Annotated in this window: 50 protein-coding genes (2 of these 50 cut by a window edge); 26 read left to right on the top strand and 24 right to left on the bottom strand. The window is 72.3% G+C overall.

Annotated features, from left to right (window positions below):
- From MKL01_RS15040 to MKL01_RS15020, 5 genes are all read left to right on the top strand, one after another.
- Positions 1-31 carry the 3' end of a TadE/TadG family type IV pilus assembly protein gene (locus MKL01_RS15040; RefSeq protein WP_243906013.1) on the top strand. 1,403 nt of this gene lie to the left of the window's left edge, so the window shows 31 of its 1,434 coding nt (coding positions 1,404-1,434); its start codon lies beyond the left edge, outside the window; its stop codon occupies positions 29-31.
- Positions 32-181: 150 nt separating this feature from the next.
- Entirely contained in the window at positions 182-703 is a 522-nt protein-coding gene (locus MKL01_RS15035) for a DedA family protein (protein WP_243906012.1), read from the top strand.
- 70 nt (positions 704-773) lie between these two features.
- Positions 774-1,550, top strand: a complete 777-nt coding sequence (locus MKL01_RS15030) for a cobalamin-binding protein (protein WP_243906029.1) — start codon at positions 774-776, stop codon at positions 1,548-1,550.
- Between the two features lie 91 nt (positions 1,551-1,641).
- Positions 1,642-2,154: an MmcB family DNA repair protein gene (locus tag MKL01_RS15025; RefSeq protein WP_243906011.1), complete on the top strand. Its 513-nt coding sequence runs from the start codon at positions 1,642-1,644 to the stop codon at positions 2,152-2,154.
- 253 nt (positions 2,155-2,407) lie between these two features.
- Positions 2,408-4,012, top strand: a complete 1,605-nt coding sequence (locus tag MKL01_RS15020; RefSeq protein ID WP_243906010.1) for a Na+/H+ antiporter — start codon at positions 2,408-2,410, stop codon at positions 4,010-4,012.
- Positions 4,013-4,027: 15 nt separating this feature from the next.
- On the opposite strand, the gene MKL01_RS15015 is transcribed toward MKL01_RS15020, so the two are convergent.
- Positions 4,028-4,306 (bottom strand): hypothetical protein, encoded by a 279-nt coding sequence (locus tag MKL01_RS15015; RefSeq protein WP_243906009.1) that lies wholly within the window; start codon positions 4,304-4,306, stop codon positions 4,028-4,030.
- 150 nt (positions 4,307-4,456) lie between these two features.
- Positions 4,457-4,915 (bottom strand): GNAT family N-acetyltransferase, encoded by a 459-nt coding sequence (locus MKL01_RS15010; RefSeq protein WP_243906008.1) that lies wholly within the window; start codon positions 4,913-4,915, stop codon positions 4,457-4,459.
- A 179-nt stretch (positions 4,916-5,094) separates the two neighbouring features.
- Here MKL01_RS15010 and MKL01_RS15005 point away from each other — a divergent pair, with 179 nt between their 5' ends.
- Positions 5,095-6,003 carry a glycine--tRNA ligase subunit alpha gene (locus tag MKL01_RS15005; RefSeq protein WP_243906007.1) on the top strand — a complete coding sequence of 303 codons (909 nt, stop codon included), beginning with the start codon at positions 5,095-5,097 and terminating at the stop codon, positions 6,001-6,003.
- A 9-nt stretch (positions 6,004-6,012) separates the two neighbouring features.
- Here MKL01_RS15005 and MKL01_RS15000 read toward each other — a convergent pair whose 3' ends face one another.
- Entirely contained in the window at positions 6,013-6,240 is a 228-nt protein-coding gene (locus MKL01_RS15000) for a DUF6883 domain-containing protein (RefSeq protein WP_409566259.1), read from the bottom strand.
- Between the two features lie 118 nt (positions 6,241-6,358).
- Positions 6,359-6,598 carry a DUF4926 domain-containing protein gene (locus MKL01_RS14995; protein WP_243906005.1) on the bottom strand — a complete coding sequence of 80 codons (240 nt, stop codon included), beginning with the start codon at positions 6,596-6,598 and terminating at the stop codon, positions 6,359-6,361.
- Positions 6,599-6,737: 139 nt separating this feature from the next.
- Here MKL01_RS14995 and MKL01_RS14990 point away from each other — a divergent pair, with 139 nt between their 5' ends.
- The gene (locus tag MKL01_RS14990) at positions 6,738-7,181 is read left to right on the top strand and encodes a YbjP/YqhG family protein (protein ID WP_243906004.1); all 444 of its coding nucleotides are present in this window, start codon (positions 6,738-6,740) and stop codon (positions 7,179-7,181) included.
- A gap of 64 nt (positions 7,182-7,245) precedes the next feature.
- Positions 7,246-9,420, top strand: a complete 2,175-nt coding sequence (glyS, locus tag MKL01_RS14985) for a glycine--tRNA ligase subunit beta (protein ID WP_243906003.1) — start codon at positions 7,246-7,248, stop codon at positions 9,418-9,420.
- Positions 9,421-9,592: 172 nt separating this feature from the next.
- Here glyS and MKL01_RS14980 read toward each other — a convergent pair whose 3' ends face one another.
- Positions 9,593-10,270, bottom strand: coding sequence for an aldolase (locus MKL01_RS14980; protein ID WP_243906002.1), 678 nt, complete (start codon positions 10,268-10,270; stop codon positions 9,593-9,595).
- Positions 10,267-11,274 (bottom strand): LacI family DNA-binding transcriptional regulator, encoded by a 1,008-nt coding sequence (locus MKL01_RS14975; protein WP_243906001.1) that lies wholly within the window; start codon positions 11,272-11,274, stop codon positions 10,267-10,269. The genes MKL01_RS14980 and MKL01_RS14975 overlap by 4 nt, the downstream gene beginning before the upstream one ends.
- A gap of 359 nt (positions 11,275-11,633) precedes the next feature.
- On the opposite strand from MKL01_RS14975, the gene MKL01_RS14970 reads away from it, so the two are divergent.
- The 5 genes from MKL01_RS14970 to denD all read left to right on the top strand — a co-directional run bounded on the left by MKL01_RS14970 (position 11,634) and on the right by denD (position 17,257).
- The gene (locus MKL01_RS14970) at positions 11,634-12,956 is read left to right on the top strand and encodes an MFS transporter (protein ID WP_243906000.1); all 1,323 of its coding nucleotides are present in this window, start codon (positions 11,634-11,636) and stop codon (positions 12,954-12,956) included.
- Between the two features lie 126 nt (positions 12,957-13,082).
- Positions 13,083-13,991, top strand: a complete 909-nt coding sequence (gene ltnD, locus MKL01_RS14965; RefSeq protein WP_243905999.1) for an L-threonate dehydrogenase — start codon at positions 13,083-13,085, stop codon at positions 13,989-13,991.
- A gap of 204 nt (positions 13,992-14,195) precedes the next feature.
- A complete protein-coding gene (gene otnI, locus MKL01_RS14960; RefSeq protein ID WP_243905998.1) occupies positions 14,196-14,978 on the top strand; it encodes a 2-oxo-tetronate isomerase in 783 nt (260 codons plus the stop codon).
- Complete coding sequence (gene otnK, locus MKL01_RS14955; protein ID WP_243905997.1) at positions 14,975-16,249, top strand: 3-oxo-tetronate kinase; 1,275 nt, start codon at positions 14,975-14,977, stop codon at positions 16,247-16,249. The genes otnI and otnK overlap by 4 nt, the downstream gene beginning before the upstream one ends.
- Positions 16,250-16,279: 30 nt before the next feature.
- Positions 16,280-17,257 carry a D-erythronate dehydrogenase gene (denD, locus tag MKL01_RS14950; protein WP_243905996.1) on the top strand — a complete coding sequence of 326 codons (978 nt, stop codon included), beginning with the start codon at positions 16,280-16,282 and terminating at the stop codon, positions 17,255-17,257.
- Between the two features lie 3 nt (positions 17,258-17,260).
- Here the strand turns inward: denD and MKL01_RS14945 are convergent, their stop codons facing one another.
- Complete coding sequence (locus tag MKL01_RS14945) at positions 17,261-17,662, bottom strand: type II toxin-antitoxin system VapC family toxin (protein WP_243905995.1); 402 nt, start codon at positions 17,660-17,662, stop codon at positions 17,261-17,263.
- On the bottom strand, positions 17,662-17,901 hold the full coding sequence (locus tag MKL01_RS14940; protein ID WP_243905994.1) for a type II toxin-antitoxin system VapB family antitoxin: 240 nt from the start codon (positions 17,899-17,901) through the stop codon (positions 17,662-17,664). The genes MKL01_RS14945 and MKL01_RS14940 overlap by 1 nt, the downstream gene beginning before the upstream one ends.
- 86 nt (positions 17,902-17,987) lie before the next feature.
- Here MKL01_RS14940 and recQ point away from each other — a divergent pair, with 86 nt between their 5' ends.
- The 6 genes from recQ (at position 17,988) to grxD (ending at position 24,798) form a co-directional block, all read left to right on the top strand.
- On the top strand, positions 17,988-19,829 hold the full coding sequence (gene recQ / locus MKL01_RS14935; protein ID WP_243905993.1) for a DNA helicase RecQ: 1,842 nt from the start codon (positions 17,988-17,990) through the stop codon (positions 19,827-19,829).
- A 108-nt stretch (positions 19,830-19,937) separates the two neighbouring features.
- Entirely contained in the window at positions 19,938-21,185 is a 1,248-nt protein-coding gene (locus MKL01_RS14930; RefSeq protein WP_279604631.1) for a hydrolase, read from the top strand.
- A gap of 226 nt (positions 21,186-21,411) precedes the next feature.
- The gene (gene purL / locus MKL01_RS14925) at positions 21,412-23,637 is read left to right on the top strand and encodes a phosphoribosylformylglycinamidine synthase subunit PurL (RefSeq protein WP_243905992.1); all 2,226 of its coding nucleotides are present in this window, start codon (positions 21,412-21,414) and stop codon (positions 23,635-23,637) included.
- A 29-nt stretch (positions 23,638-23,666) separates the two neighbouring features.
- A complete protein-coding gene (locus tag MKL01_RS14920; RefSeq protein ID WP_007568343.1) occupies positions 23,667-23,903 on the top strand; it encodes a BolA family protein in 237 nt (78 codons plus the stop codon).
- Positions 23,904-23,926: 23 nt separating this feature from the next.
- Positions 23,927-24,433 carry a DUF29 domain-containing protein gene (locus tag MKL01_RS14915; RefSeq protein WP_243905991.1) on the top strand — a complete coding sequence of 169 codons (507 nt, stop codon included), beginning with the start codon at positions 23,927-23,929 and terminating at the stop codon, positions 24,431-24,433.
- Positions 24,434-24,459: 26 nt separating this feature from the next.
- Positions 24,460-24,798 (top strand): Grx4 family monothiol glutaredoxin, encoded by a 339-nt coding sequence (gene grxD, locus MKL01_RS14910; RefSeq protein WP_243905990.1) that lies wholly within the window; start codon positions 24,460-24,462, stop codon positions 24,796-24,798.
- Between the two features lie 74 nt (positions 24,799-24,872).
- On the opposite strand, the gene MKL01_RS14905 is transcribed toward grxD, so the two are convergent.
- The gene (locus MKL01_RS14905) at positions 24,873-25,529 is read right to left on the bottom strand and encodes a class I SAM-dependent methyltransferase (protein WP_243905989.1); all 657 of its coding nucleotides are present in this window, start codon (positions 25,527-25,529) and stop codon (positions 24,873-24,875) included.
- A 99-nt stretch (positions 25,530-25,628) separates the two neighbouring features.
- On the opposite strand from MKL01_RS14905, the gene rlmN reads away from it, so the two are divergent.
- Positions 25,629-26,903 (top strand): 23S rRNA (adenine(2503)-C(2))-methyltransferase RlmN, encoded by a 1,275-nt coding sequence (rlmN, locus tag MKL01_RS14900; RefSeq protein WP_243905988.1) that lies wholly within the window; start codon positions 25,629-25,631, stop codon positions 26,901-26,903.
- 190 nt (positions 26,904-27,093) lie between these two features.
- Here rlmN and MKL01_RS14895 read toward each other — a convergent pair whose 3' ends face one another.
- From MKL01_RS14895 to MKL01_RS14885, 3 genes are all read right to left on the bottom strand, one after another.
- A complete protein-coding gene (locus tag MKL01_RS14895) occupies positions 27,094-32,379 on the bottom strand; it encodes an alpha-2-macroglobulin family protein (RefSeq protein ID WP_243905987.1) in 5,286 nt (1,761 codons plus the stop codon).
- A 144-nt stretch (positions 32,380-32,523) separates the two neighbouring features.
- The gene (locus MKL01_RS14890; protein WP_243905986.1) at positions 32,524-32,823 is read right to left on the bottom strand and encodes an antibiotic biosynthesis monooxygenase family protein; all 300 of its coding nucleotides are present in this window, start codon (positions 32,821-32,823) and stop codon (positions 32,524-32,526) included.
- Between the two features lie 16 nt (positions 32,824-32,839).
- Positions 32,840-33,700, bottom strand: coding sequence for a Kdo hydroxylase family protein (locus MKL01_RS14885; protein WP_243905985.1), 861 nt, complete (start codon positions 33,698-33,700; stop codon positions 32,840-32,842).
- 206 nt (positions 33,701-33,906) lie between these two features.
- On the opposite strand from MKL01_RS14885, the gene MKL01_RS14880 reads away from it, so the two are divergent.
- Positions 33,907-34,341, top strand: coding sequence for an RNA polymerase subunit sigma-70 (locus MKL01_RS14880; protein ID WP_243905984.1), 435 nt, complete (start codon positions 33,907-33,909; stop codon positions 34,339-34,341).
- A gap of 120 nt (positions 34,342-34,461) precedes the next feature.
- Here MKL01_RS14880 and MKL01_RS14875 read toward each other — a convergent pair whose 3' ends face one another.
- Entirely contained in the window at positions 34,462-35,463 is a 1,002-nt protein-coding gene (locus MKL01_RS14875; protein ID WP_243905983.1) for a GNAT family N-acetyltransferase, read from the bottom strand.
- A 150-nt stretch (positions 35,464-35,613) separates the two neighbouring features.
- A complete protein-coding gene (locus MKL01_RS14870) occupies positions 35,614-36,096 on the bottom strand; it encodes an Hsp20 family protein (protein WP_243905982.1) in 483 nt (160 codons plus the stop codon).
- A 233-nt stretch (positions 36,097-36,329) separates the two neighbouring features.
- On the opposite strand from MKL01_RS14870, the gene MKL01_RS14865 reads away from it, so the two are divergent.
- A complete protein-coding gene (locus tag MKL01_RS14865; protein ID WP_243906027.1) occupies positions 36,330-37,325 on the top strand; it encodes an alpha/beta fold hydrolase in 996 nt (331 codons plus the stop codon).
- 4 nt (positions 37,326-37,329) lie between these two features.
- Here the strand turns inward: MKL01_RS14865 and MKL01_RS14860 are convergent, their stop codons facing one another.
- The 4 genes from MKL01_RS14860 to MKL01_RS14845 all read right to left on the bottom strand — a co-directional run bounded on the left by MKL01_RS14860 (position 37,330) and on the right by MKL01_RS14845 (position 40,954).
- The gene (locus MKL01_RS14860) at positions 37,330-37,854 is read right to left on the bottom strand and encodes a SixA phosphatase family protein (RefSeq protein ID WP_243905981.1); all 525 of its coding nucleotides are present in this window, start codon (positions 37,852-37,854) and stop codon (positions 37,330-37,332) included.
- 95 nt (positions 37,855-37,949) lie between these two features.
- Positions 37,950-38,801, bottom strand: coding sequence for an AAA family ATPase (locus MKL01_RS14855; protein WP_243905980.1), 852 nt, complete (start codon positions 38,799-38,801; stop codon positions 37,950-37,952).
- A 255-nt stretch (positions 38,802-39,056) separates the two neighbouring features.
- Complete coding sequence (locus tag MKL01_RS14850; protein WP_243905979.1) at positions 39,057-39,698, bottom strand: hypothetical protein; 642 nt, start codon at positions 39,696-39,698, stop codon at positions 39,057-39,059.
- Positions 39,695-40,954, bottom strand: a complete 1,260-nt coding sequence (locus MKL01_RS14845; RefSeq protein WP_243905978.1) for an ATPase — start codon at positions 40,952-40,954, stop codon at positions 39,695-39,697. The genes MKL01_RS14850 and MKL01_RS14845 overlap by 4 nt, the downstream gene beginning before the upstream one ends.
- Before the next feature lie 299 nt (positions 40,955-41,253).
- On the opposite strand from MKL01_RS14845, the gene MKL01_RS14840 reads away from it, so the two are divergent.
- Positions 41,254-43,098, top strand: a complete 1,845-nt coding sequence (locus MKL01_RS14840; RefSeq protein ID WP_243905977.1) for a cation:proton antiporter — start codon at positions 41,254-41,256, stop codon at positions 43,096-43,098.
- Between the two features lie 59 nt (positions 43,099-43,157).
- Here MKL01_RS14840 and MKL01_RS14835 read toward each other — a convergent pair whose 3' ends face one another.
- Entirely contained in the window at positions 43,158-43,565 is a 408-nt protein-coding gene (locus MKL01_RS14835) for a hypothetical protein (RefSeq protein ID WP_243905976.1), read from the bottom strand.
- A 335-nt stretch (positions 43,566-43,900) separates the two neighbouring features.
- Here MKL01_RS14835 and MKL01_RS14830 point away from each other — a divergent pair, with 335 nt between their 5' ends.
- On the top strand, positions 43,901-45,076 hold the full coding sequence (locus MKL01_RS14830) for a vWA domain-containing protein (RefSeq protein WP_243905975.1): 1,176 nt from the start codon (positions 43,901-43,903) through the stop codon (positions 45,074-45,076).
- 358 nt (positions 45,077-45,434) lie between these two features.
- Here the strand turns inward: MKL01_RS14830 and MKL01_RS14820 are convergent, their stop codons facing one another.
- The 3 genes from MKL01_RS14820 to MKL01_RS14810 all read right to left on the bottom strand — a co-directional run bounded on the left by MKL01_RS14820 (position 45,435) and on the right by MKL01_RS14810 (position 46,754).
- A complete protein-coding gene (locus tag MKL01_RS14820; RefSeq protein ID WP_243905974.1) occupies positions 45,435-45,665 on the bottom strand; it encodes a hypothetical protein in 231 nt (76 codons plus the stop codon).
- Positions 45,666-45,965: 300 nt separating this feature from the next.
- Positions 45,966-46,286: a 2Fe-2S iron-sulfur cluster-binding protein gene (locus tag MKL01_RS14815; RefSeq protein WP_043347410.1), complete on the bottom strand. Its 321-nt coding sequence runs from the start codon at positions 46,284-46,286 to the stop codon at positions 45,966-45,968.
- A 147-nt stretch (positions 46,287-46,433) separates the two neighbouring features.
- Complete coding sequence (locus MKL01_RS14810; protein ID WP_243905973.1) at positions 46,434-46,754, bottom strand: Hpt domain-containing protein; 321 nt, start codon at positions 46,752-46,754, stop codon at positions 46,434-46,436.
- A gap of 288 nt (positions 46,755-47,042) precedes the next feature.
- Here MKL01_RS14810 and MKL01_RS14805 point away from each other — a divergent pair, with 288 nt between their 5' ends.
- Together MKL01_RS14805 and MKL01_RS14800 are read left to right on the top strand one after the other, a co-directional pair.
- Positions 47,043-54,251: a hypothetical protein gene (locus tag MKL01_RS14805; protein WP_243905972.1), complete on the top strand. Its 7,209-nt coding sequence runs from the start codon at positions 47,043-47,045 to the stop codon at positions 54,249-54,251.
- Positions 54,252-54,671: 420 nt separating this feature from the next.
- Entirely contained in the window at positions 54,672-54,980 is a 309-nt protein-coding gene (locus MKL01_RS14800; RefSeq protein ID WP_243905971.1) for a cupin domain-containing protein, read from the top strand.
- A gap of 12 nt (positions 54,981-54,992) precedes the next feature.
- Here the strand turns inward: MKL01_RS14800 and MKL01_RS14795 are convergent, their stop codons facing one another.
- Both MKL01_RS14795 and bluB read right to left on the bottom strand, forming a co-directional pair.
- Positions 54,993-55,502, bottom strand: a complete 510-nt coding sequence (locus MKL01_RS14795) for a L,D-transpeptidase (protein ID WP_243905970.1) — start codon at positions 55,500-55,502, stop codon at positions 54,993-54,995.
- A gap of 183 nt (positions 55,503-55,685) precedes the next feature.
- Positions 55,686-55,789, bottom strand: partial view of a 5,6-dimethylbenzimidazole synthase gene (gene bluB / locus MKL01_RS14790; protein WP_243905969.1) — the 3' end only. The gene runs 535 nt beyond the window's last position; 104 of the gene's 639 nt are visible here — the last part of the coding sequence; its start codon lies beyond the right edge, outside the window — the gene reads right to left on this strand; its stop codon occupies positions 55,686-55,688.

Below are 55,789 nucleotides of genomic sequence, written 5' to 3'. Positions count from 1 at the left end.
GATCAGCGGCAAGCTGCTGATCACGCAGTAGCGACCGGCCCGGACCGACGGGCTCCCAGCGACCCGGCACCGGGGCGCGGATCCCGGCACTGGGGCGCGGGTTACGCCTCGCACCGCCATCCCTTGCGGTCCGCCCTCCCCTGCCTCAGATGGGGCCGGTCTCCCCCCGCCTCCGAGTTCCATGGACATCGAAGCCCTGCGCACCGCGACCCTCGCCTTCGTCGAGGCGCACAAGGCCTGGACGCCGCTGATCGCGGGCGGCCTCGCCTTCTGCGAATCGATCGCGGTCCTGTCGCTGTTCGTGCCGGCCACCGTGATCCTGCTCGGCGTCGGCGCCCTGGTGGGCGGGGCCGACATCCCGTTCTGGCCGGTGGTCCTCGGCGCCGCGCTCGGTGCCGCCCTGGGGGACTGGCTCTCCTACGAGGCCGGGCGCTGGCTCGGGCCCGGGGCCAAGACCCAATGGCCGCTGCGGCGCTATCCCGACCTCACCGCGAAGGCCGAGGCCTTCATCGGGCGCTGGGGCATCGCCGCGGTGGCGCTGGGGCGGTTCTTCGGCCCGGCCCGGGCCCTGGTGCCGCTGCTCGCCGGCATCCTCGGCCTGTCGCGGCTGCCGTTCCAGGCCGCCAACCTCGCCTCCGCGCTGGTCTGGGCCTTCGTGCTCCTCGCCCCCGGTGCCGGCCTGCTCGCGTGGCTCGACCGATGAACCCGGCTCGACCGATGAACTCGGCTCGATCGATGAACTCGGCTCGATCGATGACTTGGCGCGCCCGCTGATGCGCCGGTTCCCGCCCGAGCGGATCGTCTGCCTCACCGAGGAGACCGTCGAGACCCTGTACCTGCTCGGCGCCGAGGACCGGATCGTCGGCGTCTCGGGCTATGCGGTGCGTCCGCCCCGGGTCCGGCGGGAGAAGCCCCGCGTCTCCGCCTTCACCAGCGCCGACATCCCGAAGATCCTGGCCCTGGCGCCGGACCTCGTCCTGGCCTTCTCGGACCTCCAGGCCGACATCGCCGCCGACCTTGCCCGGGCGGGCGTGGCGGTGCACCTGTTCAACCAGCGCGACGTCGCGGGCTGCCTCGCCATGGTGCGGACGCTGGGTGCCCTCGTCGGCCTGCCGGAGCGGGCCGAGACCCTGGCGGCGGGCTTCGAGGCGCGGCTCGCCGCGGCGGCCGAGGCCGTGCGCGACCGCCCGCCCCTGCGGGTCTACTTCGAGGAATGGGATGCGCCGATGATCTCCGGCATCGGCTGGGTCTCGGACCTGATCGCCCTCGCGGGCGGCTGCGACGTGTTTCCGGATTTGAGCCGCCAGCCCGCCGCGAAGGACCGGATCGTGTCGCCCGAGCAGGTGATCGCGGCGGCGCCCCAGGTGATCCTCGCCTCCTGGTGCGGCAAGCGGGTCAACATCGCGCGCATCCGCGACCGGCCCGGCTGGGCGGCGATCCCGGCGGTGCGCGACGGCCGCATCCACGAGATCAAGGCGCCGCTGATCCTGCAGCCCGGCCCGGCCGCCCTCACCGACGGATTCGCGGCGATCCGGGCGTGCCTCGGATGACGGAGCCGGGGTGATCCCGCGCCGCAGGTGACGGGCGGCGCGCGACTTGGCAGGATGTCCCGATTCGGCACAGACGCATGCCCCGAGAGTGATGTCCGCTTCCGTGAGCCTTTCCGATACCGCGCCCCCGGTCGCCGAGGCGCTCCTGCCGCCCGACCGGCGCCAGTCGCCCACGGCCCTGCGGATCCAGCGCGGCGTGCGCCGGCTATTCTCCGAGATGGGCTGCGTCACCCTGCCGGAATTCTCCCTGGTGAACGGCCGCCGGGCCGACGTGATCGCGCTGTGCGGGGCGGGCAAGCTGACCATCGTGGAGATCAAGTCGAGCGTGGCGGACTTCCGTGCCGACCGGAAATGGCCGGACTACCGCGATTTCTGCGACCGCTTCTTCTTCGCGATCCCCGAGGACGTGCCGGACGCGCTGATCCCGGAGGAATGCGGCCTGATCGTCGCCGACGCCTACGGGGCGGGGATCCTGCGGGACCCCCCCGAGCACCCGCTGAGCGGCGCCCGCCGCAAGGCCGTGACATTGCGCTTCGCCCACAGCGCGGCGCGGATCCTCCACGCCCTGGCCGATCCGGGGGCGGTGCGGGAAGGGGCGCTTTGAGACAGGCTGACGGGCCGCTCGCGCCGCGGGCTCCCCGTGGTGGCTGCGTTTGACCGGTTCATGAACCGGCAGGACGGTCTCCCGCCTGTTGCGGAAGATCGGCCGCAGGACCGATCCGTCTTCCAAGACGGCGTATGCCTCAGTTCCACGATCGCCCGTCGCTTTCGGCCGGCCTAGCGAAAGCGTTCGGCGGCCCGGCGAAACCGGCTTAGAAAGGCCGAGCTTACCGAAGCCTCAGCGCCGAAATTGATCGATGACGCCCGTCGCCCTGTTCGAGTTGATCCTCGCGCTCCTCGGGGCGGCTCTGCTGCTGTCCCTGGTGGCCGGGCGGCTCGGATTCCCGCCGGCCGCCGCCCTGGTGCTGGGCGGCATGGTGCTGGCTGTGGCGCCGGGCCTGCCGGCCTTCGATCTCGATCCGGACCTGATCATGGTCCTGTTCCTGCCGCCGCTCCTGCTCGAATCGGCCTACTTCACCGTCTGGCGCGACTTCCGGGCAAGCCTCGGCCCGATCCTGTCCCTGTCGCTGGGCGCGGTCCTGTTCACCACCCTGGCGGTCGGGCTCATCGCCCACGCGGCGGCGCCGGTCCTGCCCTGGGCGGCCTGCTTCGCGCTGGGCGCCATCGTGTCGCCCCCCGACGCGGTCGCCGCCAAGGCGGTGCTGGCCCGGGTCGCCCTGCCCCGCCGGATGGTCACGGTCCTGGAGGGCGAGAGCCTCGTCAACGACGCCTCGGGCCTCGTGCTCTACCGCTTCGCCGTGGCGGCGGCGCTGACCGGCAGCTTCAGCGCCTGGGCGGCGGCGGGCAGCTTCGCCTGGCTGGCGGCGGCGGGGGTCGCGGTCGGGCTGGTCTCCGGCCTGGCGGTGAACGCGCTGGTCCGGCGCCTGCACGACGCCAACGCCGTCACGGTGCTGAGTTTCCTGGCCGCTTACGCCGCCTATCTCGCCGCCGAGGAGGTCCACGCCTCCGGGGTGCTCGCCGTCGTGGCCTGCGGGCTGATGCTGGGCGGGCGGGAGCACGAGACCTTCGATGCCCATGTCCGGCGCCACGCCGTGGCGGTGTGGGAATTCGTGGTGTTCGTGCTGGAGGCCCTGGTCTTCGTGCTGATCGGGCTGGCGCTGCGCGGCGTGCTGGCGCGGACCGGGGGCGAGTTCGGGACGCTCGCTGCGGAGCTGCCCCTGGCGCTCGCCGTCACGGCGGCCTGCGTGGTCGCCCGCCTGATCTGGGTGTTCCCCGCCGTGTATCTCCGGCCGATCCTGTCGGCGCGGGGGCGGTCGCAGGAGCCGCCCCCCACCCCCGCGGTGCCGCTGATCGTCGGCTGGGCCGGCATGCGCGGGGTCGTGACCCTGGCGGCCGCCCTGGCGCTGCCGGTGGAATTCCCCGGCCGCGACGCGATCCTGGTCGCGGCCTTCGCGGTGATCCTGTTCACCGTGCTGGTGCAGGGCACCACGCTGGGGCCGCTGATCCGCCGGCTCCGCCTCGACCCCGGGGCGCGCCTGCCGGACGGCCATCTCGACGCGCCGATGGCCCGCGTGGTCGTCAACGAGGCGGGGCTCGCCAGCCTGGAAGGGTTGGTGTCTCCCGAGACCGGGGCCCTGCAGCATCCCCGACTCGTGGAGGAATACCGCCGCCGGGTCCGGGCTACGTCCCGGGACCGCGACGAGCGCGCGGCGCTCGAAGCCGAGAAGACCGAGCACTTCGCCGCGGCGCTGCTCGCCGTGCGGTCCGGCCGGTCGGCGCTGATCGCCCTGCACCGGGAGAACCGGATCCACAGCTCGGTGCTGCGCCAGCTGGAGACGGAGATCGACCTGGAGGAACTCCACCTCAAGCGGCTGGCCGGCACGGCGCCGGCCCAGGGCTGAGCCGGATCGCCGGCCTCAGTGCGCCGCGCAGCCGTCCGCCGGCTGGCCGTATCCGCTGTAGACCACCCGGACCTTGCGCAGGCAGGTGGCCTCGGCCTTCGGTGCCGCCGCCACCGGGGCGACGTCCACCGGCTCGACCCGCAGGGTCGCGGCCACGGGTTGATCCTCCGAGGTGGCCAGGGCGCGGCTCGCGCTCATCACCAGCGGCGTGGCGGCCAGCGACGAGACCGCGATGGCGACGAGGACGGCGATGTTCTTGCGGCCGAAGGTGTCGAGGGTGCGAGCGTTGCGCATGATGGGTCGTCCGACGTATTCTGTTCGGCAGCGCTGAGGTGCCGAGATCCCCTGTTGCGGCGATAACTTGGCCGCTGGCTTGGCGGTTCCGGCTTATTGCTCAGAAACCGCCGCGCTTGGGTGTCCCGCCGCACCCCGGGGCGCCGATCTTCAGAAGATCTTGCGGTACTGCACGAAGCCCGACCGCTCGGCGATCCGGTCGTAGAGCTGCATCGCGTCGGTGTTGGTTTCGTGCGTCAGCCAGTGGACGCGGGAGCAGCCCGCCGCCTCCGCGGCCGCGTAGACATGCGCGATCAGCCGCCGGCCGATCCCCAGGCCCCGGGTTCCCTCCGCCACGAACAGGTCCTGAAGGTAGCAGTAATCGCCCACCGTCCAGGCCGAGCGGTGGCGGATGTGGTGGACGAGCCCCAGAGCCTCGGCGCCCCGCCAGGCCAGGGCGCCGTCGACCGGCTCGGCCGGATCGTTGAGGCGCTGCCACGTCGTGTCGGTGACCGCAGCGGACAGGTCGACTCTGTAGAAGGCCTGATAGCCGCGCCAGAGCGGCAGCCACGCCGCCCGGTCCCCGGGGTCGATCGGGCGAATCGCGATGCCGGTCGTGCCGCTGTCCATGGGTCCCTCCGGGCGTCGTCCCGCGCGATCGGACCACCATCCGCCCCGGATGCGCAACTCCGCCGCCTCGCCGTATCCCCCCTCGCCGTGTCCCCTTCGCCTTGCACCCCCGGCCCCCCGCACCTAAACCGGCCCGCCGGCGGCCCGACCCGCCGCGCGAGCCCGAGCCTTCGAGTCCCATGTCCCAGAAAAAATCGTTCCAGGGTCTGATCCTGACGCTGCAGCAGTTCTGGGCGGCGCAGGGCTGCGTGATCCTCCAGCCCTACGACATGGAGGTCGGCGCCGGCACGTTCCATCCGGCCACGACCCTGCGGGCGCTCGGGCCCAAGCCCTGGAAGGCCGCCTACGTCCAGCCCTCGCGCCGGCCCAAGGACGGCCGCTACGGCGAGAACCCCAACCGGCTCCAGCACTATTACCAGTTCCAGGTGATCCTGAAGCCGAACCCGCCGAACCTCCAGGAACTCTACCTCGCCTCGCTCGCCGCCATCGGCGTCGACCTGAAGCTCCACGACATCCGCTTCGTCGAGGACGATTGGGAGAGCCCGACGCTCGGTGCCTGGGGCCTCGGCTGGGAATGCTGGTGCGACGGGATGGAGGTCTCCCAGTTCACCTACTTCCAGCAGGTGGCGGGCTTCGAATGCGCGCCGGTGGCGGGCGAACTGACCTACGGGCTGGAGCGGCTCGCCATGTACGTCCAGGGGGTCGAGAACGTCTACGATCTGGACTTCAACGGCGCCGAGGGCCCGGACCGGGTCACCTACGGCGACGTCTTCCTCCAGGCCGAGCAGGAATATTCCCGCCACAACTTCGAGGCGGCCGACACCGCGATGCTGTTCCGCCAGTTCACCGACGCGGAGGCCGCCTGCCGGACCTACCTCGACGCGGGCGCGCCGGCCTCGGACGACGCACGCCACCGCATGGCGCAGCCGGCCTACGACCAGTGCATCAAGGCGAGCCACGTCTTCAACCTGCTCGACGCCCGCGGGGTGATCTCGGTGACGGAGCGCCAGAGCTACATCCTGCGGGTGCGGGATTTGGCGAAGGCCTGCGGGGCGGCGTGGCTCAGGACGGCGGCCGGGGGGGCGTAACGGAGTGGCCTACAGCGGATAGGCCGTGCAGAAGAAGCGGCGCGGGTCGTCCGGCTTCGATTGCCACACGGAACGGAACAGGGGATTGCTGCCGTCGGGGCTCGCGAGAGGGCCCTCGTAGACGTATTTGCGTCCGTAGACGTCGTCGACCTCGCGCACGAGCTGGCGTGGGCGCGCAGGGTGGAAAAGGGCCGAGACGAGCAGAGCGCCACCGGATTGCTTGAAGCCGCAGGCCAGCAGGACGCGGGCCTAGGGGCGGCCTTTCCGAAGATCGAGATTGAGCAAGTAGCCGTGGATCTTGGACTGGGCGATCGTGAGATCCGGCGTCCAGTCCCGGGATCGTCGTCCACCTGTTTCAGACCGCGCGCAGGGCGTCGGCCCGGACGGTGGCGTTGCCCGCCACCGGCTCGTCGAACTCGACCTCGTAGGCTTCTCCGTCAGCCCAGATGCCGACGATCGTGCCTTCCGTGCCCGCCGGAATCGGAACACCGTCGTCGGTCACCACATCGCGCAGCAACACGACCACACCCAGCTCGGCGAGGGCCTGCGGAGGCGTGACCGGGGCGCGGGACTGGTACAGCGTGTCGAACGACATGCCGCATCATGCGCGTGCGGTTCGCATTCGTGCAAGTGCCGCCGCAGGCCGTCCCGGGCGGAGCCCCTTCGGCCCTCGCGCGTTGCAACCCCCGCCAACCGGCGCGCCCCGGCGCGTCCGCAGACGCGGGAACCGTTCGATGAAAAAGATCCTCCTCGCCCTCGGCATCCTCGGGCTCGGCCTCGCCCCGGCGCTCGCGGCCGATCCCGGCCCCGAGGCGGTGGTCAAGAAGCTCTACGCCGAGCCGCACCCGAATCACTCCGCGGTCTACTCGAAGCGTCTCCAGGGCCTGTTCGACGCCGATGCCAAGCAGGCCAACGGCGCCGCCGGCAACCTCGACTTCGATTTCCGCCTCAACGGCGAGCCGCTCAAGCCCGACACCGTGAAGGCCCTGACCTTCAAGGAGGCCACCGAGGGCCAGGACCAGGCGAAGGTCACGGTGGAGCGCAAGGGCGGAGACGGTTCGAAATCCATCGTCTACGACCTCGTGCGCGAGGACGGCAGCTGGAAGGTGTCGGACGCCCACGCGATCGGCGACCGGAAGTGGCAGCTCTCGACCATCCTGAAGGGCGAGGCGCACTGAATCCCGGACCGCGCCCGGCCCGTCGACCCTCGACAGGCCTGCGGCGCGGCGATATGGCCGCGCCATGCCCGACCTCCTGCTCGAACTCCGCTCGGAAGAGATCCCCGCCCGCATGCAGCGGCGCGCGGCGGAGGATCTGAGACAACGCGTCACCGACGCCCTGGTGGAGCGCGGCTTCCTGTACGAGGGCGCCAGGGCGTTCTCGACGCCGCGCCGGCTGGCGCTCCACATCGCCGGCCTGCCCGCCCGGGGCGAGGCGGTCCGGGAAGAACGCCGCGGCCCGCGGGTTGGCGCCCCCGAGGCCGCCGTCCAGGGCTTCCTGAAGGGCGCGGGGCTCACGAGCCTGGATCAGGCCAAAACCATCACCGATCCCAAGAAGGGCGAATTCTACCTCGCGGTGATCGAGCGCCCCGGCCGCGAGACGCTGGACGTGCTGGCGGAGATCCTGCCGGAGATCCTGAAGAGCTTTCCCTGGCCGAAATCCATGCGCTGGGGTGCGGCCTCGGCGGAGCCCGGCGCCCTGCGCTGGGTGCGCCCGCTGCAATCGATCGTCGCCACCTTCGGGCCGGAGACCGAGACCCCGGAGGTCGTGCCGTTCGCGGTCGGCGGGATCGCGGCCGGGACCGTGACCTACGGGCACCGCTTCCTGGCGCCCGAGGCGATCGAGGTGCGCCGGTTCGACGACTACATCCAGGCGCTGGAGCGGGCGAAGGTCATCCTCGACCCCGAGCGGCGCAAGGACGTGATCCTGCACGACGCCCGCGACCTCGCCTTCGCCCAGAACCTCGACCTCGTGGAGGACGAGGGCCTGCTGGAGGAGGTGGCCGGCCTCGTGGAATGGCCGGTGGTGCTGATGGGCTCCTTCGACGCGAGCTTCCTCGACATCCCCGCCGAGGCGATCCGGGCGACGATCCGGGCGAACCAGAAGTGCTTCGTGCTGCGCAAGAGCGGCTCGGAGGATCTGGCCCCGGCCTTCATCCTGGTCTCGAATCTCCTGGCCTCGGACGGCGGCCTGGCGATCACCGCGGGCAACGAGCGGGTGGTGCGGGCGCGCCTGTCGGACGCGAAGTTCTTCTGGGACACGGACCGGGCGGTTGCGTTGGACGATCGGCTGCCGAAGCTCGACAGCATCGTGTTCCACGAGAAGCTCGGCACGCAGGGGGAGCGGATCGCCCGCATCGCCGCCCTGGCCACGGAGCTTGCGCCGCGGGTGGGGGCCGACCCGGACCTCGCCGAGCGCGCGGCGCGTCTCGCCAAGGCCGACCTCGTCACCGAGATGGTCGGCGAGTTTCCGGAACTGCAGGGCCTGATGGGGCGCAAGTATGCGGCGCTTCAGGGGGAGCATCCCAGCGTCTGCGCGGCCCTCGAGGAGCACTACAAGCCGGTCGGTCCCTCCGACCGGGTGCCGACCGATCCGGTGTCGATCGCGGTGGCGCTCGCCGACAAGCTCGACACGCTGGTGGGGTTCTGGGCGATCGACGAGAAGCCGACGGGGAGCAAGGACCCGTTCGCGCTGCGGCGGGCGGCTTTGGGGGTGATCCGGCTGATCCTCGATCGTGAATTGCGGCTTTGCATTCAGGACGTTTCCGCCAACCAAGTAAAATACGTCCAATATCTGACCGATGCGCCGGGAATGTACGACGAGGTGGTGCTTTCACCCGGACACAAACAGCGATCGGTTAAGGGAAGCGTTTGTGAGCAGATATCAGCCAGCCTTCTCGCCTTCTTCGCCGACCGCCTGAAAGTCTATCTGCGCGACCAAGGCGCCCGCCACGACCTGATCGACGCCGTCTTCGCCCTGCCCGGCCAGGACGACCTGCTGATGGTGGTCCGCCGTGTCGAGGCGCTCGGAGCTTTCCTCGACACGGAAGACGGAAAAAACCTGCTGGCGGGCTACAAGCGCGCCGCCAACATCCTGCGCATCGAGGAGAAGAAGGACGGCCGCGCCTACGATGCCGAGCCCGATGCCGCCCTCGCCGCCGCGGGCGAGCCGGCCGAGCGGGCGCTCGCCGAGGCTTTGGCGAAGGCGCGGGAGACTGCCTCGGCGGCCGTCGCCCGGGAGGACTTTTCGGGGGCCATGCAGGCGCTCTCGACGCTGCGGGCACCGGTGGACGCGTTCTTCCAGGACGTCACCGTCAACGCCCCCGATCCAAAGCTCCGCGAGAACCGCCTGTTCCTGCTCAACGCGCTCCGCGCCGCGACGCGGGAGGTGGCGGAGTTCGCGAAGATCGAGGGGTGAGGCGCAGACCACCGCAGCCCCATCCTCCACCTCATCCTGAGGTGCCGGAGCGCAGCGGAGGCCTCGAAGGAGGGCTCCAGGGACCGCGGTGGCTTCTGGAGGGCTCCTTCGAGGCTCGCTGGGCTCGCACCTCAGGATGAGGTGGTTTGATGGGAGAGCGGGCCAGCCGCCCTCACCCGTGATCGTGCCCGGCATGATCCTCCGGCTCGGGCAACGTCAGCCCGAAATGGCGCACCAGATCGGCGACCTGTCCCGGGCTCAACTGCCGCGGGTTGAGGTTGCGAAGTAACAAATACAGCTTGGCGGTCTCCTCCAGCTCCTCGGTGGCGAAGACCGCGCCCTCCAGGCTGTCTCCGGCCACCACCGGACCGTGATTGGCAAGCAGCACCGCGCTGTATCGCCCCGCCAGGCCCCGGATCGCGTCCGCCACCGCCGGGTCGCCGGGGCGGTAATAGGGCACCAGCGCCGTGCCGCCGGTGCGCATCAGATAGTAGGGCGTCAGCGGCGGCAGCACCTGACGGGGGTCGATCTCCGGCAGCATCGAGACCGCCACCGCGTGGGTCGAGTGCAGGTGGACGATGGCCTTCGCAGCCGTCCGGCTCTCGTAGAGCGCCGTGTGCAGCGGGATCTCCTTGGTGGGCTTGTCCCCGGAGACCAGACGCCCGGTCGCGTCGAGCCGGGAGATCCGCGCCGGGTCGAGGAAGCCCAGCGACGCGTTGGTGGGCGTCACCAGCCAGCCGCCGTCGGGCAGGCGCAGCGAGATGTTGCCGGATGAGCCCGGCGTCAGGCCGCGCTCGAACAGCGAGCGGCCGTAGCGGCAGATGTCTTCGCGCAGCGCCGTCTCACTCATGCCGTCGCTCCCTCGATCAGCGTGAATCCCAGATCGATCTTTTTCGGGCCGTCGCCCATCAGGCAGGCGGCCGCCTGCCGGCCGATCTCCAGGCGCGGCGTGCGCACCGTCGACAGGGGCTGGGGCATCGCGGCCGCGAAGTCGAGCCCGTTGAAGCCGAACAGCGCGAGCCGCCCCGGCACCGCCAGGCCCGCGGCCAGGCAGGCGAAGTAGCCGCCCAGCGCCATGTCGTCGTTGGAGAAGTAGACCGCGTCGAGGTCCGGATGGCGCGCGAGCAGCGCTTCGAGCCCGGCCCGGCCCGAGGCCGGCGAGGACGGGCCCGGCCGGATCTCATGGCCGTGGAGCGCCAGCCCCGCCTCCGCCAGCGCGGCCTCGAACCCGGCGAGCCGCTTGCCCGCCCGCAGGTCGACGCCCAGGTCGTGGCCGAGATAGGCGATGCGCCGGTAGCCCCGCCCGACGAGATGGCGGGCGCTCGCCGCCCCCACGGCGCGGTTGGAGAAGCCGACCACGGCGTCGATCCCCTCCCCGTCCGTGTCGATCATCTCGACCACGCGCACGCCCCCCGCCCTGGCGAGGACGACGGTCCCGGGATTGTGCTCCAGCCCGGTGAGCAGCAGCGCCGCCGGGCGCCACGACAGGAGCGCGGCGACCAGCGCCTCCTCCCGGTCCGGATCGTAGTCGCTCACCCCGATCACGCAGGGCACGCCTTCGGCGTCCAGGGCCGCCGTCAGCCCCCGCAGCAGGTCGGGGAAGACCACGTTGGCGAGCGACGGGATCACGACGCCGACGAGCCGCGCGCTCGCCCCCTGGCCGGCGAGGCTGCCGGCCAGCCGGTTCGGCACGTAGCCGAGGCGGGCCACCGCCTCCGCCACCCGCTCGCCGGCGCGCTTGGAATAGGAGCCGTGGTTGCGCAAGACCCGCGAGACCGTGCTCTCGCCGACGCCGGCCGCCCGGGCGACGTCGGTGAGGGTCACGAGCCGCCCCGGCGGCTGAAGGTCGTCCATGGCCCCGCTTCTCCCGGCGCGGTTTTCTTCTTTGCGAGGCCCCCACCACGCCCATCCATCCCCGCATCCTGAGGTGCCCGCGCGAGCGGGCCTCGAAGGAGCCCTCCAGATGTCGGCGCGGTTTCTGGAAGCCTCCTTCGAGGCCTCCGCTGCGCTCCGGCACCTCAGGATGAGGCGGTTGGAGAGGATGTAGATCTCGCGCTCAGCAGCGCCTTCCCCTCGACATAGCCGCCTGCATTATCTCGCACAACTGGATTGGCAGCGCTGCCAAAAGGCGATATGGCACCGGCCAGCGCTGCCAACCGTGCGGCGAACACCATCGTCCGAGGGCCCCGCGCCCCGGACCCGGGAGAACGCCGATGCCGGTCCAAGCCGCCCCGCTGGGGAGCGCCGCCGCACACGCGGACGAAAAGTCCTTCGCCGACCGCACCTACGCGAAGGTGTTCTGGCGCCTCGTGCCGTTCCTGATGCTCTGCTACGTGGTGGCGTATCTCGACCGGGTGAATGTCGGCTTCGCCAAGCTCCAGATGTCCCAGGAGCTGAAGTTCTCCGAGACGGTCTACGGGCTGGGCGCCGGGATCTTCTTCCTCGGCTACTTCCTGTTCGAGGTACCCTCGAACGTGATCCTGCACCGGGTCGGCGCCCGGGTCTGGATCGCCCGGATCATGATCACCTGGGGGATCATCTCGGGGGCGTTCCTGTTCGTGAACTCCGAGTGGACCTTCTACGGGATGCGGTTCCTGCTCGGGCTGGCCGAGGCCGGGTTCTATCCGGGGGCGATCCTGTACACGACGCAGTGGTTCCCGGCGCATCGCCGGGCCAAGGTGATCGCGGTGTTCATGGCGGCGATCCCGATCTCCGGCATCTTCGGCAACCCGCTCTCGGGCCTGATCATGGACGCGCTCAACGGCGCCCACGGCCTGTCGGGCTGGCAGTGGATGTTCCTGATCGAGGCGGTGCCGGCGGTGCTGATCGGCGTCGCCGTGTTCCTCTACCTCGACAACCGCCCCTCCGAGGCGAAGTGGCTGACCGACGCCGAGAAGCAGCTCCTCGAGCGCGACATCGCCGCCGACAACCACGGCAAGGAAGCCAGCCCGCACTCGATCGCCACCGTGTTCCGCAACGGCCGCGTGTGGTTCATGAGCCTGATCTACTTCGCCTTCGTCACCGGCCAGTACGGCCTGACCTTCTGGCTGCCGACGATCGTCAAGGCGTCCGGGGTGCAGGGCAACCTCAATATCGGCCTGATCAGCGCGATCCCGTTCCTGTGCGCGGCCATCGTGATGGTCCTGCTGGGCCTCTCCGCCGACCGGATGCGCGAGCGGCGCTGGCACCTGATCGTCCCGGCGCTCATCGGCGCCGTCGGCTTCGTGGTCTCGGCGACCGCCGGCTCGACGACGATCGCGGTGGCGGCGCTCTCGGTGGCGGCGGCCGGCGTGCTGACCTGCTCGCCGCTGTTCTGGTCCCTGCCCACGGCGTTCCTGAGCGGCGCCGGCGCGGCCGCCGGCATCGCGCTGATCAACTCGGTGGGGAATCTGGCGGGCTTCGTCAGCCCCTACGTGATCGGGGCGCTGCGCGACGCCACGGGCAGCACCGCCGCCGGCATGTACGCGCTCGCCGTCATGCTGGTGGTCGGCTCGGTCTGCGTGTTCGTCACGCCGGCCCGGATGGTCAACCGGTGAGGCCTTGAGCCGAGCGCGCCGGTCTCCCGCCCCCGCAGAGGGGGGGAGGGAGAGAGGCGGTTCCGGATGCTCCTCACTCAGCGACGTCACGACTCCCTCCCGTAGTCCAAGCAGGAGCCGCACCCGATGACCACCCCAACACGCCGCGCCGCGGTGATCGGCCTGGGCTCCATGGGCTCCGGCATGGCCGGCTCGCTGCTGCGGGCGGGGTTTTCCGTCGCCGCCTGCGACGTGAACCCGGAGGCGGTGGCGCGCTTCGCGGCCGCCGGCGGGCGCGCCGCCGCGAACCCCGCCGAGGCGGCGCGGGACGCCGACGTCGTGGTGAGCGTGGTGGTCAACGCCGCCCAGACCGAGGCGGTGCTGTTCGGCGAGCACGGTGCCGCCGCGGCGATGCCGGAGGGCGCGGTGTTCGTGTCCTCCGCCACCATGGACCCGGCCGTGGCGCGCGCGCTCGCGGCCCGGCTGGAGGCCACCGGCCGCCACTACCTCGACGCCCCGATGAGCGGCGGCGCCGCCCGGGCGGCCGATGGCGGGCTGACCTTCCTGGCCTCCGGCTCCGCGACGGCCTTCGCGAAGGCCCGGCCCGCCCTCGATGCCATGGCGGGCACGCTCTACGAGCTCGGCGACGCGGCCGGCCAGGGCGCGGCCTTCAAGATGATCAACCAGCTGCTCGCCGGGGTCCACATCGTCGCCGCCTGCGAGGCGATGGCCTTCGCGGCCAAGCAGGGCCTCGACCTGGGCCGTGTCTACGAGGTGATCACCAAGTCGGCGGGCAACTCCTGGATGTTCGAGAACCGGGTGCCCCATATCCTCGACGCGGACTACGCTCCGAAGAGCGCGGTCGACATCTTCGTGAAGGATCTCGGCATCGTGCAGGACATGGCCCGGGCCGAGAAGTACCCGGTCCCGGTGGCGGCGGCGGCCCTGCAGATGTTCCTGATGGCGTCGGGCGCCAGCATGGGCCGGGACGACGACGCCTCCGTGGCGCGGCTCTACGCGCAGGTCTCGGGGGCGAAGCTTCCGGGGACAGCTTGAAGAACCCTGATCCCACCCTCCTCCTCATCCTGAGGTGCCCGCGTCAGCGGGCCTCGAAGGAGGGCTCCAGGGATCGTGCTGCCGGCTGGAGGCCTCCTTCGAGGCGGCTTACGCCGCACCTCAGGATGAGGTGATCTGATTGGATGGCGGTCCGCCGGGCGGATCGAACGGGTGCCGAGAACCGGGCTGGGAGTCCCAGAAGAAATGCCGCGCTTTGCCGCCAACCTCAGCCTCATGTTCAACGAGGTACCGTTCCTCGACCGGTTCGAGGCCGCGGCCCGGGCCGGGTTCGACGCCGTCGAGTTCCTGTTCCCCTACGAGCACCCGGCCGAGTCCATCGGCGCGCGGCTCCGGGACAACGGGTTGACCCAGGCGCTGTTCAACCTGCCGCCCGGCGATTTCGCCAAGGGCGAGCGCGGCTTGGCGGCGTTTCCTGAGCGATTCGATGAGCTGAAGGCGGGGGTCGAGACGGCGCTCCGCTACGCCGAGGCGACCGGCGTCGGCCGGCTCCACCTGATGGCGGGCCTCGCCCCGCACGAAGACCCGCGCGCCGCCGACTCCTATCGCCGGGCGGTCACCTGGACGGCGCAGCGCCTGGCAACCGCCGGCCTCGACCTCGTCCTGGAGCCGATCAACGGCCGGAACATGCCGGGCTATTTCCTCAACGATTTCGGCCGGGCCGCGGACCTGATCCGCGACCTCGCCCTGCCGAACCTGAAGCTCCAGTTCGACCTCTACCATTGCCAGATCCTGCACGGCGACGTGACCATGCGGCTGCGCGCGCTGATGCCGATCATCGGCCACGTCCAGACCGCGAGCGTACCCGAGCGGCACGAGCCCGGGACCGGCGAGGTGGCGGACTTCTTCCTGTTCGACGAGCTGGACCGGCTCGGCTACGCCGGCTTCGTCGGCTGCGAGTACATCCCGGCGGCCGACACCGTCGCGGGCCTCGGCTGGCTCGCCGCCTACAAGGGGAACGCCCGATGAGCCTCGCGCTGGGTTGCGTCGCCGACGACTACACGGGGGCCTCGGACCTCGCCAACACCCTGACCAAGGCGGGGCTGCGCACGATCCAGACCATCGGCGTGCCGGAACAGGACCGCGCCCTGCCGGAGGCCGACGCGGTGGTGGTGGCGCTCAAAAGCCGCTCGATCCCTGCCGACCAGGCCGTGGCGCGCTCCCGCGAGGCGGAGGCCTGGCTGCGCGCCCGGGGCGCGGCCCACGTGATGTTCAAGGTCTGCTCGACCTTCGATTCGACCGATGCGGGCAATATCGGCCCCGTCATGGACGCCCTGCGGGCGGACGCCGGCGAGGCCATCGCGCTCGTCACCCCCGCCTTCCCCGAGACCGGGCGCAGCGTCTACCAGGGCAACCTGTTCGTCGGCGCGGTGCCGCTGAACGAGAGCCCGCTCAAGGACCATCCGCTCAACCCGATGCGCGACGCCAACCTCGTGCGGGTGCTCGGCCGCCAGAGCGGAAGCCCGGTCGGCCTGATCGACACCGCCATGGTCGCCCGGGGCGCCGAGGCCGTGGCGGCCCGCCTCGAGGCGCTGGCCGCCGAGGGCAAGGGTGCCGCCATCGCGGACGCGATCTTCGACAGCGACCTCGAAACCCTCGGCCGGGCGATCGTCGGCCGAAAATTCTCGGTGGGGGCCTCGGGGCTCGGGCTCGGCCTCGCCCGGGCCCTCGCCGCCGACGGGCGCGGCACGAGGGACGCCGCCGGGGCGGCGGTCGGCGAGCCGGTGGGCGGGTCCGCCGCCTGCCTCGCCGGCAGCTGCTCGCAGGCGACGCTGCAGCAGGTCGCCGCCGCGGAGGCGCTGATGCCGGTGCTGCGCCTCGACCCGGCCCGGCTGCTCGCCGGCGCCGACGTGGTGGCCGAGGCCCTGGCCTTCGCGGAGGAACGCCTCCCCTCCGGCCCGGTGCTGATCGCCTCCTCGGCGCCCCCCGAGGCGGTCCGCGCCCTCCAGGCCGAGCACGGCGTCGATGCGGCCGGCCACGCCATCGAGGCGGCGCTGGCCGCCATCGCCGAGGGCCTCGTCGCCCGCGGGGTCCGCCGGCTCGTGGTGGCCGGGGGCGAGACCTCGGGCGCGGTGGTCGACCGGCTGGGACTCGGCGCCTTCCTGCTCGGCCCCGAGATCGCCGCGGGCGTGCCCGTCCTGCGCACCGCCGGCCGGCCCGAGCCGATGCTGCTCGCGCTGAAATCCGGCAATTTCGGCGGCCCGGACTTCTTCGGGCGCGCCCTGGACATGATGGCCTGAGCGGCTGCCCAATCTGACGAGAGGTTTCCCATGCACGCCCTGATTCTCGGCGCCGCCGGCATGATCGGCCGCCGCCTCGTGGACGCCCTGGTGAAGGACGGCCGGGTCGGCGGGCAGAAGCTCACCGCCCTCACCCTGCTCGACGTGGTGCCGCCCGCCGCGCCGGAGGGCTTTGCCGGATCCGTACGGGCCGAGGCCGCGGATCTCACCGCCCCCGGCGCCGCCGAGGCCGCCATCGCCGAGCGGCCGGGGGTGATCTTCCACCTCGCCGCGGTGGTCTCCGGCGAGGCCGAGGCCAACCTCGAACTCGGCTACCGGGTCAACCTCGACGGCACGCGGCTGCTCCTCGACGCGGTCCGGAAGGCCAACGCGGCGGACGGCTACCGGCCGAAGCTGGTCTTCACCTCCTCGCTCGCCGTGTTCGGACCCCCCTTCCCCAAGGTGATCCCGGACGACTTCATCCTGCGCCCCGCCTCGTCCTACGGCGTGCAGAAGGCCATGGGCGAATTGATGCTCGCCGACTACGCCCGGCGCGGCTTCCTCGACGGGATCGGCCTACGCCTGCCGACGATCTGCGTGCGGCCGGGCAAGCCCAACAAGGCGGCCTCGGGGTTCTTCTCGGGGATCATCCGCGAGCCGCTCGCCGGCCAGGAGGCGATCCTGCCGGTGCCCGACACGGTGCGGCACTGGTTCGCCAGCCCCGGCGCGGCGGTGGGCTTCTTGGTCCACGCCGCCGGCCTCGACCTCGCGGCGATCGGGCCGCGGATCAGCCTGACCATGCCGGGCGTCTCGGCGACGGTGGCCGAGGAGATCGAGGCCCTGCGCCGCGTGGCGGGCGACAAGGCGGTGGCGCTGATCCGGCGGGAGCCCGACGCCACCATCGCGCGGATCGTCGGCTCCTGGCCGGAGGCGTTCGAGCCGGAGGCCGCCCTGGGCCTGGGCTTCCGGGCCGACGAGTCCTTCGACGCGATCGTGGCGCAGCACGTGGCCGAGTTCCACGGCGGCTGAGGCTCAGCCGAGGGCGGAGCGGATGTCGGTCTGCGGGAAATCGTCGCCGACGGAGAGCAGCGGCACGCCGTGGGCCTGCGCGCAGGCATAGGCGAAGCAATCGCCGAGGTTCAGGCGTGCCGGGTGGCGGCCCTTGCCGAAGCGGGCATGGGCTGCCGTCGCGCGCCGTCCCTCAGCGCCGGTGATCGGGACCAGCGTGAGGCCGGCCGCGTCGAGGAAGCTGTCCACGACGGCTTGGGCGATGTCTGGCTCGACCTTCTGAATGCGCGCGATGGCGAGCACCGCCTCGTAGACGGCCAGACCGCTCGTCAACCGCACGGGCGCGTCGCGGAGGCGATCGACCAGCAGCGTGTGTCCCGGCTCACCGACCAGGATCGCCACGATGGCCGAGGCATCGACGAACATCACTCGTCGTTCAGGCTGTCGTAGAATGCCTTGTCCGCCTCCAGCCCGGTCTTCGGATAGGAGGCGAGTTCGTCCTGGAGCCGCTTGATGCGCTCCATGAACGTATCGCGTTCGCTTTTCTGGCGTTCCAGCTCGTTGGTGAGCGCAATCCGCACCGCCTCGGTCTTGCTGACGCCGACCCGCGAGGCCAGCTTTTCCGCGAGCTGGTTCACCGCTTCGCTGCGGATGTTGAGCGGCATGACCGTCCCCGTGTAGACGTCCGGAAGGCTAGTGTCGCGACACGGGCGCCGCAAGCCGCGCGCCGCCACCCCGAACAAGGATCCCGATGACCCGCCTCGACGAGGCCCGCGCCGCGCTCAAAAAGACCTTCGGCTACGAGGATTTCCGGCCCGGGCAGGACGAGGTGATCGGCGCGGTGCTGGACGGCGACGACGTGTTCGCCGTGATGCCCACGGGTTCGGGCAAGTCGATGACCTACCAGCTCCCGGCGCTCATCGATTCGGGCCTCACCGTGGTGGTCTCGCCCCTGATCGCGCTGATGCACGATCAGGTGCAGCAGATGCGCAGCGTCGGGATCGAGGCCGCCACCCTCAACTCGACCGTGGCCGAGGCGGAGTCCCGGGAGACCTGGCGCAGCCTGCGCTCGGGGGACCTGCGGCTTCTGTTCGTCTCTCCGGAGCGCCTGCTGATGGAGGGCTGCATCGAGGCCCTGCGCGGGGCCGGAGTCCGGCGGCTGGCGGTGGACGAGGCCCACTGCGTCTCGCAATGGGGGCACGATTTCCGGCCCGAGTACCGGGAGATCGCCCGGGCCCGGACGGCCCTCGGCAACGTCCAGACCCTGGCGCTGACCGCCACCGCCGATGCGGCGACCCGCGCCGAGATCGCCGAGCGGCTGTTCCCGCAGGGGCGGCCCCCGAAGATCTTCGTCCATTCCTTCGACCGGCCGAACATCCGGCTGACGTTCCAGCCCAAGGACAACCCGGCCCGGCAGATCGAGCGCTTCCTGAAGCACCGGCGGGCGGAGAGCGGGATCATCTACTGCTCGTCGCGCAAGCGCACCGAGCAGCTGGCCGAGACCCTCAAGAAGGACGGGTTCGACGCCCTGCCCTACCATGCCGGCCTCGACCAGGGCACGCGGATGCGCAACCAGGACCGGTTCCTGCAGGAGGACGGGGTGGTGATGACCGCCACGATCGCCTTCGGCATGGGCATCAACAAGCCCGACGTGCGCTTCGTCTGCCACGCCGACATGCCCAACAACGTCGAGGGCTACTATCAGGAGATCGGCCGCGCCGGCCGCGACGGGCTGCCCGCCGACACGCTCACCCTCTACGGCCTCGACGACATGGCGCTCCGCCGCCGGCAGATCGACGAGAAGGAGATCTCCGACGATCGGCGCCGGGTCGAGCGGCGCAAGCTCGAGGCGATGATCACCCTGTGCGAGGGCGCGAGCTGCCGGCGCCAGTCGCTGCTCGCCTATTTCGGCGAGACCAGCGAACCCTGCGGCCGCTGCGACCTGTGCCGCGGCGGCGTCACCCTGGTGGACGGCACGGTCTCGGCGCAGAAGATCCTCTCGGCGATCGTGCGCACCGGGCAGCGGTTCGGCGCCGCCTACATCTGCGACGTGGTCCACGGCAAGGAGAGCGAGCAGATCCGCCGCAACGGGCATGCGGGCCTCAAGACCTTCGGGGTGGGCTCCGACAAGCCGGTGGCGGCCTGGCGGGCGATCCTGCGCCAGCTGTTCGCCGCCGGGGCGATCGCCGAGAACGCCGACGGCTACGGCGGCCTGTCCATGACCGCGAAGGGCGAGGCGATCCTGTACGGGCGCGAGCCGGTCCAGCTGCGTCCGGATCCCGAGCCGAAGGCGGAGTCCCGCGACCGCCGCCGCGCCGCACCCCGCGAGGACGGCGAGATCGCGCTGTCCGAGACCGACGAGGCCCTGTTCCAGCACCTGCGCGGCCTGCGCGCCACCCTGGCCCGGGCCGAGGGCATCGCGGCCTTCATGGTGTTCCCCGACCGCACCCTGATCGAGATGGCCCGCCAGAAGCCCGTCGACCTCTGGGCCCTGCGCACGGTCCACGGGGTCGGCGAGCGCAAGCGCGAGGCCTATGGCGACAAGTTCGTGGCGGCGATCGCCGAGTTCCTGGCGCATCCGCCGGCGGCGTGAGGGCGCGGCGGAGAAAGTTTTCATCGGCACATCCGGCGGGTTCGTGTAGGCAGACCGCCCCGCCCCGCCCCGCCCCGCCCCTCCGGACCGATCGGAATCCGAACCTCGATGCTCGCGCACGTCGCCGACGCCCCGGCCCAGGGCCGTACCGCGGAGTCGGCCGGGAACGCCTCGCGGACGCTGACCTCCCGCATCGTGTTCTACCTGCCCGGCTTCGACCCGCGGGAACCCGAGACCTACTGGGGCCTGTTCCGCCGGGAGGCCCGTCTCACCGCGGCCCGCCGCGGCGCCGAGATCGCGGTGAGCGATCCGGTCCGCTCGGCGGACGGGCTCGACCTCGCCTGGACGGTGCGGGCGCGCGGCGTCTCCACCCGCTACGTCCTGCTGCGCTGGGAGGACATCGTCCGCGCGCGGTTCCCGCAATCCAACTGGGCGCGCCTCCGGGGCGTGCCCACGCTGCTCTGGCGGCTGTGGCACACGGGCTACGCGGCCGACCTCCGGCGCGAGGGCCGGCGCTTCTCGACGGTGATCTTCGGCGTCCACGCGATCTATCTGGCCCTGGTGCTTGTCAGCCTCGCCCTGGCGGGAACTCTCGCCGCCCTGGCGCCGGCCGTCCTGCAGCCCTGGCCGCTGCTGGCGGTGCCGCCCGTCGCCTACGCGATCCTCGTCGGGTTGATGCGCCTGACCCTCGGCAGGCCCTTCTACGTCCCGCATCTCGTGGACGACACCGCCTTCACGCACGCCTACGCGGCGGGTCGTGTGCCCGAGGTCTCCCCCCGCCTCGATGCCTTCGCGGCCCGGATCCGCGCGGCCGAGGGCGCGGCCGACGAGGTGGTGGTGGTGGGGCATTCCTCGTCGAGCTTCCTCGGGATCGAGGTCATGGACCGGGTGCTCGCCCGGGATCCCGGCTTCGGCGACCGGGGCAGCCCGGTCTCGTTCGTGAGCATCGGCAGCGTCATCCCCTGGCTCGGCCTCGACCCGGCGGCCCGGGGATTCCGCGACGCGCTCCTGCGCTTCGGGCGGGCGCGGCAGATCCGCTGGATCGATGTGCGCGCGCCCTGGGACTGGCTGTCGATCCACGGGCAGAACCCCCTGGCCGCCTGCGCCCTCGTCCCGCCCGATCCCGAGCGTCCGGCCGTGGTCGGGGTGATGATCAGCGACCTGATCACCGGCGCCGACGTGAGCCGGCGCCAGTGGAACCTGTTCCAGATGCATTTCCAGCTGCTCATGGCGAGCCAGAGCGTGGACGGGTTCGACTATCTCGACCTGATGACGGGGCCCGAGCCGGTGCACGACCTCGCGGCCCGGAGCCGGGACAACGACCTCAGCCGGGCGGCGCGCGACGCCGGTCTCTGACCGGCGGGATCGGGGAGCTCCGCCCCGCCGCAGCCGATGGGGCCGGGCGAGACTCCGGACGCCCCCTGCTGAGGCCGCGTCCGCCGCCGCGCAGGCATACCCGCGGATGTTGTTGCCAGGGCGGGCGCTTCCGCTTTAGAGCCGGGGCAGCCTGGATCCCCGCCCGGTCCGGGCTCGCCGCGGCACGCCTCTCCCGGGACGGGCCGCTCTCCGCCGAGACCGCCGCATGTTCCGTAACGACGTTCCGATCACCCCCGAGCTCGTGGCCCAGCACGGCCTGACGCCGGACGAGTACGCCCGCTTCCGCGGGTTGATCGGGCGCGACCCGACGCTGACCGAACTCGGCATCGTCTCGGCGATGTGGAACGAGCACTGCTCCTATAAATCCTCCCGCAAGCACCTGCGCGGGCTGCCGACCTCGGCCCCCTGGGTGATCCAGGGTCCCGGCGAGAATGCCGGCGTCATCGACATCGGCGACGGGCTGGCCTGCGTCTTCAAGATGGAGAGCCACAACCACCCCAGCTACATCGAGCCCTACCAGGGCGCGGCGACCGGCGTCGGCGGCATCCTGCGCGACGTGTTCACCATGGGCGCCCGGCCGATCGCGGCGCTCAACGCCCTGCGCTTCGGCGCCCCCGACCACCCGCGGACCCGCGCGCTGGTCTCGGGCGTGGTGGCGGGCGTCGGCGGCTACGGCAATTCCTTCGGGGTGCCGACCGTGGGCGGGCTCACCGGCTTCCACCGGCGCTACGACGGCAACATCCTGGTCAACGCCATGGCGGTGGGCCTCGCCCGCACCGACGCGATCTTCTACGCGGCCGCCACCGGGGTCGGGAACCCGATCGTCTATCTCGGCTCCAAGACCGGCCGCGACGGCATCCACGGCGCCACCATGGCGTCGGCGGAGTTCGACGAGGCCTCCGAGTCGAAGCGCCCGACCGTCCAGGTCGGCGACCCCTTCGCCGAGAAGTTGCTGCTGGAGGCCTGCCTGGAGCTGATGGCCTCGGGGGCGGTCATCGCCATCCAGGACATGGGCGCGGCGGGACTGACCTGCTCGGCCGTCGAGATGGGCGCCAAGGGCTATCTCGGCGTCGAGCTCGACATCGAGAAGGTCCCGGCCCGCGAGGCCGGCATGACGCCCTACGAGATGATGCTGTCGGAGAGCCAGGAGCGCATGCTCATGGTGCTCAAGCCCGGCATGGAGGCCGAGGCGGAGGCGATCTTCGTGAAGTGGGGCCTCGACTTCGCCGTCATCGGCCGGACCACCGACACGCTGCGCTTCGTGATCAAGTGGCACGGGGAGACCGTGGCCGACCTGCCGATCAAGGAACTCGGCGACGAGGCGCCCCTCTACGACCGTCCGCACCTGGCCAACACGCACCTGCCGGAGATCCCGGCCTCCGCGGTCCCGGCGCCGGCCTCGCTCACCGACGCGCTGAAGCGGCTGGTCGGCTCCCCCGACCTCGCCTCGAAGCGCTGGGTCTACGAGCAGTACGACCACTTCATCCTGGGCAACACCGTGCAGAAGCCCGGCGGCGACGCCGCCATCGTGCGGGTCGAGGACGGCCCGAAGGGCCTGGCGCTCACCTGCGACGTCACCCCGCGCTACTGCGAGGCCGACCCGGTCGAGGGCGGCCGGCAGGCGGTGGCCGAGGCGTGGCGCAACATCACCGCGGTGGGCGCCCGGCCGCTCGCCATCACCGACAACCTGAACTTCGGCAATCCCGAGAAACCGGAGGTGATGGGCCAGCTCGTCGGCTGCCTCCAGGGGATCGGCGAGGCCTGCCGGGCGCTGGACTTCCCGGTCGTGTCCGGCAACGTCTCGCTCTACAACGAGACCAACGGCGTCGGCATCCTGCCGACCCCGACCATCGGCGGCGTCGGCGTGCTCGACGACGTGGCGCGCCACGCCACCCTCGCCCTCAAGCGCGAGGGCGACGTGCTGATCCTGGTCGGCGCCGGCGAGGGCTGGCTCGGCCAGTCCGCCTACCTGTCGGTGATCGAGGGCCGGGAAGAGGGCGCGCCGCCGCCCGTGGACCTCGCGCTGGAGCGCCGCAACGGCGACTTCGTGCGCGGGCTGATCCTCTCCGGCATGGTCGACACCGTCCACGACCTGTCGGACGGCGGCCTCGCCGTGGCGCTCGCCGAGATGGCGATGGCCGGCGGCATCGGCGCGGCCCTGCCGAAGGTGCCGGTGGATCTGCCGCCCCACGCCTACCTGTTCGGCGAGGATCAGGCCCGCTACCTGCTGGCGGTCGATCCCGAGGCGGCGAGCGACCTCCTCTACAGCGCCTCGGCGCAGGGGATCGACGCGGCGGTGGTCGGCGTCACCGGCTCCGACCGTTTGACCCTGCCGGGCGGCGAGACCATACCGCTCGCCGAGCTCACCGCGGCGCACGAGGGCTGGCTGCCCGCCTACATGGCGAGCCAGCCGGCCGCTCCGGCGTCCTGATCCTTATCTTACGCCCTGGGAGTTTTCCGATGCCGATGGATGCGGGCGAGATCGAGCGCATGATCCGCGAGGCCCTGCCGGACGCGCAGGTCGAGATCCGCGACCTCGCGGGCGACGGCGACCACTACGCCGCTACGGTCCTGTCGGCCGCCTTCAAGGGCAAGACCCGGGTCGCGCAGCACCAGATGGTCTACGGCGCCCTCCAGGGCCGGATGGGCGGGGTGCTGCACGCCCTTGCGCTGACCACGGGCGTACCACAGGATTAAGCCTTCTTACGGGAGCGCTCCCGATGGACCGACCGAGCCTCTACGACGATGATATCGTGACCTGGGCCGAGGAGCAGGCGGCGGCTCTGCGCGTGCTTGCTGCCCGCAGCGACTTGTCCAACACGGTCGACTGGGAGAACGTGATCGAGGAGATCGAGACCTTGGGCCGGTCGGAGATCCACGGCGTCGAGAGCCTCCTGTTGCAGACCCTCGTGCATGTGCTCAAATACGTTTCTGCTCCGACAGCGCAATCCACTCGCTCGTGGCGCGCCGAGGTCGTGGCATTCCAGAGTGCCGCGCGTCGGAACTACAAGCGGGCGATGCGGCAGCGGATCGATTGGCAGGCGCTCTGGCGGGATGCGCGGGCGAATGCCGACGTGCAGCTGAGGGTCCATGGCGACAAGCTCGTGGGCGGTCTGCCGGAGACGTTGCCCTTCGAACCGGACGAACTGTTGGCGCCAGACTTCGATATGGACGCGGCGCTCGAACGCCTCGCTGCAGTGTTGAAATCCATGGCCGACCATCACTAGATCAACGACAGGAACGAGGATCCCCCATGACCGACGCCAACGCGACCATCCAGAACGAGATCGCCTCCCAGGACGTGGTGGTGTTCATGAAGGGCACGCCGCAGATGCCGCAGTGCGGCTTCTCGGGCCAGGTGGTGCAGATCCTCAATTACCTGGGCGTGCCGTTCAAGGGCGTGAACGTGCTGGCCGACCAGGGCATCCGCGAGGGCATCAAGGCGTTCTCGAACTGGCCGACCATCCCGCAGATCTACGTGAAGGGCGAGTTCGTCGGCGGCTGCGACATCACCCGCGAGATGTTCCAGTCCGGCGAGCTGCAGACCTTCCTGGCCGAGAAGGGCGTGCCGGTGAAGACCGCCGCCGCCTGATTGTTCTTGGAGACGTCTCACGACGGATGGGGCGCCTGCGAGCGCCCTTTTTCGTGCCGTGATCGCAAGCTCCGTCAGCGCGGCGCGCGCGCCACGAACAGGGCGACGCAGCCGACGACCGCGATCTCCACCGATTGGAAGCGCTGATCCAGCGCCGCGCGCAGGGCCGGCAGGGTGTCGGCGGCGTTCGAGAACACCCCCTTGCGGTTGTAGATCCGCATCAGGGCCCGGGCCGCAACCGAGGTCGGGACGCCCCCCGCCAGGATCGTGGCGCCGAACACGACCCCGCCCTCCGCCAGGCAGGGCCGCACCGTGTCGAAGGCCTTCGCCTTCGCGGCGATGTCGCCGGGGAGGCAATGCAGCAGGTAGGTCATGCCGATCGAGTCGAACGGCGCGATGCCGCCTTCCGGCGCGCCGAGCACGTCGACGCGGTATGTCTCGGGCCGGTAACGCGCGATCCGGCCGGCCGCGAAGGCGAGGCTGTCGGCGTTGAGGTCCATCAGGCCGATCCGCGGCGCGGGCGTCGGAAAGCGGCACCGGTCGAGATACCAGCCGGTCCCGACGCCGACATCGAGATGCGACCGGCCCGCGTGCCGGTCATAGAGGGCGAGGATCCGCGCGGTGGGGCAGCGCCAGATCAGCGGGTTCGAGAGGCGCAGCACCACGAGGTCGTAGAGCGGCAGGGTCCTCGGATTGTAGATCGCCTGCCCGGCGCGCGTATCGGTCGCCATCGTTCTCCGTGGGGTCAGCCGTCGCCGGCGCGCAGTCGCATTCGCCGGCGCGATCGCCTATATCAGACCCTTTCCCATCTTACGGATTGTTTGAACGCCATGGCGACGCCGTCGCTCGACAGCGCCCGCGCGGCCGATGCCGCGATCGAGAAGGCGCCCGATCTGCTCCCCGAGGCGCTGCCGGGCCGCCGCCCCTCGCTGGTCGGCCTGACCCGCGAGGCCCTCAAGGCGCAGCTCGTCGGGATGGGCGTGCCCGATCGCGAGAGCCGGATGCGCGCCGGCCAGATCTGGCACTGGGTCAATTTCCGCGGGGCCGGCGACTTCGCCGCGATGACCAATGTCGGCAAGGCCCTCAAGGCCCAGCTCGCCGAGCACTTCACCCTGGAACGCCCGGAGGTGGCGAGCCGTCAGGTCTCCCGCGACGGCACCCGCAAATGGCTGCTGCGCATGGCCCCGACCAATCCGCAGGAGCACAACCGCGGCGCCGAGATCGAGTGCGTCTACATCCCCGGCCCGGACCGGGGCACCCTGTGCGTCTCCTCGCAGGTCGGCTGCACCCTTACCTGCTCGTTCTGCCACACCGGCACGCAGCGCCTCGTGCGCAACCTGTCGGCGGCCGAGATCGTGCAGCAGCTCGTCACCGCCCGGGACGAGCTCGGCGACTGGCCCGGCCAGATGCCGAGCCGCGACGCCTCCGGGGCCGGCGAGCCGGGCCGTCTCGTGACCAACATCGTGTTCATGGGCATGGGCGAGCCCCTCTACAACCTCGACGCCGTGGTCGACGCGGTGGGCGTGATGTCGGACCAGGAGGGGCTCGGCCTGTCCCGGCGGCGGATCACGGTCTCGACCTCCGGGGTCGTTCCGCAGATCCCCCGGCTCGGCGAGGCGGCCAACGCCATGCTGGCGATCTCGCTCCACGCCGTGCGCGACGACCTGCGCGACGAGCTGGTGCCGCTCAACCGCCGATACCCGATCGCCCAGTTGCTCGAGGCGTGCCGCACCTACCCGGGTCTGAGCAACGCCCGCCGAATCACCTTCGAGTACGTGATGCTGAAGGGCGTCAACGATTCGGACGCGGATGCCCGGGAGCTGGTGCGGCTGCTCAAGGGCATCCCGGCCAAGATCAACCTGATCCCGTTCAACCCCTGGCCGGGCAGCCGCTACGAATGCTCGGACTGGGACCGGATCGAGCGCTTCTCCGAGATCGTGTTCAACGCCGGCTACGCCTCGCCGGTGCGCACGCCCCGCGGCCGGGACATCCTGGCGGCCTGCGGCCAGCTCAAGAGCGAGACCGAGAAGCTGCGCGCCCGCGCCCGGCTGATGCAGGAAGAGGGCATCGGCGTGGAGAGCTTCTACGCCGGTGCCGACGACTGAACCGGTCACGGTTTCGAAAGGTCGAGACCTTTCGTGGGTGCAGGGCGAAGCCCTGCGGCCGATCTTCGACCGATGTCGGGGCTCCGCCCCGGCATCCCGCCAAGGGGCAGGCCCCTTGGAAACCCCGAACCACGCCGCGCGAGGCCGACGCTGAGCGGGCGCAGGAGCCCCGGCGCGGGTGCCTGCGGGCCTACTTCGCCGCCCCCACCGTCACGCTGCCGGAGGCGGTCCGCCCGAACCGGGCCGGCCGGTACATGTCCTCCACGGTGGCGCCCGGATGCACGTAGGTCCCGGGGGCGACCGCCCGGACCGTGTAGGCCACGGTGAAGAAGGCCGACTGGCTCGGGTCGCGCTCGTAGGCCGCCACGAACCGGTCGTCGCGGAATTCGGTATGGACCGGCTGCACGTCGGATTTGGCGAAGGCCAGCCCCTGGAGCGCGTCGGCATCGAGGAGCTTCGGGTTGTCGATCTCCAGCCCCGCCGGCAGGGGATCGACCAGCAGGAGGCGCGCGGTTTCGGCCTTGGCCTCGGTGACCTTGAGCACCACCACCAGCCGGTCGTTCTGGCGCAGGCCGCCCGCCGGATCGACCAGGCTGCCGTCGAGCCGGCGGAAGCTCCGCTCCACCGTGTAGCCCTGCGCGGCCGCCGGCTCCGGCGCCAGGGGGCTGCCGTTGACGCTCACCACCACCTGCGCGGGGCCGCGGCCGGTATTGACCAGCTGCACGCCCCGGTCGCCGAGCGCGGCCTCCCGGTAGACCCGGGCGAGCATTCCGCTCTGCGGCGCGCCGTCCAGGGTGAACGACAGGGCGCCCGCCTCGCTGGACAGGCTCTCGGCGGCGAGCACCAGCCAGGCGTTCTCCTGCGTGCTCGTCGCCCGCTCCGTCTGCTGCTCCTCGCCGAGCACGGCGCTCACCGGACCGAGGGTGGCCTGGGCCAGACCGCTCTCGGCCGCCAGCGTGATCAGCCCGGCCCCGTCGCGCAGGCGGGAGCCGTAATCGGCGCGGTACAGGCCCTTGTCCCGGTCGGTGCGCAGGAGGGTGAGCGCCGCCTCCATCGTCTTGGCGGCCCGGCCCCGGTCGCCGAGCAGCGCCAGGGCGGCGGCCAGCTGCGCGCGCCCCAGCGCCGAGGCGAATTCGCCGAGCTTGGTGTCGGCGAGGTAGCGCAGGTCGCCCATCACCGGGCGCCCGTTCCGGGCAAGCACGTAGGCCGCGTAGGCGAGGTCCGCGCCGCCGTTGCGCACCTCGGTGGCGTTGGCCACGGCGTTGCGCAAATAGTCGAGGGCCTGCGCGAAGGCCTTCTGCGGCACCGCGAAGTTGCGCTCCCGGGCGCGGGTCAGGAAGTCGGTCACGTAGGCGTCGAGCCACAGATCGCTCGACCCCTGCGCCGACCACAGGCCGAAATCGCCGCTCGAATCCTGGCGCGCGAGCAGCCGCTCGATCGATTCGCGGACCCGCTCGTCGGCGCCGCTGTCGAGGGCGAGCTTCTCCAGCGCGGCGAGCTTGTTGACGTAGAGCAGCGGCATCGCCCGGCTCACCACCTGCTCGGAACAGCCGTAGGGATAGCGGTCGAGCGCCCGGAGCAGGGCCGCCACGTCGACCCCCGGCAGGGGCGTGGCCGAGACCGACACGCTGCCGGTGCCGGGCTGGAGATCGGCGAGGAGATCCGACGTGAGCGTCAGGCCCGCCCCGGGGGCGAGGCTGCGCACCGAGCGGCGCAGCAGGGCGCCGGTCCCCGGCGCGATGCCGAGGGCGAAGCTCTGGTTCAACGATGCCGGGAGGCCGGGCCCCGACAGGGCGAGGTCGAGCCGGGCGGTGCCCGGACCCGCGGCGGTCAGCGGGATCGCGAACTGGCCCTTGGCGCCGGCCTCCAGCCGCAGCGTCTGCCGCAGCGCGCTGGCGCCGACCACGACCGGGCCGGCCGGGGTGAGATCGACCGTGTAGTCGCCGGCCTGCCCCTCGACGTTGTCGAGGGCCACGAACAGGCGCGAGCGGTCGCCGGTGTCGAGGAAGCGCGGCAGCGTCGCGGTGAGCACGACCGGATCGCGGATGATCACGTCGGCCTGCGCCTGCCCCACCCGGTCGCCGCTCCAGGCGGTGACCATCACGCGGCCCGTGCCGTTGAAGGCCGGGATCGGGAAGGTTACGCTGGCCGCGCCGTCCGGCCCCACGGTCACGACCCCGGAATACAGGGCCAGCGGCGCCTGGGTGGGGGGCGCGTCGGCGAGCTCGCCGCCGCCCGCATCGCCGCCGGAGCGGATCGCCCCGACCGAGCCCTGCATGCCGTCGATCAGGTAGCCGTAGAGGTCGCGCACCTCCGGACCCAAGGCCTTCTGGCCGAGGAAGTACCGGGTCGGGTCGGGGGCCGCGTAGCGGGTCAGGTTGAGGATGCCGACATCGACCAGCGCTACGGTGATCCGGGCCGGCTCGCCGGTCCGCAGCCCGGTGAGCTGGACCGGCAGCGTCAGGTCCTGGCGGGGCCGCGCCCGCTCCGGCGCCTTCAGGGCGACGCCGAGGCCGCGCCGCTCCCGGTCGACCGAGAACCACGCCAGACCCAGCGCCCGGCCGGGCAGGCGCTTGGCCGCCTGGTCGAGGGGCCGGTAGGCGGTGGCCACAAGATAGGCGCCGGCGCCCCACTCGGCCTTCACCGGCAGGCTCACGGTGGTGCCCCCCTCCGGCACGCTGACCTCCACGGTCTCGTGCACGCGGTCGCTCACCACCATCAGGCTGGCTTGTCCCTTGAACTTCGGGCTGAGCTTGGCCCGCATCGTCTCGCCGGCCGCGTAGGCGGCTTTGTCGAGGGTGAGGTCGAGGAGGTCCGGCGCCTCGGCGGTCTCCGACCCGCCCCAGCCGACCTCGAAGCCGAGGCTCACGCTCGCCTCGGGGGCGCCCGGCGCCGAGACCTCAAGCCGGTAGCGGCCGAGCCCGACCGGCGCCTCGATCCGGCCCGGTGCGCCGGCCCTGAGGTCGACGGTGCCGCTGGCCACGCGCCGGGCGGTCTTGACCGCCTCGAACGACCAGCGCCCGTCCGCCCGGTACCATTGGTAGGATTGGTCGATCCGCGACAGGGTCCAGCCCACCCCCGGCCGGGGGAGGAGCGCCCCCTCGGGCGTCGCCAGCACCACGTCGAAACGCGCGAGGCCGCCTTCGTTGAGGGTGGTGAAGGTCTTGCGCAGGGCGAGGACCGGGTTCGCCGGCAGGATCGGCAGGGTGAGGCTGCGCGACAGCGCCCGCCCGCCCGGCTCGCCGACGGAGAGCGTGATCTTCGCCTCGAGCGCCCGCGGAGCCGCCACCTGGGGTACCGGCACCGTGACGGCGGCGGCGCCCCGCCGGTCGGTGGTCGCGCGGTCCTGCAGCTCCTGCGTGACCGCCTCCACGGCCTCGTCGTCGAGGCCGATGGCGTAGCCCTCCAGTCCCGCGATGCCGCTGGCGGCAGCCGCCTGCACGACGACGCTCCCCGACACGTCGAGGTCGGCCCCCGGGGCGCCGTAGAGGTAGCGCGCGGCGACATCGACCTGCGCCGCCTCGCCCCGGTGCAGGGCGGCCTGCCGGGCCGTGAGGCTGACCTCCAGCCGCTCGGGGACGTAATCCTCCACGAGGAAGCTGGTCTCGCCGAGCGCGGGCGCCTTCGGGTCGGTATAGGCGGACACCCGCCACGTGCCGTGCATGGAGCCCGACAGGAGCGGCAGCGGCAGCGCCCGGCCGCCGAGCCCCTGATCGGGCACCGAGACCCGCCGGTACTCGACGCCGTCCGGCCGCTTGATCACGAGGGTCAGCGGCAGGTCCGGCACCGCCGCGCCGGACGGATCGCGCAGGAGCGCGGTGATCTGCACGGTCTCGCCGGTGCGGTAGACCCCGCGCTCCGGGAACAGGTAGGCGTCGAGGCCGCCGGTCTCGGCCCGGCCCGACACGCCGCGGTCGGTGAGGTCGAAGGCGCCGAGGTTGAGGTCCAGGAAGCCGTAATCGCCGCCCGCCTGGGCGACCACGAGGCTCGGCGCCAGGCCGCCCTCCCCGCGCGCCAGCCCGGGATCGAAGGCGGCGTGGCCCTGCGCGTCGGTGGTGCGCGTGCCCAGCACCTCGTTGTTGCGGGCGATCAGCCGGATCTCGGCCCCCGGCATGACCTGCGCGGAGGCGAGGGAGCGCAGCACCACGTGCACCCCGTCCCGCCCCTTCGTGGCGGTCAACCCCAGATCCGAGACCACGAACCATTGCGTCGCCCGGGTCTCGTAGGCTTCGTCGGAGGCGGCGGTACCGGAGGGCCGGGCGAGCATCACGTAGAGGCCGGGTTCCAGCTTGCCCACCGCCTGCAGGACCGGGAAGGCGGTCACCGCCTCCTGGTTCAGCTCGGCCTTGACGGTGTCGAGGGTGCCCTTCCAGACCCGCAGGCCCTTCTCGGCGGCGATCGTCGCCGCGGTCGCGCCGCTGAGCTGGCCGAGGAAATCCTCGGAGCGCAGGGTCGGCAGCAGCCCGCGGTCGCCGATGCGCAGGACCTCGACGTCGAGCCTGGCCGCGTTCACCGAGACCAGGGGAACGCCCGCCTGTCCGGTGCGCGGCAGGACGTAGTTGCGCCCGGTGAACCGCACCTGCGGGGCGCGGTCGCGCACGTAGATCTCGTAGTCGGCGGCCTTGAGCAGGCTCTCGCCGACCGCCGAGGGCAGGCCCTGGCGCAGCACCAGGGCGTAGCGGCCGCCGTGCCTGAGCCCGTCGACGCAGACCTGCGAGCCCTCTGCGGTCACGGCGGCCGCGCTGCTGCCCGACACCGCCACGAAGGGCGCGTAGTCGGTCTTGGGTCTCACCGCCTCCGAGAAGGTGAAGCAGGCGCGCGGGGCGGCCGCGTCGGAATCGACCTTGTAGTCGAGGATGCGGAAGCCGTGCTCGGCCCGCAGCGTCGCGTAGGTCTCGCGGACCGCCTCGACTTCGGCCAACGCGAGGCTGCCCGCATAGGCGTCGAGGGCCGGGCGCCAGGATTCCTGCTCGGCCTCCGCGGCGCCCAGCAGCGCCAGCGAGGCCGCGGCGTCGGCGGCCGTGCCGGCGCGCTCGAAGGCGCGATAGGCGGCGGCCAACGACCGGTCGCGCAGGCGCGCCCGGCCCCGGTAGTCGCTGCTCTCCAGCGCGCCCAGGGCCGCCGAGGCCGCGCGCGAATAGGCCTGCCAGTTGCGGGCGTCGGCCGGGTCGGCCGCCACCGCGGCGGCGAAGAGGCCGAGGGCCTCGGCCGGCTTGCCGGCGGCGAGCAGGGCCTGCCCGGCGGCGCGGGACTGGCCGGCCGGCCGGAGCGGGCTGCCGGCCTCCGATTTCAGCGCCGCTTCGAGGCGCACGGCCGCGCTGGCGAGGTCGGCCCGGACGAAGCCCCTGGCGAACGGGGCGGCCCCCGCCGACCGCGGGGCGGCGGGGGCCGTCGGCGCGGGCTGGGCGAGGGCCGGACCGGCCGCGGCCCATCCGAGAAGCGCCAGGGCGCCCGCGAGCCGTCCGAGCCGCGCCATCCGCCTGATCCCCACGTGCCCCTGCCCCGGTGATTCGCCTCAGGTCCGGTCGCGCGGAAGCCTAGCACCGGCGGCTTCGACCGCAACGCTCCGGGCCCTGGCCGGGCGGTTCGCCGGACAGGTCTCCGGAGGGAGCGGGCGCCGCTAGAACGCCTTCAGCACCTGCTCGGCGTGCTCGACGGCGACCGGTCCGGCGAAGCAATGGGCGACCAGGGCGCGGTAATCCTGCCAGGGCTGCGAGCCGGTGAAGTCCCGGGTGTGGGCCTCCAGCGTGTCCCAGTGGATCAGCAGGCGGTAGCGCTGCCGGTGCTCGATCGAGCGCCGCACCTCGAAGGCCCGGCAGCCCTCGGCTTGCTTGAAGATCGCCGAGGCCTGCGCGATGCCGGCCTCGAATTCGGCCTCCATGCCCAGCTTGATCTCGATCTGCGCGATCTCGAGGATCATGGTCTGTGTCCCTGTCTCAGGTCCGGAGGGGGCGGCCGAGCTTGGCCGCCAGGATGCGCTGCGGGCTCAGGGACGGGTCGGCCTGGGCGGAGACCGGCAGGTAGGCGGTCTGCTCCAGCATGTAGCGGCCGCCCATGGCCCCGTGCATCACGAGGTCCGAGAAGGTCACCCAAGTCTCGCCGGGCCGAAACGCGACGTCGGCCTGCGGTGCCTCGGCCTGGTACGCCGCGTCCTGCTTGAGCGCGTCGTGCAGGTGCAGCATCAGGTGGTCGTATTCCGAGCGCCGGGCCTTGGTGATGCGGAGCGCCGCGAGCAGGCGCGCCGAGAGCGGCGAATAGCCCGGCAGCCGCGGCAGGAATCTCTGCGTCATCGAGCCGAAATCCTCGCCGACGCGCCAGCGCCGCGGCTCGCCCGCGGGGTTGATGTTGCGGAACACCCGCAGGATCCGCGTCTCGCCGATCGGGTTCGACGGGAAGGCGTCGACGTGCAGCCGCGTGTCGTCCCGCCGCCAGCTGAGCTTGCGGCGGTCCACGTCGAAGGGGCGATAGGAGGTGCCGGCGAGCGTCACCCGGTCGGCGTAGTCCGGCAGGTAGGTCCCGATCAGGTCGCGGGCGAAGGCCCGGTAGCGGATCAGGAGCTGGCGCAGGGCCTCCTGCTCCTCCGCGGTGCCGGCCGCGCCGCGCAGGCTCGCCGCCTCGCCCCGGATGTTGACGTTCTTGGCCTTGCCGTCGGCGAAGGGCCGCTCGGTGAACCGGCGCTCGAAGGCGCTGAACGGGAAGGGCAGGTCCGGGAACAGCAGCACCGCGCCGGCCTCAAGTTCCCGGGCCAGGGAGCCGGGCGTCTCGCCGGGGGCGACGGTTCGGATCGGGCTGATCATCGGGCGCGGGCTGATCCTGCCAGGGCGGGGGCGCCCGGTGTAGACGAGCGGCTTCGGGGAGGCCAGAGGCCGCATTTCCGGTGGATGACACGGCCCGTCCACCGACACCGCGGCGGGGGCCTGCCGGCGGCGCTTGCGCAACCGCCGCGTTCCCGGCACGTTCCCCGGACAGTACCGGCTCGAGTGCCCGGCGGAGGATGGCGCCGATGGCGACGCTGAAGGAATTCGAGGAGGCCCTGCGCGAGCACGGCATGAACATGGCGCTGGCGCTGCTGGAGCGCCTGCGCGAGCGCGACCGCGCGACCCGGACGGTCAAGCCGGCCCGGCGGCTGACGGGCCAGAAGATGACCCCGGAGCTCGCACGGGCGATCCTGGACCTGCACGCCACGACCGGCATGACCCAGCAGGAGATCGCCTTCAAGGTGGGGGTCAACCAGGGCCGGGTGAACGAGGTGATCAAGCGCGGCAAGTGGCTGACCGACGATCCGAGCGCCCCCGAGGCGGTCGCCCGCGACAAGGCGGTGGCCCGGATGCGCGGCGACCCGAAGCCGCGCAAGCCGGCCGCGGCGCGGTCCAAGGAGCGCAAGGCCGCGCCGGTGAAGGCGCGCAACCAGGGGCAGCTGGCGCTGGGGGATCTGTAGGAACCGGCGGGGGGCGGAGGGATCACACCGGCCCCCCAGCCCGGACCGTCATCGTCAGCCCGCTCCTGCGCCTCAGGCTGGAGGGTTGGCCCGATCGACGCGGACCACCGATCCGGCCGTTCACGCGGCCGGCGCGAAGTGTCCCCGGTAGCGCGCGCCGATCGCCTCCACCGGCAGCGTCACGAACACGTCCGTCGTGCCGAACTGACGGTCGATCACCGCCCCGTCGCCGAAGCGCGCGCCGAGGCGCAGGTAGCCCTTGATCAGCGGCGGCAGCGCCTGGAGGGCCGCCTTGGGATCCACCGCCTCCCGGGGCAGGCGGTCCATCGCCACCGCGCGGTCCGGCAGGGCGCAGGCCCGCCAGTCCTCCGGGGCCCGGGCGTGGTGATGCAGGAAGGCGAGCGGCAGCGCCAGCCGGTCCGGGTCGGTGCCCTCCAGGCTCGCGCAGCCGATCAGCGCGTCGATCCGGTGATGCAGCACGTAGGCGTAGATGCCCTGCCACAGCAGCTCGACGGTGCGCTTGCTCCGGTAGGGCTTGAGCACGCAGGACCGGCCGAGTTCCAGCAGCCGCCGGTGCCCCTGGGCGGCGAGCAGCGGCGCGAGGTCGTACTCGGCCTCCGAGTAGAAGCCCGCATGGCGCTCGGCCACGTCGCCGCGCAGCAGCCGGTAGGTCCCGACGACCTTCGGCCGGTGCTCGACGAAGGGCTTCCTGCGCTTCGGGACGGCGTGGTCGAGGACGAGGAGGTGGTCGCAGAGCGCGTCGTAGCCGTCGGCGTCGCGCCGCGACAGGGCCGCGAGCCCGGTGGGGACCGCCGACATCTCCTCGTAGAACACCTTGAACCGCAGGCGCTGGGCCCGGCGGATCTCGGACTTCCGCGTCGCCAGCCGCACCTCCAGGTTCCCGATCCGGCCGAGGCTGCGGCCCTCGAACGGCTCGGGCAGGCGGATCGCCCGCTCGGCCGAGAGCACGTCGGCGATGCCCGTCGGACCCGAAGCGACGCCGTCGCGGTCGGCCTGCCGACGGCGCAGCTTCGCGATCGGCGCGCCGACACCCCACTGCACGCCCCTGTGCCAGCCGGCTCCGAGCGCGCTGTAGGCTCCGCGGGCGAGATTGGCGACCATGGGCGGGTTCACTCCGGGTGCGCGTCCGTGCACCGTCGAATCCGACACAGAGCACGAAGGGCACACGCCATTATGACACCCGACGCAGGAAAACGCCCCGGCCGGGGCCGGGGCGCTCCATAACCCTGAGGGTTGCCGTCTGCGCCGGGGTCAGGCGGCCTGCGGGACCGCGTCCGCGCGGACGTCGCCCTCGATCACCGGCGCGCTCGGCTGTCCGGCGGTGGCGATCTGGATGCGGCGGGGCTTCTTCGCCTCCGGGACCTCGCGGACGAGGTCGATGTGGAGGAGGCCGTTCTCCAGCGCCGCGCCCGTCACCTGAACGTGGTCGGCGAGCTGGAAGCGGCGCTCGAAGGCGCGGGCCGCGATGCCCTGATGCAGGAACTCCGCCTTGCCCTCGGCCGAGCGCTCGCCCTTCAGCGTGAGCGCGTTCTCCCGCACCTCGATCGACAGGTCGGATTCGGTGAAGCCGGCCACCGCGACGGTGATGCGGTAGGCGTTCTCGCCGGTGCGCTCGATGTTGTAGGGCGGGTAGGTCGGCGCGGTCTCGGCGCTCGCGAACTGGTCGAGGGCGGAGAACAACCGGTCGAAGCCGACGGTGGAGCGGTACAGGGGAGCGAGATCGAACTGACGCATGACATATCCTCGTCTGAGCAACATGCAATTCCGGTCCGCCCGATGGGCCGGACCCGTCTCTCGTGCCGCCTGATGGCCGGCACGAGGGACGATATCGGGAGGGAAAAAACGCCCTTCAAGAGCCCTGGCCGTGGCGGCCGCCGAGATTTTTTCGCTACGGTCGGCGGGCGTATCGATGTGCTGAGGTGAGTTCCGTGAGACGCTTCGACGGTGAGACCGGGCGGGAGCCGCCGCTGCTGACCCTGCGCAGCACGCCCGACAACCCCGTCCCGCCGGGCGGCACCCTGACGGCGGTCGGCACGAGCGACGATTGCACCCTGCGCGTCGCCACCTGGCAGGCCACGACGCGGACCTGCCGGGGCACGATCTGCCTGCTTCAGGGCCGGGCGGAGTTCATCGAGAAGTACTACGAGACGATCCACGAGCTGCGGGCGCGGGGCTTCGCGGTGGTCGCCTTCGACTGGCGCGGCCAGGGCGAGTCGGACCGCCGGGTGGACGACCCGCACAAGGGCCACGTCGCGCGGTTCGACGATTACCGGCTCGACCTGAAGGCGGTGGCCGAGAGCGTGCTGGTGCCGCTGATGCCGGAGCCGCATATCGGCCTCGCGCACTCGATGGGCGGCTGCGTCGCCCTGATCGGGGCGCTCGACGGCTGGCTGCCGTTCCGCCGCCTGGTGGCCCTGGCGCCGATGCTGTCGATCCGGATGATCCGCTGGCCGGCCGGCGCCGCCCTCCTGTCCCAGGGGCTGCACCGGCTGGGGCTCGGGAGCCGGTACATCCCCTTCGGCAAGCCGGTCTCCATCGCCACCAAGCCCTATGCGGGCAACCGCCTCGCGCGCGACCCCGTCCGCTACGCCCGCAACGCCGCGGCGGCCCGGCAGGTCGGCGCCGGCGCCGTCGGCGACCCGACGATCGCGTGGCTGGCCGAGGCGTTCCGCGCGATGGCGCGGCTGCGCGACCCGCGCGCGGCGCCGCGCATCACGCTGCCGACCCTGATCCTCGCGGCGGGCGCCGATCCGGTCTGCGGCACCCCCGACACCGAGCGCTTCGCGGCGCGGCTCAAGGCGGGCCACATCCTGGTCCTGCCGGATTCCCGGCACGAGATCCTGACCGAGCGCGACGCGATCCGGCAGGATTTCTGGGCGGCCTTCGAGGCCTTCGCGCCGGGCTCGCCCCTGCCCTCCCACGCGGAGGTCGTGGCGCACGCCGCCCCCGTGCCGGTGGCGTGAGGGATCAGCCGGCCAGATCCGGGTCGATGTCGCGCGGGCGCACGAACCGCTCCAGGCGGCCCTGCCCCGGCGCGATCGCCGCCCAGTGGGCGGCGTCGAAGGCGATCACCGCGTAGGCGGCGGTGGGGAACTCCAGGGCCAGGCGGGCGCGGACGGCCCGCGGCCCCGCCCCGGCCAGCCCGGCCGCGAGGTCCCCGAGGCCCGGATTGTGGCCGACGACGATCACCGTGTCGGCCGTGTCGGGCGCCGCCCTGATCACCCCGAGGATCCGGTCCGCCGGCGCCTCGTAGATCTCGGGCTGCCAGCGGGTCTCGGGCGCGCCGAGGGCGGCCGCCATCGCCTCCCAGGTCTCCCGGGTGCGCGCGGCCGTGGAGACGAGGGCGAGATCGGGGCGGAAGCCCGCCTGCGCGAGGTGGGCGCCCACGGCCGGCGCAGCCCGCCGGCCCCGGGGGTTGAGCGGACGTTCGCGGTCGGCGACGCCCGGCGGACGGTCCGACTTGGCGTGCCGCAACAGGATCAGCCTGCGCATGACTTGGGTCCCTGGAGGGAGCTCTGGCGATGGGTCTCTGAACGGCGCCGGTCGCGGGATCGGGGCTGCCGGGCGCCGCCGACCCCGTCCGGACGTCAGCCGCCCCGCTGCTCCCGGCGCATCATGAAGGCGAGCTTCTCGAACAGGCCGACATCCTGCTCGTTCTTCAGCAGCGCCCCGTGCAGCGGCGGGATCAGCTTTCGGCCGTCCTGCTCGCGCAGGGTCTCGGGGGCGATGTCCTCGGAGACGAGGAGCTTCAGCCAGTCGAGCAGTTCCGAGGTCGAGGGCTTCTTCTTGAGGCCCGGGACCTCGCGCATTGCCAGGAAGGTCCGCAGGGCCTCCTCGACCAGGCGGTGCTTGATGCCCGGATAGTGCACGTCGACGATGCGCTGCAGCGTCCCGGCGTCCGGGAACTTGATGTAGTGGAAGAAGCACCGGCGCAGGAACGCGTCCGGCAACTCCTTCTCGTTGTTCGACGTGATGATCACGATCGGCCGGCGCACGGCCTTCACGGTCTCGCCGGTCTCGTAGACGTGGAACTCCATCCGGTCGAGTTCGGTCAGGAGGTCGTTGGGGAACTCGATGTCGGCCTTGTCGATCTCGTCGATCAGCAGCACCGGACGCTCGGGGGCGGTGAAGGCCTCCCAGAGCTTGCCGCGGCGGATGTAGTTGCCGATGTCGGAGACCCGCGGGTCGCCGAGCTGGGAATCGCGCAGCCGCGAGACCGCGTCGTACTCGTAGAGGCCCTGCTGCGCCTTCGTGGTCGACTTGATGTTCCAGACGAGGAGCGGCGCGCCGAGACCCTTGGCGATCTCCTCGGCCAGCACGGTCTTGCCGGTGCCGGGCTCGCCCTTCACCAGGAGCGGCCGTTCCAGGACCACGGCGGCGTTGACCGCGGCGGTCAGGTCGGGGGTCGCGACATAGGTGTCGGTGCCGGAAAAGCGCATCGCGGTCTCGGAGAGCTGGCCTAAGCAACGGGTAACGCGGGGCGCGGCCGTGCCGCAAGCGCTCTGCGGCGCGGCTTCGTCGACAGCGTCTTTCCCATCCTCCTCCTCATCCTGAGGCGCCCGCGTCAGCGGGCCTCGAAGGAGGGCTCCCGGGATCGCCGGTCCATCTGGAGGGCTCCTTCGAGGCCTCCGCTGCGCTCCGGCACCTCAGGATGAGGGAGAGGGTTGGATTTCAGGCTATCCCTGAAGCCCGCCTCAGCCCCTCTCGTGCCAGACGCAGTTCCGCGCCAGGATCTCGAGGTTCACGTCGGATTTCTGCGGCTGCGGCAGGGTCTTGCCGTCCATGGCGAGGTCGATCTTGATCTCGACCTGGCCCTTCGACTCGTTGGAGCGGCGGGAGAAGTAGCAGTATTGCTGATAGGGCTGGTCGGCGTTGTCCTTGAAGTTCCAGCCGGTGACGATCTGCCCGTCGAGATACGGCACCTGCTTGAACACCGTGAAGGTGGTGTTCACCGCCGCCTTCGAGGCCGGGGTCGCATCGCTGCCGAGCTGCGCCTTCGTGGGCGTCGGCGTGCCGCCGGCCTTGGGCAGGCCTTCGAGCTTGAGCACGTTGTCGGTGAGCGTGACCTCGCCCTTGGTCTTGAGGGTCACGTCGGAGAGCGCGGCCTGCATGGCGGCGGCGATCTTCTGGGCGGCGGTGTCGAACTGGTTGAGCGTCGCCCAGCCGTAGGCGGCCGCCCCGACGCCGATGCCGGCGAGGCACGCGAAGGCGCCGAAGCCCAGCGCCCGGAACAGGAAGGCCCGGGCGGCGACGTAGCTCGAATCCGCCCGCAGGCGGGAATTCACCTGCTGGGCGAGGGCGACGTTCTCAGGGGTTCCGCCCGCGACGTAGTTCATGCGCCCGCTCCCGCGGCAGGCAGGGTCTGGCCCGGAACGGTCTGGCCGGGCAGGCTCTGCTGGCCCGGTGCGGGCCGGTTCATCGGGATCACCGCGCCCGAGGCGTTGGCGGCGCGCGGCAGGATCGGCTCAGGGTTCGAGCGCAGGGCGTCGGCGATCGCGTCCAGCATGTAGGGGGCGGCCTCCGGGTTCACCGCGGCGCCGAGGTCGTCCTCGTCCATGAAGGTCCGGCGGGTCGAGACCGCGCAGAGCGCCAGGATCGTCGACGCGAAGGCGGCGCAGACGGCGGGCAGGAACACGAAGATCCGCAGGAAGGCGTGGACCTGGCTCTCGGTCACGTCGATCGGGTCGACGCCGTACACCATGGCGGTGAAGGAGTGGAGCTGCGAACGGTTGACTGCGTTGCGGTAGCCCTGCTCGGCATCGGCCACGCGCCGGTCGGCGGCGCCGGGATCGAGCGCCGCGCGCGCCTTGCGGGCCTCCTCCAGGTCCTTGATCAGGACGGCGCGGTCCGCCGAGGCCTTGGACACGCCCGCCGACAGGGCGGACACCCGCGGGTCGGCCACGCATTTCAGGTTCTGGTACTTCCGGCCCTTGCTGTTGGTGCCGAACACCCGCTCGCAGCGCTGGGCCGGCAGGCCGGCGAGCTGCTGGGCGTTGTCGGTGGCGCGCTTCTCGATCTGGTCGAGCTCGGCCGTGTACTGGCCCACGCGCGCGTCGGCCGCCGCGATCCGGTCGCCGATCGTGGCCCGGTCGGCCTGGGCGTCCTTCAGGGCGGTCTTGGTCCGGGCGGCCTCCATCAGGCGGGGATGGAACATCATCTCGCCGAGCTGCGACACCGACTTGGTGGTCACGCCCGCCGCGAAGATGATGCCCAGCACCGCGAGGGCGCGCACGAAGTACGAGCGCTGCGTCCGGGCCAGGATCCCGAGCGGCACCCGGCACAGCTCCACGGCGGCGTAGACCAGCGGCGCCAGCAGCATGAAGTAGAAGGCGTGCCAGTCGCCGTCGCTGTAGACGCCCGCGAACAGCCACGCCCCCCAGAGCGAGGCGCCGATCACCATGAACTCGACGAGGTAGGCGATCGCCACGTAGCCCCACTTGATGCGGTAGCCGCGGTCGACGTGGCGCTGGTGGCTCCACCGGTCCGATTCGAGTCTCCACTCGCGCTGCTCGCGCTTGCGGTCGCGGTTCGGGAGCGCGGCGGGGCCGGAGAATATCGATTTGATGGAGATCATCGGCCTCGTCGCATCCATCGGGTCCAGTCCCAGGCACGGCCCGCCCGAGCTTAACACTCGGTTAACTCCTGCGTGTATGCGCGCATTGTGCCGATTTTGGGCCGCGTTGCACGTCACGACCGGATGAGCACCCGGGAGCGCGGCACCGGTGGCCGAAATGTCTCACCTGCCTCGTGTATCGGGCTTGTGTCGGATCGCACGCGGCCGGCCCGGCGCGCGCCGAAAGCTGTTGCCCGCCGCCGGTCCACGACCCATGATCGCCTCGCCGTGATCGGCATCCCCGCCGCCGCCGTGAGACGAGGTTCGATCCGACCCCGATGCCAGAGGTCCACGCCGGCTCCTACAAGGAAGCGATCCTGTTCCTCGTCACCGCGGGAATCGTGGTGCCGCTCTTCCACCGCCTGCGGCTCTCCCCGGTGCTCGGCTTCATCGGCGCCGGCGCCCTCCTGGGTCCCTACGGTCTCGGCCGCCTCGCCGATGCCCACCCTTACGTGCACCTTTTCACCATCGGCAACCGCACCGAGATCGCCCACCTCGCCGAGTTCGGCGTGATCTTCCTGATGTTCATGATCGGGGTCGAGCTGTCCTGGGAGCGCCTCCGGGTCCTGCGCCGGCTGGTCTTCGGCCTCGGCTCCCTGCAGGTGGGCTGCTCCGCGCTGATCCTCGCGGTGATCCTCTACGGGCTCGGCGTGCCGCTCGCCGGCGCCGCCATCGTGGGCATCGGCCTCGCCCTGTCGTCGACCGCGGTGGTGCTGCCGGTCCTGGCCGAGCAGCGGCGGCTCAACGCTCCGGCCGGACGGACGAGCTTCGCGGTCCTGCTGTTCCAGGACCTCGCGGTGGCGCCGGTCCTGTTCGCCATCGCGGTGCTGGGCCGCGACGACGGCGGCGACAAGGGCCTGGCGCTGGCCATGGCGCTGGGCCAGGCCGCCGTCGCGCTGGGGCTGATCGTGGTGGCGGGGCGCCTCGCCCTGCGGCCCCTGTTCCAGCTCGTGGCCCGCACGCGCTCCACCGAGCTGTTCATGGCGGCCTGCCTGCTGGTCATCGTCGGCACGGCCCTGACCGCGGCGGCGAGCGGCCTGTCGATGACGCTCGGCGCCTTCGTGGCGGGCCTGCTCCTGGCGGAGACCGAATACCGCCGCGCCATCGAGGCGACGATCGACCCGTTCAAGGGCCTGCTGCTCGGCGTGTTCTTCGTCTCGGTGGGCATGAACCTGGACCCGGCCCAGCTGATGGCGTCGCCGGGCACCATCCTCGGCCTGTCGCTGGCGCTGGTCCTGATCAAGGCCGCCGTGGTGATGATGGCGGCCCCGGTCCTCAAGATCCCCCGCTCGGTCGCCCTGGAGACGGCGCTGCTGATCGGGCCGGGCGGCGAGTTCGCCTTCGTGCTGATCGGCGGCGCCATGACCACCGGGCTGGTCCCGGAGGGCGTCGGGACCGCCGCCCTGGTGGTGACCACCGTCACGATGATCATGATCCCGGGGCTGTCGTCCCTCGGCCGGCGGCTCGGCCGCCGGGCGTCGGGCGCCGCCCAGGCCGCCGCCAAGGCGGAGCCGGTGCCGGAGCGGGTCGAGAACCGGGTGATCGTCGCGGGTTTCGGGCGCGTCGGCCGCCAGGTCGGCGAGATGCTGCAGCGGCACAAGATCCCCTATCTCGCCCTCGATTCCGACGCCGCCCGGGTCGCCGAGCAGCGCCGGGCCGGCGCCCCGGTGTATTTCGGCGACAGCGGCAACACCGAGATCCTGCGCCGCTGCGACATCGCGACGGCCCGGGCCCTGGTGGTCACCCTCGACAATCCGCGCGCCGTCGAGGCGGCGGTCGCGGCCGCCCGCGCCGAGCGGCCGGACCTGACCATCGTCGCCCGGGCCCGGGACGCCCGCCACGCCTCGGCGCTCTACGAACTGGGCGTCGACGACGCGGTGCCGGAGACGATCGAGGCGTCGCTCCAGCTGTCGGAGGCGGTCCTGGTGGATGTCGGCGTGCCGATGGGCCTCGTGATCGCGTCGATCCACGAGCGCCGGGACGAGTATCGCGCCCTGCTGAAGAAGCGCGAGAACGAGGCGAAGCCGATCTTCCGGGCCCGGCGGACCGTGGGCAAGGCCCTGGGCAAGCCCGCCGCCAAGCGGGAGCCCGGGCGTCAGGAGGCGGCCAGCCAGGAGGCGTGACCCGCAGGCCGCATCGTGGGCGTATCGGGCGCCTCTCGCGGATCCCCGCCCGGCGGCGGCTAGACCAGGGCGGGATGGGCCTCCTCCAGCTTGGCCCGCCGCGCCACGCGGCTGCGGGGGGCGGGCTCGAACCCGTCGGCGAAGCTGCAGCGGTAGACCAGCTCGTCCGCCGGCCCGAGACCCGTGACCAGGGGCACCGTCACGGTATCCCCGGAGAAGCGCCAGCCGCGGGCGCCCTTGTCCCAGTAGAGCCAGACCGTCCCGGGATAGCCCCGGAGGGTGAACACCGCCGCCTTGCGCGACAGGGCCTGGACGGCGCGCGGCGCGTACATGCCCTTGTCGCGATAAGCCTGTTGCGTCGCCTGCGGCTGACGGTCCATGAAGGTGTTGCGCACCAGCTGAATCGTCGCGCCCGGCTTCCCGAGAAACCGCTTGAATTCCGTCAGATTCCGCAGGATGACCGCCATCGCGGGTCTCCTCGCTTGCTCTGTACGGCCCGCGTCGCCGCGTCCGCACATACTCGATGCACCGAGTTGAGCGATTCCCATGACTGAATGAGTGACCCTCCGAGGCTTGGCGGGGCACATATCAACAGATTCGATGACTTATGCCCAGGTTATGAGTCCCAAGCGCGTGCGGAGACTCGCTCAGCCCCTGGAATCGGCCGCGGACACAGTGCTGAATCTTGTCGACCAATGTCGAAGATTCGGGATCGATCCGGGGAAATCTGGCCAAGCTTGGTCCGGCGGCGCCCGATTCGCCCCGACTTGACCCGGACGCCTGGCTGGCGCGTTCTCGCGGGATGCTGCTGCAATTCTTCACGGCGCTGCGCGACGCCAAGGTCCCCGTCTCCCTGAAGGAGTACCTGACGCTGCTCGGCGCCCTCGACCGGGGGCTCGCGGAGCGCGACGTCGAGGCGTTCTACTTCCTGTCGCGCACCGCCCTGGTGAAGGACGAGGCCCATCTCGACCGGTTCGACCGGGTGTTCGGCACCGTGTTCAAGGGGCTGGAGACCCTCGGCGAGGCCGTGGAGGCCGCCGCCATCCCGGAGGAGTGGCTGCGCAAGCTCACCGAGAAGTACCTGACCGAGGCCGAGAAGGCGGAGCTGAAGGCGCTCGGCTGGGACACGCTGTTCGAGACCCTGAAGCAGCGGCTGGCCGAGCAGAAGGGGCGCCACCAGGGCGGTTCGAAATGGATCGGCACCGGCGGGACCTCGCCGTTCGGCGCCTACGGCTACAACCCCGAGGGGATCCGCATCGGCCAGGACGGCAACCGCAACTTCCGGGCGGTGAAGGTCTGGGACAAGCGGGAGTTCAAGGATCTCGACGACGACCGGGAGATCGGCGCGCGCACCATGCGCCTCGCGCTGCGGCGCCTGCGCCGCTTCGCGCGGACCGGCGCCGCGGAGGAACTCGACCTCGACGGCACGATCCGCGAGAGCGCCCGCCAGGGCTACATCGACGTGCGGCTGCGGCCGGAGCGGCGCAACGCCGTGAAGGTGCTGCTGTTCCTCGATGTCGGCGGCTCGATGGACTGGCACATCGAGCAGGCGGAGGCCCTGTTCTCGGCGGCGCGCTCGGAGTTCAAGCACCTCGCGCACTACTACTTCCACAACTGTCCCTACGAGGCGGTCTGGACCGAGAACCGGCGCCGGCACGAGGCGAAGACGCCGCTCCTGGACGTGATCCGCACCTACGGCAGCGACTACCGGGTGGTGTTCGTGGGCGACGCCTCGATGAGCCCCTACGAGATCGCCACGCCGGGCGGCTCGGTGGAGCACTGGAACGAGGAGGCCGGCGCCGTCTGGATGCAGCGGCTCCTCGCCCACTTCCCGAAGGCGGCGTGGCTGAACCCGGTGCCCGAGACGCACTGGGGCTACACCCAGTCCATCGGCATGATGCGGCAGCTCGTCGGGGGCCGCATGTTCCCCCTCACCCTCGACGGGCTCGACGCGGCCGCACGGACGCTGGTGCGGTGAGGGCGGACCTGCCGTTCGCCCGGTGTGACGAAGCGGACAGCGCGTCAATGCCGCGCCCGGCTCCGACCGGGGCCGAGGACGCGAAGCACGTCGACGGTGCCTGGGACTTCATCGTCGGCAATCGTGTCGACGATCCGGTGGCCCGCTACGCTGCGGGAGCGCGTCCCGTCATGGTCTCCGTCCGGCCATCCGAGCGGGGTGTGGCGCAGGTCTCGAAACGCTCTGTTGAGCTGAGCCAGACGGTGCGCCGCCTTCTCCCCCGCGCCAGGCCGGCGCAGCCATCTTCGCACGGAAGCGAGGTCTGCCGCCGCCGCGCGGGAGATCCGGACGCGAAACGACACGGTTCCACGTTCGTCAATCAGCGCTTGGGCGAATGGGCCGAGGCTTCAGGAAGCTCGACCGGCTCCCCGTTCGCCCAGGCATCGAGCCAGGCGTCCACGTCGCCGTCCGCGATGTATCGACCGTCGTCTATATCGGCCTCGGCGACCGCCAGCGTGGACGCTTCGGCGGCGAGGCGAGCCTCACGCCGCTGATCGGCCTCGCCGGACGTCTCCAGCCGCCGTTCCTGCCGAAGCCCGGCCCTGGTCATGTGCAGGCTCCCGCAGCATCGTCCCGAACGGTGGTCGCGGGCTTTCGGAAAACGACACGGCGCACGCGACGGCTTGGCCCCGCACGAGCCCCGTGGGCACTCCGACGCGACGGCGTCTGCGGCGTGCGCACGGCGTGTGAGTCAGGCCGCATCGCAGGCGGGCACTCTCTTTTGCCCCCCGGTTCGAGCCGTTCCCGATCCCGTTGCGACAGGGAGCGGCTTCAGCACCTTGTTGCAGTGTGCGTTCCTGCGCCGAACCGGCATCCCCTTCGCCGGAAAGCACGCCCGGCGCCGGAGGGCCTACCCCTGCTGGGACGGCGTCGTCACCACCAGCCCGTCCAGCGCCGGGGTGATCTTGATCTGGCAGGACAGGCGGGAATTCTCGCGGACGTCGCTGGCGAAATCGAGCATGTCCTGCTCCATGTCCTGGGCCTTGCCGACCACCTCGATCCACGCATCGGCGACGTAGACGTGGCAGGTGGCGCAGGCGCAGGCGCCGCCGCACTCCGCGTCGATGCCCGGCACGTTGTTGCGCAGAGCCGTCTCCATCACGGTCGCGCCGACGCTGCCTTCGACGGTTCTTTCCGTCCCGGCATGGTCGACGTAGGTGATCTTGGGCATGCTTGGGGCTCCGGGCTCGCGTCGAGCGCATTCAGTCCGACGGGCGGCGTGCCTGCTTGGCGGCAGAGACCGCGGAATGCAAGCGCAGCGGTTGACACCGGTTCCGGATCGATCGCCGCATCGCCCGGAGCCGTCACGGGACGGCCGTCAGGCCTGCGCATCCCCGATCTCCGCCAGCGCCATGGCGACCGCCGCGGCGAGGTCGTCGAGCGGCACCGGCCCGTCACCCGCGCGCAGGCGCGCCTCGGCGGCGTCCGCGAGGGCGTGCACCCGCCCGGCGCCGACGCCCGCGGCCGAGCCCTTCAGCGTATGGGCGAGGTCGGCGCGCCGGTCCGGCGGCGCGGCGGGGTCGGCGAGCCGGGGCAGGATCGACCGGCATTGCCCGGCGAACAGCGCCAGGACCTCGCGGGCGAGATCGGCGTCGCCGCCGGTCTGGGCGTCCAGCGCCGCGCGGTCGATGGCCTGCATGCTCGGGCTCCCGGGATGCGTGTTCTTCGGGGATTGCGGACCTGATCCACAAAATTCACCCCCTGATTCGCCGGTCGGGGATCGCGCCGGACCCCGTCCCTGCGGCAGGATGGCGGAGGCGGTGAACGGCAGGCTCGGTAACCATTCGGTTAACCTTTCCTGGGGCCGGCCGGAGGCGCGGGTATCGGCAATCGCTGCCCGCGTCTAATCTTGTAATGGTAAACGGGGTGTTGCGTCTCCGGCATCAGCCTCCCCAGGTGCCGGTGAACCCGTGTGACGAGGCGTTGAATGGCGACCGAGAAGAAGCTGAAGGACCCGGCCGAGGCCGCGCTCTCTGCGATCGAGCAGGCGCTGAACCTCGACGCCCTGACGCCGACCGCCTCCGAAGGCCGCGCCGAGCCGCGCCTGCCCGACGTCGGCGATGCCGATCCGCTCCTCGACGGGGCCCGCGACCCGGCCGGGCGCACCATGCCGCCGCGGCTCGACCTGGACCCGCCCCTCGCCTCCGACCTGCCTCCGCCCGGCCTGGAGCGCCCGCGCCGCGAGGGCGGGCTCCTGCCCCCCGACCGGTCCCTCGTGGCCAACGACGACCGGCGCAACATCGGCATCCTGCAGCAGACCCTGCGGGTCCGCTCCTCGCCCAAGCCCTACCTGGTCGCGCTGGCCGCCGGCCTCGCCTGGATCGGCGCCCTGGTGCTGATCGCCTGGACGAAGTCGGAGGGCGACCTGCGCGGCGTCGTGGCGGGCCTCACCGCCCTGCAGGCGAGCGTCGGCGCCGCGGCCCTGTTCGGCCCGGTGGTGCTGTTCGTCATCGCCGCCATGCTGGCGGTCCGCGCCCAGGAGATGCGCCTCGTCGCCCGGGCGGTCGGCGAGGTCGCGGTGCGGCTCGCCGAGCCCGAGAGCTTCTCCACCGATGCGGTCCTGACCATGTCGCAGACCGTGCGCCGCGAGGTGGCGGCGGTGGGCGACGGCGTCGAGCGGGCGCTGGCCCGCGCCGGCGAGCTGGAGACCCTGGTGCGCGGCGAGATCGCCACGCTGGAGCGCGCCTATTCCGACAACGAGATCCGCATCCGCTCCCTCGTCGACGAGCTGGTGGCGCAGCGGGAGGCGATCGTCACCAACGCCGACCGGGTGCGCAACGCCATCACGGGCTCGCACCAGAGCCTGAGTCAGGAGCTTGAGGGCGCCTCCGACCGGATCGTCTCCGCGGTGACCGGCGCGGGCGAGCGCGTGACCGGTGCGCTGGAGACCCGCGGCGAGGCGATCACCGCTTCCCTGGGCGAGGCCGGCGACCGGGTCGTCGGCCTGATGACCGCCCGCGGCAGCGACCTCATCGACAATCTCACGGCCACCAGCCAGGAGGTGCGCGGCGCGATCCAGGAGGTCGGCGAGACCCTGACCCGCGCCTTCGAGACCCGCGCCGGCGAGGTGACGGGCGCCTTCGAGACCGCCGGCACCGCCCTCACCGACCGGCTGGCCGAGAACACCGGCGCCCTCGCCCGGAGCCTCTCCCAGACCGGGTCCCAGGTGGGCGAGGCGCTGGAGCGGCAGGCCGGCAGCGTGCGCGAGAGCTTCGAGCGCTCGGTGAACGGCCTGGAGACGGTGTTCCTGTCGCGCGGCTCCGAGCTGACCGAGCGTTTCGGCGCGATGGGGGCCGAGATCACCGCACGCTTCGCCGATACCGGCTCGGTCCTGACCCGGGAGATCGCCGGCCGCGGCGCGGCCGTGCGCGCCGAGATCGAGACTGCCGGCCTGTCGGTGGCCGAGATCATCGAGGGCCGCGGGCGCGACGCCCAGACCGCCCTGGCGCTGGCGGCCGGCGGTGCCGGCGAGACCCTGACGGCGCGGGCGGCCCTCGTGCGCGACGAGTTGATCGGCACCGCCGCGCGCATCGCCGACGCGCTGTCGGACAGCGGCGGCGCCCTCGCCGACCGCATGGACGGCATCGCGGCGCGCCTCGACGAGACCGTGACGGTCCGGGCCGCCGACCTGGAGAACCGGGTCGCGACGGCGGCCGAGCGCGCCGGCGGCGGCATCGCCCACCGGGCGCAGGAGGCCACGGCGAGCCTGGAATCGGCGTTTTCGGCCCTGGGCCAGGGGTTCGAGGCCGGGGCCGCGGCCGCGGTCGGGTCCCTGCGGGGGACGGTGGAGAACCTGTCGGGCGAGGTCGAGTCGCGCAGCCTGGCGACCGTTCAGCTCTTCGAGCGCCGCGTGGCCGAGTCCGCCGCCGCCCTCGCGGCGCGGACCGGGGAAGCGGCCGAGGCGCTGCGCGCCGCCGCCGACCAGGCGGGCGAGGCCGCCGAGGCGCGGACGCAGGACGCGACCGCCCGGCTCATCGCCACCCTGGAGACCCTGCGCGGCGCCTCCGCCGAGGTGACCGGCGCCGTAGAGGCCGAGACCGCGGCCCTGACGACGCGGTTCCGCGACGCCGCCGACCGGGCCGGCACCGACCTGGGCGCGCGGGGCACGGAAGCGGTCGCGATGGTCCGCGCCGCCCTCGACGACCTCAACCGCGAACTCGCCGCGCGGACCGGCGACGCCACCGGCAGCCTCGCCGAGGCCGCCCGGGCGATCTCGGCCGACCTCGCCGCCCGGATCGGCGAGATGGAGGCCGCCTTCGGCGAGCACGGCCGCGGCGTCGCCCAGCTGCTGGCGAGCCACGCCGACGAGACCCAGACCCGGATCAGCGGCACCGGCCGCGACATCGTGCTCGCGGTGGCGAGCCAGGGGGCCCGCATCGCCGACACCCTCAGCCAGACCGGCGCGAGCTTCGCCGAGACGGCCGACGGCCGGGTCCGGGCGATCGACGAGACCCTGGGCAGCCGCCTCGCCGCCCTGCAGGAGACCATCGCCCGCGGCGACATCCTGGCCGACCGCATCGGCCGCGACACCGCGGCGCTCGGCGAGACCGTGGGGGCGCGGCTCGAGGAGATGGACCGGCTGATCAGCGTCAAGGGCCGGGACGTGGCCGAGACGATCTCGGCCCAGGCCCGCGAGGCCGGCAGCCTCATCGAGGGTCATCTCGGCGGTCTGGAGGAGCGGTCGGTCAAGCGGGCCGCCGAGATCGGCGCGGTTGTGGCCGGCCTCGTCAGCCAGATCGACGGCCATCTCGGCTCCCGCGCCGACGCGGTGGACGCGGCGCTGCGCGCCCGGACCGACGAGATGGCGCGCATCATGACGGAGGGTCATCGCGGCCTCGCCGAGATGCTGGAGGGCCGGACCTCCGGGCTCGGGGAGGACATCGCCCGGCACACGGACGAGATCGCCCGCCGGATCGAGGCGAGCGCCGGCCGGTTCGACGCGGGCGTGATCGGCCGCCTGCAGGCGATCGCCGAGGCGCTGGACGAGCGCGCCCGGCTCGTGGACGAGAGCTTCGGCGTGCAGGCCTTCGAGGCGATCCGCCTCATCGAGGCGCGCACCCGCGCGGTGGACGAGGAACTGGCCGGCCGGACCCGCGACCTCGTCGCGATGATCGCCGACCGGACCGGCGGCCTCGACGGCGCCATGGCCGAGCGCGTCCGCGCCCTCACGGCGACGATCGAGGAGTCGACCCGCGCCCTCGAGACGTCCCTGACGGCCCGGGGCACCGAGATCGTCCGCCTGGTCGACGAGCACGCCGAGAGCGCCGACGCCACGCTCACCGCCCGCACGGATGCCGTCCGCGCCGCCTTCGCGGAGCGCGCCGACCTGCTGGGCCGCCTCATCGACGAGCGCCTCGCCACCCTGTCGGGGGAACTCGACGAGAAGGGCCGCGCCGTGTTCGGGGCGATCGGCGGCCGCATCACCGAACTCGCCCGCCTGCTCGACCGCGGCGGCACGTCGCTCGCGGAGCTGATCGACCAGCGCGGCGAGAGCGTGCTCGCCAAGCTGCAGCAGACCATCGCTGACGCCGAGCGGATGCTGGAGGCCGGCGAGGGCCGCCTGGGCCACACCCTGTCGAGCCGCACCGCCGACATCAGCGGCCTGCTCGACGACGGCGTGCGCACGGTCCACACCCTTCTGGACGACCGCACCAACCAGATCCGCGTGATGCTGGACGACCACGCCGGCACCCTGGCCGCCACCCTCGACGGCCGCATGGGCCCGATCCACCAGGCGCTGGACGGGCGCGGCCAGGCGCTGGTCGCCGCCCTCGAGGGCGCGTTCGGCACGGCGACCGGGGCTCTGGACGACCGGACCCGGCAGCTCGGCACCCTGTTCGACGAGCGGCTGGGCAGCCTCGAGACCCTGGTCGAAGGCCGGGGCAACCGCCTCGCCGACACGCTCACCGCCCGGGCCCAGTCCCTGCGCACCCTGTTCGAGGAGGCGCAGTCGGCCCTCGACGCGATGGTGGAGGGCGGCGGCGGCCGCTTCGCCGCCACGGTCGATGCCCGCATCCAGTCCCTTCGCACGGTGCTGGAGGAGGCGCCCGCCGCCGTCTCGGCGCTGGTCGAGACCCGCGAGCGCCAGCTCGCCGCGACCCTCGACGCCCGGACCCAGCGCCTCCAGACCCTGTTCGAGGAGGCCCAGAACGGCCTGCGCGACCTCGTGGACGGGCGCGGCCAGGACGTCGCCGACGCCATCGCGGCCCGGACCGAGGGCCTGCGCACGACCCTCGACGCGGCGCCGGGCCAGATGGCCGACCTGCTCGACGCCCGCGTGGCGGATCTGCAGGGCCTGTTCGAGCGCGCGCAGGGCGAGATCGACCGCTTGGTCGAGAGCCGCGGGCGCCAGATCGCCGGGACGATCGAGCATCGGACCCAGGCCCTGCAGGCGACCATCGAGAAGGTGAACCCCGCCATCGCGGGCCTCCTCGAGACGCGCGAAACCCAGCTCGCCGAGATCCTCCGGGAACGGACCGGCGAACTGCAGACCCTGTTCGAGCGGACGCAGGGCCGCCTCGGCGCGATCGTCGAGGGAACCGGCCGCGACGTGTCCGAGCGGGTCGATGGACGGATCGAGGCCCTGCGGGAGACCTTCGAGCAGGCCCGGACGACCATCGCGGGACTCCTCGAGGACCGCAGCCAGGCCCTGATAGACGCCGCCCACGGCCGCACCGGCGCGCTGGTCGAGATCTTCGACACCCGCCTGCGCGACCTCGACGGCGTCGTGGAGGGCCGCACGGCGGCCCTGGCGCAGGCCGTGGAGGCGCACAGCGAGACTCTGGCCCGCGGGGTCGAGGCCCGCGCCGACGCCTTCACCCAGCGCATCGACAGCCGCATGCGCCTGTTCGCCACCCTGGTGGCGCAGCGCGCCGACACGCTGGCCAACGCCTTCGACGACCGTCACGAGGCCTTCGCGGGGCTCATGGACGAGCGCACGGCGAACCTCGTCGCCGCCCTCGACGAGCGGGCCCGCGCCCATGCCGAGCAGGTCGACGCCCACAATGCCGCGCTCGCCGAGACCCTGAGCCGCCGCGAGGCGGCGCTCGCCGGCCTGATCGACGCCCGCACCGAGGCCCTCGGGGCCGGGTTCGAGCGGCGCGCCACGGCCCTGGGGGCCCTGGTGGATTCCCGCGGCGAGGCCCTGTCCCGCCGCCTCGCGGAGAGCGCCGAGAAGCTGGTCCGCGCCATCGAGGAGAAGGGCGGCGCTCTGCTCGCCAGCGTCGAGGGCAGCGGCCGCGCGGTCGGCGACAGCCTGGAGGGCCATGTCGAGCGCCTGCGCGCGGCCATCGACGGGCCGATGCTCGACCTGTCCCGGGCCCTGGCGGACCGGGCCGAGGCGATCGAACGGGTGCTCGCCGAGACCGGCCTGCCGCTGGCCGAGACCCTGCGGGAGCGGACCGAGGAACTGGCGGTGCAGTCGCGGGCCTCGGCCGAGCTGCTGCGCGCCGCCGTCGAGGACGGGGCGGGCCGCACCATCTCCGAGCTGTTCGACACCAACGACCGGATGGGCCGGGAACTGGGGGCCCTGCTCCAGCGGGTCGAGTCCGCCAATACGGCGCTCGGCGAGCTCGTGGCCGGGGCCGACGCGAATCTCGGCGCGGTCGAGCAGGGGCTCGCGGGCCGGATCGAGCAGGTCCAGAGGGCCCTCGAACGCATCGCCACCGAGACCGGCCGGGCCAGCGCCGGGGTCTCCGCGCAGGTGGAGTCCCTCCGGGGCGCCGCCGACGGGGCGCTCCAGGAGGCGTCCCGCCTCGCCGAGACCCTCGACGGACGGGGCCGCTCGCTCGGGGAGCAGACGGCCGCCCACGTGGCCGCCCTCGACCGGGCGGCATCCTCGCTCGCCGCCATCGAGAACCGCCTGGAAGCGACCCTGACGGGCCGCGAGACCGCCCTGACGGAGGTGCTGGCCGCCTTCGAGGCCCGGGCCGTGGCCTTGGAGGAGAACGGCAAGGCCCTGGAGCGGACGATCGAGCAGACGCTCCGCGCCGCCGAGGACCGCGCCCGCAGCGTCGGGGAGGCCCTGACCCAGTCGGCCCAGGGCGCCGGCGCCTCGGTGACGAGCGCCTTCGCCGATCTGAAGAACAGCGCCAGCGCCGAGGGCGAGAAGGCCGCCCAGGGCGTGCGCCAGGCCATAGAGGAGGCGGCCCAGGACATGCGCAGCGGCTTCCAGGAGGCCCAGGCGAGCTTCGGCGATTCCTTCTCGGCCCTGCGCGAGATGGCGGGCTCGATCCGCGGCGAGCTCGACGCGACCCGCGCCGAACTCGCCAAGGGCGTGCTCGAACTGCCCCGCGAGACCCAGGACGCCACGGGCGAGATGCGCCGGGTGGTTGCCGACCAGATCAAGGCGCTCAACGAGCTCTCGTCGCTGGTCACCCGCTCCGGCCGGTCGGTGGACGTCGCCCAGCCGCAGACGCAGCGGCGGGTCGCGGAGGGCGGCGGTCGCGCCGCCGGGTCGATCACCGGCCCGGCGCCGACGAACGGCTCCGCGCCGCCCGCCGCGTCCCTGGCACCGGCGTCCCCCGCGCCGGCCGTCCTGGCGCCGCCCGCCCCGCCCGCCCCCGCGGCCGCCCCGCGCGCCGCGGTCGCCGCGCCGGCGCGGATCGAGGCGCCGCGACCGACCGCGTCCGTCCGGCCCGCCGCGCCGGCACAGGCCGGCGACAAGCGCGGCTGGCTGTCGGATCTGCTGACCCGCGCCTCCCTGGACGAGGACGAGCCGCCGGCGGCGGATGCGCCGGCGCCCGCCGCCGCGCCCGGGCGTCGCAACCCGGTTCCGGCGGCCGAGACCGGGCGGATCGCCCTCGACACGATCTCGACCGACATCGCCAAGATGATCGAGCACCGGACCGCGGTCGACCTCTGGGAGCGGTACCGCCGCGGCGAGCCGAACCTGTTCGACCCGCGCATCTACACGCCTCAGGGCCGGACGACCTTCGCGGAGATCCAGCGCCGGTACCGGGCGGATGCCGAGTTCCGCCGCAGCGTCGACCGCTACGTCAGCGAGTTCGAGCGCCTGCTCGGGGACGTGGTCAAGAACGACAGCGACGCCAAGCGCACCGACGCCTATCTCACCTCGGAGACCGGCAAGGTCTACACCATGCTGGCCCATGCCAGCGGGCGCTTCGACGGGGCCTAGGAGGCCGCCGCCGGAGGGGATCCACCCTCCGGCGGGACGCGACGGGCGGACGGGGCCTCTCCCCCGCCCGCGTCGTCCCGGGCAGCCCTGAAGGCCGCTCCCCCGGTGGGGCTCGCCCCGCTCAGCGGCGACCGGCGCACGAACCGAGGCCCGGCTCCGGGCCGCCGGGAATCCGGTCGATCGCGGCTGTGATCGGCATCGCGACCCCTCGGCGGCGTCCGGCCGTTCGCCGACGCTCCGGAACCCGGACGGTATGGAGGCGCGGCGCCGGTCCGCGCCTCTGCCGCGCAGCCTGGATGGGCCGGTGCGACACCCTGCCGAAGCCCGGCGCGGCCCGTCGGGCGACGCCCCGCGCCGATGGGCGGAACGGCGTCGCCACCGCGCCGTTGGCTGCGGAGATCCATCGACGGGAGGGGCGCAATGACCACGAAGGTATCGGCCCGCGGCGCAGCCGCGGGACCGCACGGCGAGATCGCTCTGGCGCGGGGCGAGCGCCTCGGAATGCGGATGTGGCGGGCCGAGGAGCCCAACGCCGACAAGCCGATGACCACCGCAGCCCACGAGACCGTGGGCTACGTGATCAGCGGTCGGGCGGAGCTGGTCGTCGGGGGCGAGACCGTGGCGCTCGCCGCCGGCGATTCGTACTGCGTGCCGGCGGGCGTCGCGCACACCTACCGGATCCTGGAAACCTTCACGGCCGTCGAGGCGACGGCGCCGCCCGCGGCGTGAGGGACCGGGCCGTCAGTGGGTCATGTAGACCCGCGTGCCCACATCGACCCGGCCATAGAGATCGACCACGTCCTGGTTGTACATGCGGATGCAGCCATAGGACGCGTAGGTCCCGACCGAACTCGGGCGGTTGGTTCCGTGGATCGCGTACTCGCCGCCTGCCAGAGTCATCGCCGCCGCGCCCATGGGGTTGTGCGGCGAGCCGCCCGCGATGAGGTTGGGAAGCCGCGGGTTGTCGCGCTTCACCTCGGCGGGCGGCGACCATGCGGGGGCGACGTACTTGCCGTCGATGGAGGCGGTCCCGAACCATTGCTTGCTGGGCTTGCCCACCGCGACGGGATAGCGGATCGCGGTCCCGTCGCCGTTCACCAGGTAGAGCTTGCGCTGGGACACGCTGATCACCACCGAGCCCGGCGCGACGCCGTTCTCGAAGGGGACGACTTCCCGCGCCGCGGCGGTCCCCGAGTAACCCGCCAGCATCGCGCCGGCCAATCCGAATAAAGCCGCCACCCGACCCGACATGATCCGTTCCTCGACAAGCAAGACCCTCTGCGGCCAAGTAATCCACGGCCGAGCTTGTCGTTCCAGGAAAAGCTATGGTTGACGCGGGCCCGTACCCCACATCTGTGGAGCACGGTAAAAGAGCATCGTAAATCAATCCACCGGCGATGAGCGGCCATCCGCGACCCCGGGGCCGAGACCCGGTCAGCGCTCGACGAGCGTGCCGCCGCGCTTGTCCTCCGGCTGCCAGCCGTGTCGCTCCAGTTCCGGGTCGCTGTGCTCCTCCACCGGATGGCCGACGCAGAGAT

It is taken from the genome of Methylobacterium sp. J-070 (assembly GCF_022829385.1).
Classification (GTDB): Bacteria; Pseudomonadota; Alphaproteobacteria; order Rhizobiales; family Beijerinckiaceae; genus Methylobacterium.
The sequence above is the reverse complement of the archived record's forward strand: the minus strand, read 5'-3'. Positions and strand labels throughout refer to the sequence as shown.

Excerpts from the sequence above, each read along its gene's own strand:
- MKL01_RS15035 (WP_243906012.1), top strand. The coding sequence starts at position 182 with ATGGACATCGAAGCCCTGCGCACCGCGACCCTCGCCTTCGTCGAGGCG.
- MKL01_RS15030 (WP_243906029.1), top strand. The coding sequence starts at position 774 with ATGCGCCGGTTCCCGCCCGAGCGGATCGTCTGCCTCACCGAGGAGACC.
- MKL01_RS15025 (WP_243906011.1), top strand. The coding sequence starts at position 1,642 with ATGTCCGCTTCCGTGAGCCTTTCCGATACCGCGCCCCCGGTCGCCGAG.
- MKL01_RS15020 (WP_243906010.1), top strand. The coding sequence starts at position 2,408 with ATGACGCCCGTCGCCCTGTTCGAGTTGATCCTCGCGCTCCTCGGGGCG.
- MKL01_RS15015 (WP_243906009.1), bottom strand. The coding sequence starts at position 4,306 with ATGCGCAACGCTCGCACCCTCGACACCTTCGGCCGCAAGAACATCGCC.
- MKL01_RS15010 (WP_243906008.1), bottom strand. The coding sequence starts at position 4,915 with ATGGACAGCGGCACGACCGGCATCGCGATTCGCCCGATCGACCCCGGG.
- MKL01_RS15005 (WP_243906007.1), top strand. The coding sequence starts at position 5,095 with ATGTCCCAGAAAAAATCGTTCCAGGGTCTGATCCTGACGCTGCAGCAG.
- MKL01_RS14995 (WP_243906005.1), bottom strand. The coding sequence starts at position 6,598 with ATGTCGTTCGACACGCTGTACCAGTCCCGCGCCCCGGTCACGCCTCCG.
- MKL01_RS14990 (WP_243906004.1), top strand. The coding sequence starts at position 6,738 with ATGAAAAAGATCCTCCTCGCCCTCGGCATCCTCGGGCTCGGCCTCGCC.
- glyS (WP_243906003.1), top strand. The coding sequence starts at position 7,246 with ATGCCCGACCTCCTGCTCGAACTCCGCTCGGAAGAGATCCCCGCCCGC.
- MKL01_RS14980 (WP_243906002.1), bottom strand. The coding sequence starts at position 10,270 with ATGAGTGAGACGGCGCTGCGCGAAGACATCTGCCGCTACGGCCGCTCG.
- MKL01_RS14975 (WP_243906001.1), bottom strand. The coding sequence starts at position 11,274 with ATGGACGACCTTCAGCCGCCGGGGCGGCTCGTGACCCTCACCGACGTC.
- MKL01_RS14970 (WP_243906000.1), top strand. The coding sequence starts at position 11,634 with ATGCCGGTCCAAGCCGCCCCGCTGGGGAGCGCCGCCGCACACGCGGAC.
- ltnD (WP_243905999.1), top strand. The coding sequence starts at position 13,083 with ATGACCACCCCAACACGCCGCGCCGCGGTGATCGGCCTGGGCTCCATG.
- otnI (WP_243905998.1), top strand. The coding sequence starts at position 14,196 with ATGCCGCGCTTTGCCGCCAACCTCAGCCTCATGTTCAACGAGGTACCG.
- otnK (WP_243905997.1), top strand. The coding sequence starts at position 14,975 with ATGAGCCTCGCGCTGGGTTGCGTCGCCGACGACTACACGGGGGCCTCG.
- denD (WP_243905996.1), top strand. The coding sequence starts at position 16,280 with ATGCACGCCCTGATTCTCGGCGCCGCCGGCATGATCGGCCGCCGCCTC.
- MKL01_RS14945 (WP_243905995.1), bottom strand. The coding sequence starts at position 17,662 with ATGTTCGTCGATGCCTCGGCCATCGTGGCGATCCTGGTCGGTGAGCCG.
- MKL01_RS14940 (WP_243905994.1), bottom strand. The coding sequence starts at position 17,901 with ATGCCGCTCAACATCCGCAGCGAAGCGGTGAACCAGCTCGCGGAAAAG.
- recQ (WP_243905993.1), top strand. The coding sequence starts at position 17,988 with ATGACCCGCCTCGACGAGGCCCGCGCCGCGCTCAAAAAGACCTTCGGC.
- MKL01_RS14930 (WP_279604631.1), top strand. The coding sequence starts at position 19,938 with ATGCTCGCGCACGTCGCCGACGCCCCGGCCCAGGGCCGTACCGCGGAG.
- purL (WP_243905992.1), top strand. The coding sequence starts at position 21,412 with ATGTTCCGTAACGACGTTCCGATCACCCCCGAGCTCGTGGCCCAGCAC.
- MKL01_RS14920 (WP_007568343.1), top strand. The coding sequence starts at position 23,667 with ATGCCGATGGATGCGGGCGAGATCGAGCGCATGATCCGCGAGGCCCTG.
- MKL01_RS14915 (WP_243905991.1), top strand. The coding sequence starts at position 23,927 with ATGGACCGACCGAGCCTCTACGACGATGATATCGTGACCTGGGCCGAG.
- grxD (WP_243905990.1), top strand. The coding sequence starts at position 24,460 with ATGACCGACGCCAACGCGACCATCCAGAACGAGATCGCCTCCCAGGAC.
- MKL01_RS14905 (WP_243905989.1), bottom strand. The coding sequence starts at position 25,529 with ATGGCGACCGATACGCGCGCCGGGCAGGCGATCTACAATCCGAGGACC.
- rlmN (WP_243905988.1), top strand. The coding sequence starts at position 25,629 with ATGGCGACGCCGTCGCTCGACAGCGCCCGCGCGGCCGATGCCGCGATC.
- MKL01_RS14895 (WP_243905987.1), bottom strand. The coding sequence starts at position 32,379 with ATGGCGCGGCTCGGACGGCTCGCGGGCGCCCTGGCGCTTCTCGGATGG.
- MKL01_RS14890 (WP_243905986.1), bottom strand. The coding sequence starts at position 32,823 with ATGATCCTCGAGATCGCGCAGATCGAGATCAAGCTGGGCATGGAGGCC.
- MKL01_RS14885 (WP_243905985.1), bottom strand. The coding sequence starts at position 33,700 with ATGATCAGCCCGATCCGAACCGTCGCCCCCGGCGAGACGCCCGGCTCC.
- MKL01_RS14880 (WP_243905984.1), top strand. The coding sequence starts at position 33,907 with ATGGCGACGCTGAAGGAATTCGAGGAGGCCCTGCGCGAGCACGGCATG.
- MKL01_RS14875 (WP_243905983.1), bottom strand. The coding sequence starts at position 35,463 with ATGGTCGCCAATCTCGCCCGCGGAGCCTACAGCGCGCTCGGAGCCGGC.
- MKL01_RS14870 (WP_243905982.1), bottom strand. The coding sequence starts at position 36,096 with ATGCGTCAGTTCGATCTCGCTCCCCTGTACCGCTCCACCGTCGGCTTC.
- MKL01_RS14860 (WP_243905981.1), bottom strand. The coding sequence starts at position 37,854 with ATGCGCAGGCTGATCCTGTTGCGGCACGCCAAGTCGGACCGTCCGCCG.
- MKL01_RS14855 (WP_243905980.1), bottom strand. The coding sequence starts at position 38,801 with ATGCGCTTTTCCGGCACCGACACCTATGTCGCGACCCCCGACCTGACC.
- MKL01_RS14850 (WP_243905979.1), bottom strand. The coding sequence starts at position 39,698 with ATGAACTACGTCGCGGGCGGAACCCCTGAGAACGTCGCCCTCGCCCAG.
- MKL01_RS14845 (WP_243905978.1), bottom strand. The coding sequence starts at position 40,954 with ATGGATGCGACGAGGCCGATGATCTCCATCAAATCGATATTCTCCGGC.
- MKL01_RS14840 (WP_243905977.1), top strand. The coding sequence starts at position 41,254 with ATGCCAGAGGTCCACGCCGGCTCCTACAAGGAAGCGATCCTGTTCCTC.
- MKL01_RS14835 (WP_243905976.1), bottom strand. The coding sequence starts at position 43,565 with ATGGCGGTCATCCTGCGGAATCTGACGGAATTCAAGCGGTTTCTCGGG.
- MKL01_RS14830 (WP_243905975.1), top strand. The coding sequence starts at position 43,901 with ATGCTGCTGCAATTCTTCACGGCGCTGCGCGACGCCAAGGTCCCCGTC.
- MKL01_RS14820 (WP_243905974.1), bottom strand. The coding sequence starts at position 45,665 with ATGACCAGGGCCGGGCTTCGGCAGGAACGGCGGCTGGAGACGTCCGGC.
- MKL01_RS14815 (WP_043347410.1), bottom strand. The coding sequence starts at position 46,286 with ATGCCCAAGATCACCTACGTCGACCATGCCGGGACGGAAAGAACCGTC.
- MKL01_RS14810 (WP_243905973.1), bottom strand. The coding sequence starts at position 46,754 with ATGCAGGCCATCGACCGCGCGGCGCTGGACGCCCAGACCGGCGGCGAC.
- MKL01_RS14805 (WP_243905972.1), top strand. The coding sequence starts at position 47,043 with ATGGCGACCGAGAAGAAGCTGAAGGACCCGGCCGAGGCCGCGCTCTCT.
- MKL01_RS14800 (WP_243905971.1), top strand. The coding sequence starts at position 54,672 with ATGACCACGAAGGTATCGGCCCGCGGCGCAGCCGCGGGACCGCACGGC.
- MKL01_RS14795 (WP_243905970.1), bottom strand. The coding sequence starts at position 55,502 with ATGTCGGGTCGGGTGGCGGCTTTATTCGGATTGGCCGGCGCGATGCTG.